43 protein-coding genes and 1 pseudogene (1 of these 44 running past the window's edge) are annotated in these 43,939 nt (G+C 70.9%); 23 read left to right on the top strand and 21 right to left on the bottom strand.

Annotated features, from left to right (window positions below):
• Positions 1-207 precede the first annotated feature (207 nt).
• The 5 genes from AC07DI_RS34175 to AC07DI_RS34155 all read left to right on the top strand — a co-directional run bounded on the left by AC07DI_RS34175 (position 208) and on the right by AC07DI_RS34155 (position 4,344).
• Positions 208-1,119, top strand: a complete 912-nt coding sequence (locus AC07DI_RS34175; RefSeq protein WP_478908512.1) for a bifunctional DNA primase/polymerase — start codon at positions 208-210, stop codon at positions 1,117-1,119.
• On the top strand, positions 1,116-1,469 hold the full coding sequence (locus tag AC07DI_RS34170) for a hypothetical protein (RefSeq protein WP_478908510.1): 354 nt from the start codon (positions 1,116-1,118) through the stop codon (positions 1,467-1,469). The genes AC07DI_RS34175 and AC07DI_RS34170 overlap by 4 nt, the downstream gene beginning before the upstream one ends.
• Entirely contained in the window at positions 1,466-2,611 is a 1,146-nt protein-coding gene (locus AC07DI_RS34165) for a DUF3631 domain-containing protein (protein WP_478908508.1), read from the top strand. The genes AC07DI_RS34170 and AC07DI_RS34165 overlap by 4 nt, the downstream gene beginning before the upstream one ends.
• Before the next feature lie 184 nt (positions 2,612-2,795).
• Positions 2,796-3,020: a helix-turn-helix domain-containing protein gene (locus tag AC07DI_RS34160; protein WP_478908506.1), complete on the top strand. Its 225-nt coding sequence runs from the start codon at positions 2,796-2,798 to the stop codon at positions 3,018-3,020.
• Between the two features lie 88 nt (positions 3,021-3,108).
• Positions 3,109-4,344 carry a tyrosine-type recombinase/integrase gene (locus AC07DI_RS34155; protein ID WP_478908504.1) on the top strand — a complete coding sequence of 412 codons (1,236 nt, stop codon included), beginning with the start codon at positions 3,109-3,111 and terminating at the stop codon, positions 4,342-4,344.
• A 78-nt stretch (positions 4,345-4,422) separates the two neighbouring features.
• On the opposite strand, the gene AC07DI_RS34150 is transcribed toward AC07DI_RS34155, so the two are convergent.
• Positions 4,423-5,184, bottom strand: coding sequence for a phosphoglyceromutase (locus tag AC07DI_RS34150; RefSeq protein ID WP_062773105.1), 762 nt, complete (start codon positions 5,182-5,184; stop codon positions 4,423-4,425).
• Positions 5,185-5,385: 201 nt separating this feature from the next.
• Between AC07DI_RS34150 and AC07DI_RS34145 the strand changes: the two genes are divergently transcribed.
• Positions 5,386-6,762: an MDR family MFS transporter gene (locus AC07DI_RS34145; RefSeq protein WP_478908502.1), complete on the top strand. Its 1,377-nt coding sequence runs from the start codon at positions 5,386-5,388 to the stop codon at positions 6,760-6,762.
• Here the strand turns inward: AC07DI_RS34145 and AC07DI_RS34140 are convergent.
• The 3 genes from AC07DI_RS34140 to mshA all read right to left on the bottom strand — a co-directional run bounded on the left by AC07DI_RS34140 (position 6,710) and on the right by mshA (position 10,733).
• Positions 6,710-8,467: a glycosyl hydrolase family 28-related protein gene (locus AC07DI_RS34140; RefSeq protein ID WP_478908500.1), complete on the bottom strand. Its 1,758-nt coding sequence runs from the start codon at positions 8,465-8,467 to the stop codon at positions 6,710-6,712. The two genes, AC07DI_RS34145 and AC07DI_RS34140, sit on opposite strands and share 53 nt — an antisense overlap.
• A 420-nt stretch (positions 8,468-8,887) precedes the next feature.
• Complete coding sequence (locus AC07DI_RS34135; RefSeq protein ID WP_384261206.1) at positions 8,888-9,385, bottom strand: type III secretion system chaperone family protein; 498 nt, start codon at positions 9,383-9,385, stop codon at positions 8,888-8,890.
• Positions 9,378-10,733, bottom strand: a complete 1,356-nt coding sequence (gene mshA / locus AC07DI_RS34130; RefSeq protein ID WP_384261208.1) for a D-inositol-3-phosphate glycosyltransferase — start codon at positions 10,731-10,733, stop codon at positions 9,378-9,380. Before mshA ends, AC07DI_RS34135 begins: the two co-directional genes overlap by 8 nt.
• 156 nt (positions 10,734-10,889) lie before the next feature.
• Between mshA and AC07DI_RS34125 the strand changes: the two genes are divergently transcribed.
• The 3 genes from AC07DI_RS34125 to AC07DI_RS34115 all read left to right on the top strand — a co-directional run bounded on the left by AC07DI_RS34125 (position 10,890) and on the right by AC07DI_RS34115 (position 14,925).
• Positions 10,890-11,756, top strand: a complete 867-nt coding sequence (locus AC07DI_RS34125; protein WP_478908497.1) for a class I SAM-dependent methyltransferase — start codon at positions 10,890-10,892, stop codon at positions 11,754-11,756.
• Between the two features lie 296 nt (positions 11,757-12,052).
• Complete coding sequence (locus AC07DI_RS34120; RefSeq protein ID WP_478908495.1) at positions 12,053-13,120, top strand: C40 family peptidase; 1,068 nt, start codon at positions 12,053-12,055, stop codon at positions 13,118-13,120.
• A 434-nt stretch (positions 13,121-13,554) separates the two neighbouring features.
• Positions 13,555-14,925, top strand: a complete 1,371-nt coding sequence (locus AC07DI_RS34115; protein ID WP_478908493.1) for a PP2C family protein-serine/threonine phosphatase — start codon at positions 13,555-13,557, stop codon at positions 14,923-14,925.
• Between the two features lie 71 nt (positions 14,926-14,996).
• Here AC07DI_RS34115 and AC07DI_RS34110 read toward each other — a convergent pair whose 3' ends face one another.
• From AC07DI_RS34110 to AC07DI_RS34100, 3 genes are all read right to left on the bottom strand, one after another.
• Complete coding sequence (locus AC07DI_RS34110; protein WP_384261218.1) at positions 14,997-15,335, bottom strand: DUF2516 family protein; 339 nt, start codon at positions 15,333-15,335, stop codon at positions 14,997-14,999.
• A 169-nt stretch (positions 15,336-15,504) separates the two neighbouring features.
• Complete coding sequence (locus AC07DI_RS34105) at positions 15,505-16,152, bottom strand: hypothetical protein (protein ID WP_478908491.1); 648 nt, start codon at positions 16,150-16,152, stop codon at positions 15,505-15,507.
• An 88-nt stretch (positions 16,153-16,240) separates the two neighbouring features.
• Positions 16,241-16,687, bottom strand: coding sequence for a helix-turn-helix domain-containing protein (locus AC07DI_RS34100; protein ID WP_384261224.1), 447 nt, complete (start codon positions 16,685-16,687; stop codon positions 16,241-16,243).
• Between the two features lie 175 nt (positions 16,688-16,862).
• Here AC07DI_RS34100 and AC07DI_RS34095 point away from each other — a divergent pair, with 175 nt between their 5' ends.
• The gene (locus AC07DI_RS34095; RefSeq protein ID WP_478908489.1) at positions 16,863-17,324 is read left to right on the top strand and encodes an SRPBCC family protein; all 462 of its coding nucleotides are present in this window, start codon (positions 16,863-16,865) and stop codon (positions 17,322-17,324) included.
• 163 nt (positions 17,325-17,487) lie between these two features.
• Here AC07DI_RS34095 and AC07DI_RS34090 read toward each other — a convergent pair whose 3' ends face one another.
• Positions 17,488-18,213, bottom strand: coding sequence for a class I SAM-dependent methyltransferase (locus AC07DI_RS34090; protein ID WP_384261226.1), 726 nt, complete (start codon positions 18,211-18,213; stop codon positions 17,488-17,490).
• A gap of 148 nt (positions 18,214-18,361) precedes the next feature.
• Here AC07DI_RS34090 and AC07DI_RS34085 point away from each other — a divergent pair, with 148 nt between their 5' ends.
• Together AC07DI_RS34085 and AC07DI_RS34080 are read left to right on the top strand one after the other, a co-directional pair.
• Entirely contained in the window at positions 18,362-18,817 is a 456-nt protein-coding gene (locus tag AC07DI_RS34085; RefSeq protein ID WP_478908487.1) for a DUF6228 family protein, read from the top strand.
• A 147-nt stretch (positions 18,818-18,964) separates the two neighbouring features.
• The gene (locus AC07DI_RS34080) at positions 18,965-19,963 is read left to right on the top strand and encodes a LysR family transcriptional regulator (RefSeq protein ID WP_478908486.1); all 999 of its coding nucleotides are present in this window, start codon (positions 18,965-18,967) and stop codon (positions 19,961-19,963) included.
• 5 nt (positions 19,964-19,968) lie between these two features.
• Here the strand turns inward: AC07DI_RS34080 and AC07DI_RS34075 are convergent, their stop codons facing one another.
• Positions 19,969-20,766 (bottom strand): SDR family oxidoreductase, encoded by a 798-nt coding sequence (locus tag AC07DI_RS34075; RefSeq protein WP_478908484.1) that lies wholly within the window; start codon positions 20,764-20,766, stop codon positions 19,969-19,971.
• A 274-nt stretch (positions 20,767-21,040) separates the two neighbouring features.
• Here AC07DI_RS34075 and AC07DI_RS34070 point away from each other — a divergent pair, with 274 nt between their 5' ends.
• The 5 genes and pseudogenes from AC07DI_RS34070 to AC07DI_RS34050 form a co-directional block, all read left to right on the top strand.
• Positions 21,041-23,521, top strand: coding sequence for an ATP-binding cassette domain-containing protein (locus tag AC07DI_RS34070; RefSeq protein ID WP_478908482.1), 2,481 nt, complete (start codon positions 21,041-21,043; stop codon positions 23,519-23,521).
• Between the two features lie 116 nt (positions 23,522-23,637).
• The gene (locus AC07DI_RS34065; protein ID WP_478908518.1) at positions 23,638-24,057 is read left to right on the top strand and encodes a helix-turn-helix transcriptional regulator; all 420 of its coding nucleotides are present in this window, start codon (positions 23,638-23,640) and stop codon (positions 24,055-24,057) included.
• A gap of 10 nt (positions 24,058-24,067) precedes the next feature.
• Positions 24,068-24,562 (top strand): VOC family protein, encoded by a 495-nt coding sequence (locus tag AC07DI_RS34060; protein ID WP_478908480.1) that lies wholly within the window; start codon positions 24,068-24,070, stop codon positions 24,560-24,562.
• A gap of 108 nt (positions 24,563-24,670) precedes the next feature.
• Positions 24,671-25,816: a MerR family transcriptional regulator gene (locus AC07DI_RS34055; RefSeq protein ID WP_478908478.1), complete on the top strand. Its 1,146-nt coding sequence runs from the start codon at positions 24,671-24,673 to the stop codon at positions 25,814-25,816.
• A gap of 130 nt (positions 25,817-25,946) precedes the next feature.
• Positions 25,947-26,169: pseudogene (locus AC07DI_RS34050) on the top strand (NAD(P)-dependent oxidoreductase); the annotation flags it as partial.
• 11 nt (positions 26,170-26,180) lie between these two features.
• Here AC07DI_RS34050 and AC07DI_RS34045 read toward each other — a convergent pair.
• Positions 26,181-27,398 (bottom strand): alkene reductase, encoded by a 1,218-nt coding sequence (locus AC07DI_RS34045; RefSeq protein WP_478908477.1) that lies wholly within the window; start codon positions 27,396-27,398, stop codon positions 26,181-26,183.
• A gap of 281 nt (positions 27,399-27,679) precedes the next feature.
• Between AC07DI_RS34045 and AC07DI_RS34040 the strand changes: the two genes are divergently transcribed.
• Positions 27,680-29,155, top strand: a complete 1,476-nt coding sequence (locus tag AC07DI_RS34040; RefSeq protein WP_478908475.1) for a peptidoglycan D,D-transpeptidase FtsI family protein — start codon at positions 27,680-27,682, stop codon at positions 29,153-29,155.
• A gap of 39 nt (positions 29,156-29,194) precedes the next feature.
• On the opposite strand, the gene AC07DI_RS34035 is transcribed toward AC07DI_RS34040, so the two are convergent.
• Positions 29,195-31,294, bottom strand: coding sequence for a HelD family protein (locus AC07DI_RS34035; RefSeq protein WP_478908473.1), 2,100 nt, complete (start codon positions 31,292-31,294; stop codon positions 29,195-29,197).
• 66 nt (positions 31,295-31,360) lie between these two features.
• Between AC07DI_RS34035 and AC07DI_RS34030 the strand changes: the two genes are divergently transcribed.
• A complete protein-coding gene (locus AC07DI_RS34030; protein ID WP_478908471.1) occupies positions 31,361-32,023 on the top strand; it encodes a TetR/AcrR family transcriptional regulator in 663 nt (220 codons plus the stop codon).
• Positions 32,024-32,166: 143 nt separating this feature from the next.
• On the opposite strand, the gene AC07DI_RS34025 is transcribed toward AC07DI_RS34030, so the two are convergent.
• The 4 genes from AC07DI_RS34025 to AC07DI_RS34010 form a co-directional block, all read right to left on the bottom strand.
• Complete coding sequence (locus AC07DI_RS34025; RefSeq protein WP_384261265.1) at positions 32,167-33,051, bottom strand: ATP/GTP-binding protein; 885 nt, start codon at positions 33,049-33,051, stop codon at positions 32,167-32,169.
• A 110-nt stretch (positions 33,052-33,161) separates the two neighbouring features.
• Positions 33,162-35,153 (bottom strand): HAD-IA family hydrolase, encoded by a 1,992-nt coding sequence (locus tag AC07DI_RS34020; protein WP_478908469.1) that lies wholly within the window; start codon positions 35,151-35,153, stop codon positions 33,162-33,164.
• A 61-nt stretch (positions 35,154-35,214) separates the two neighbouring features.
• Positions 35,215-35,988 (bottom strand): HAD family hydrolase, encoded by a 774-nt coding sequence (locus tag AC07DI_RS34015; protein ID WP_384261270.1) that lies wholly within the window; start codon positions 35,986-35,988, stop codon positions 35,215-35,217.
• Positions 35,989-36,894 (bottom strand): winged helix-turn-helix domain-containing protein, encoded by a 906-nt coding sequence (locus tag AC07DI_RS34010; protein ID WP_478908516.1) that lies wholly within the window; start codon positions 36,892-36,894, stop codon positions 35,989-35,991.
• Positions 36,895-37,019: 125 nt separating this feature from the next.
• Here AC07DI_RS34010 and AC07DI_RS34005 point away from each other — a divergent pair, with 125 nt between their 5' ends.
• Positions 37,020-37,208, top strand: coding sequence for a hypothetical protein (locus AC07DI_RS34005; RefSeq protein WP_384261273.1), 189 nt, complete (start codon positions 37,020-37,022; stop codon positions 37,206-37,208).
• A 45-nt stretch (positions 37,209-37,253) separates the two neighbouring features.
• Here AC07DI_RS34005 and AC07DI_RS34000 read toward each other — a convergent pair whose 3' ends face one another.
• Positions 37,254-38,165, bottom strand: a complete 912-nt coding sequence (locus AC07DI_RS34000; protein WP_478908466.1) for a winged helix-turn-helix domain-containing protein — start codon at positions 38,163-38,165, stop codon at positions 37,254-37,256.
• Between the two features lie 229 nt (positions 38,166-38,394).
• Between AC07DI_RS34000 and AC07DI_RS33995 the strand changes: the two genes are divergently transcribed.
• Positions 38,395-38,580 carry a hypothetical protein gene (locus AC07DI_RS33995; protein ID WP_384261279.1) on the top strand — a complete coding sequence of 62 codons (186 nt, stop codon included), beginning with the start codon at positions 38,395-38,397 and terminating at the stop codon, positions 38,578-38,580.
• Positions 38,581-38,753: 173 nt separating this feature from the next.
• On the opposite strand, the gene AC07DI_RS33990 is transcribed toward AC07DI_RS33995, so the two are convergent.
• Together AC07DI_RS33990 and AC07DI_RS33985 are read right to left on the bottom strand one after the other, a co-directional pair.
• Positions 38,754-40,031: a GNAT family N-acetyltransferase gene (locus AC07DI_RS33990; protein ID WP_478908465.1), complete on the bottom strand. Its 1,278-nt coding sequence runs from the start codon at positions 40,029-40,031 to the stop codon at positions 38,754-38,756.
• 77 nt (positions 40,032-40,108) lie between these two features.
• Positions 40,109-40,717, bottom strand: a complete 609-nt coding sequence (locus AC07DI_RS33985) for an RsiG family protein (RefSeq protein ID WP_478908464.1) — start codon at positions 40,715-40,717, stop codon at positions 40,109-40,111.
• Between the two features lie 162 nt (positions 40,718-40,879).
• On the opposite strand from AC07DI_RS33985, the gene dtd reads away from it, so the two are divergent.
• Complete coding sequence (gene dtd, locus AC07DI_RS33980; protein ID WP_384261288.1) at positions 40,880-41,305, top strand: D-aminoacyl-tRNA deacylase; 426 nt, start codon at positions 40,880-40,882, stop codon at positions 41,303-41,305.
• 34 nt (positions 41,306-41,339) lie between these two features.
• On the opposite strand, the gene ygfZ is transcribed toward dtd, so the two are convergent.
• The 3 genes from ygfZ to AC07DI_RS33965 form a co-directional block, all read right to left on the bottom strand.
• On the bottom strand, positions 41,340-42,305 hold the full coding sequence (gene ygfZ / locus AC07DI_RS33975; RefSeq protein WP_384261291.1) for a CAF17-like 4Fe-4S cluster assembly/insertion protein YgfZ: 966 nt from the start codon (positions 42,303-42,305) through the stop codon (positions 41,340-41,342).
• A gap of 34 nt (positions 42,306-42,339) precedes the next feature.
• Positions 42,340-42,774, bottom strand: a complete 435-nt coding sequence (locus tag AC07DI_RS33970; RefSeq protein ID WP_478908463.1) for a Fur family transcriptional regulator — start codon at positions 42,772-42,774, stop codon at positions 42,340-42,342.
• An 88-nt stretch (positions 42,775-42,862) separates the two neighbouring features.
• Entirely contained in the window at positions 42,863-43,435 is a 573-nt protein-coding gene (locus tag AC07DI_RS33965; RefSeq protein ID WP_384261534.1) for a heme-binding beta-barrel domain-containing protein, read from the bottom strand.
• Positions 43,436-43,678: 243 nt separating this feature from the next.
• Between AC07DI_RS33965 and AC07DI_RS33960 the strand changes: the two genes are divergently transcribed.
• Positions 43,679-43,939: the 5' portion of a DUF3099 domain-containing protein gene (locus AC07DI_RS33960; protein WP_384261531.1), read on the top strand. The gene runs 3 nt beyond the window's last position; only the first 261 of its 264 coding nucleotides appear in the window; the start codon lies at positions 43,679-43,681; the stop codon falls past the right edge of the window.

Genomic DNA, 43,939 nt, shown 5'->3' with positions numbered 1-43,939 from the left:
CCGACACCATCGCGCAGGCAGGAGACGACGCGGCCGCCGTGCGCTGGACCCCGCTCGACAACGCCCGCGGCCTCGCGTTCGACCACAGCGACATCGTCACCAACGCCCGCCACCGCCACCTCTAGCTACGCCAAGGGCGGCCCCCGTCTCGCCAAAGCCTGGGGCCGCCCTTGTCACCAGCACTCATCAGAACTGGAGACACTCAGCATGACGCAACCGACCGACATCCGGCGAGAGGGCCTGCTCGCCGCCGCCCTGGACGCCGCAGAACGCGGCTGGCACGTCTTCCCGCTCCGACCCGGCACCAAGCGCCCCGCCCTGCACGGGGAGGCCGCCTGCCCGCGCACCGGACCGTGCGCCGACGGACACCGCAAGTGGGAGCAGCGCGCCACCACCGACCCCGATCGCATCCGTGCCACCTGGTCGCACGCCCCGTACAACGTCGGCATCGCCACCGGCCCCTCCGGCCTGCTCGTGGTCGACCTGGACATGCCCAAGGACAAGGGCAATGAGGGCGCGCCTGACGGCGCGACGACCTTTAAGGCGCTCTGCGAGCGCGCCGGACATGCTGTCCCCGGCACCTACCGGGTGCGGACCGCGGGCGGCGGTGAGCACCTGTACTTCACCGCCCCCCACGGTGTGCGGCTGGCCAACACCGCAGGCACCATCGGCCCGTTGGTCGACACCCGGGCATGGGGCGGCTACGTCGTCGCGGCGGGCAGCACCACCCCCGCCGGGGACTACGAAGCCCTCAGCGGTCCTGTGACGGCCCCGCTGCCCGAATGGATGCAAACCATCATGAACCCGGCTCCCAAGCCGCCTGGCGGCCTTCTGCGGCTCCCCGCGGCTGACGGGAGCCGCGCGGCGCTCGCCGCACTCGAAGCCGAATGCGCGCTCGTCGCCGCGACGCCGGAAAAGCGGCGCAACGCGACGTTGAACCGGTGCGCGTTCAAGGTGGGGCGGTTCGTCGCGTGGGGCGACATCCCCCGGCACGTGGTCGAGGAGGCCTTCCAAGGGGCGGGAGAGGCCAGCGGACTCACGTCGGCCGAGTGCCGCACGACCATCCGCAGCGCCCTGGACAGTTCCGCCCGCACCGTCCGGCCACGGGAGGCAGCATGACCACCCGCCCCCGCCCCCTCTTGGAAGGCCAATCCGCCACCTCGGCATGGCCGCAGGCCGCTCCACAGCCTGTGGAAACGGTGGCGGTGGGCGCCCCGAAGGGCGTCGCCGAAGGCGTCCCCATTGCTGTTCGCCCTGACCCGCAGGGCGAAGACGGGCGGTTTCCCATCGCGTGGCTGCACATCTGCGCCCCGCGCGGCACGGTCCCCACCGCCACCTCACGGTGCGAGTGCGGCCGTGACCGCAGCGCGGTCGGCCACAGCAAGGTGCTCGCCCTCATCGACGACCACACCGCCCACCGCGACGCATGCCCGCTCCGCGCTCCCCAGGAAGGAAGGGCCGCCGCATGACCAGTCCCATCGACGGCGCCGCACTGCTGGACGAGGTGGAAGCCTTCCACCGACGGTTCAACGTCTTCCCCCACGAAGCCGCCTACGTCGCGGTCGCCCTGTGGGACGCGCACGCCCACCTGCTCGACTGCTTCGACTCCACCCCCCGCATCGCCTTCCTGTCCCCCGAGCCGGGGTCGGGCAAGACGCGGGCCTTGGAGATCGTGGAAACCCTCGTGCCGCAGCCCATGACGGCGGTCAACGCATCCGCCGCCGCGCTCTTTCGCAGCGTGTCCAGCGGAAACGGAAAGCCGACGATCCTGTTCGACGAGATCGACACCGTCTTTGGCCCCAAGGCCGGCGACAACGAGGAGTTGCGCGGCTTCCTCAACGCCGGGCACCGCCGTACCGGAGTCACCTACCGGTGCATCGGCGACGGTGGGCAGCAGACCGTGCAAGCCTTCCCGTCGTATTGCGCGGTCGCGGTGGCGGGACTCGGCTCCCTGCCCGACACGATCCTGTCCCGCTCCGTCATCGTCCGCATGCGCCGCCGCGCACGCAACGAGAAGGTGGAGCCCTTCCGGGCCCGCGTCCACGAAGCCGAAGGCCACAAGCTCCGTGACCAGCTCGCCGCATGGGCTGAACACGCCCGCGGCTTCGTCATGGGCGCCTGGCCGGACATGCCCGAAGGGGTCTCCGACCGGCCCGCCGACGTGTGGGAGCCCCTGCTCGCCATCGCCGACGCGGTAGGCGGGCACTGGCCCGAGCGCGCCCGCGCCGCCTGCGTGACCCTCGTGACCGCCTCCCGCGCCAACGACAAGGGCAGCATCGGCGTCCGTCTCCTGACCGACCTGCGCGACCACGTCATGACCGGCATCGACCGCCTGCCCACCGTCGCCATCCTCGACCGGCTCAACTCCATGGACGACGCCCCCTGGGCCGACATGGGCGGCAAGCCGCTCGACAACCGCCGCCTGTCCAAGATGCTCGCGGAGTACATGACGGCCGACAACGAGCCCATCACCTCCCGCAACATCAAGACCGGCGCGAGCGTCCTCAAGGGTTACTACACCGCCGATCTCCACGACGCGTGGGCCCGCTACTGCCCCCCACCCCCCGAAAGTCCGCTACCTCCGCTACCCGGCACCGAAAACCCGGCCTGACCAGCGGAAACGAGGTAGCGGCAACCACCCTCGGTTGCCGCTACCTCCCCGCTACCCATCCGCTACCGCTACCCCGTCCGCTACCTCCCGCAGGCCCCCTGACCTGCGAGGTAGCGGCGGTAGCGGAAGTAGCGGACCTGAGAGACAGGGGGGCGCGCCCCTCCCTATCCAAGGAGAGCCACGCATGGCGACACCATCCGCCACCGCCACGCTCCGGGCAGGGCTCCCGGACCGCTATCTGACCCCCGATGACATCGCCGAACTCTTCGGCGTGCCGCTGGAAACCGTCTACCAGTGGCGCAAGAAGCGCACGGGCCCGCCCGGCTTCCGCGTCGGCAAGTACATCCGTTACGACCCCACCGACGTACGCGACTGGACCAGCGAGCGCATGGCCGACGACGCGGCCTGACGCGCAGCACCGAAGCACATCTCAGCACCCCAGGTAGGGCCACGCCGTGGCCCTACCTGACTCTTTCCCAAGAAGGGACCCAGCTTCCATGGCAGGCCACATCCAAGACCGCTGGTTCAAGACCGAGACCAACGCCGACGGCAAGACCGTCCGCGTCAAGACCGACCGACACGGAACAGGCATGCGCTACCGGGCTCGCTACGTGGCTCCGGACGGTACCGAGAAGTCGAAGAGCTTTCCGGACGGTAAGAAGCGCCTCGCTGAGGAGTGGTTGGCACGGATCGAGGCCGACATGTCGCGCGGCCAGTACATCGACCCGCGAACCACGCGCATGACCTTCCAGGAGTTCGCGGTGAAGTGGATCGCGAGCCAGAGCGGCGACCCGAACACCCGCGCCTCGAATGACTCTCAGCTCCGGCTGCATGTATTCCCGCGCATCGGCTCGCGTCCGCTGGGATCGTTCCAGCCCAGCCACATCCGCGAGTTTGTGACGCAGCTCGAAGGCTCGGGGATGTCCGGCTCGTACGCTCGCGTCATCTTCTCCAACGTCCGCGCTATTTTGAGCGCTGCCGTGGAAGACGGTTACCTGCCCCGGAACCCCTGCCATTCCCGTACGGTGACGCTCCCCGAGATGGGCGCCCGGCGCATCGTCCCGTGGACGTCAGAGCGCGTCTTCGACATGCGGGAAGCCCTTGTAGAGCGCTTCCGCCCCATGGTGGACGTTGGCGCCGGGTGCGGTCTGCGCCAAGGCGAGATCCTGGGCGTGTCAGTGGAAGAGCTCGACTTCGACAACGACACGCTGCATGTCGTGCAGCAGCTCAAGCTGAGCTTGAGTCAGCCGGTGTTCGCACCGCCGAAGGGCGGCAAGCTCCGGGATGTGCCGCTCCCCGAGCCCGTGGCTGACGCGCTCAAGGTGCACATGAAGCTCTTCCCGCCCGTAGAGATCACGTTGCCGTGGATGCGGAAGGGCGGGGCGCCCGTGACGAAGCGTCTGATCTTCACCGGCCCACTCGGTGGGCACGTCTGGCGTACGTCCCTGAACGAGGACCACTGGAAGCCTGCGCTCGCCAAGGTGGGCGCCATCCCGAAGGCGAAGAGCCGCGAACATGCCGCCGCTCGGGAGCACGGCATGCACGCGCTCCGGCACTTCTACGCGTCCGTGCTGTTGGACGCGGGGGAGAGCATCAAGGCAGTCAGCGAGTACCTGGGGCACTCCGATCCGGGGCTCACGCTGAAGGTGTACGCACACCTGATGCCGAGCAGCCGGGACCGTGCGCGGAAGGCCATCGGTCGGGCCCTGAGGCCGCAAGATCCACCGCACTGACGGCCCACAGACGGCCCGAGAATGAAAAATGCCCCTCATCTGCACCGAACGCACAGGTGAGGGGCATGATCACAAAGGCTACTTCTTCTTGCCCTGGTTCTTGACCGCCTCGATCGCCGCCTTCGCGGCCTCCGGGTCGAGGTAGGTGCCGCCCGGGTTCAGGGGCTTGAAGTCGGCGTCCAGCTCGTAGGAGAGCGGGATGCCCGTCGGGATGTTCAGGCCCGCGATGTCGGCGTCGGAGATGCCGTCGAGGTGCTTGACCAGGGCGCGGAGGCTGTTGCCGTGGGCCGCCACCAGGACCGTCCGGCCCGTCAGGAGGTCGGGGACGATGCCGTCGAACCAGTACGGGAGCATGCGGACGACGACGTCCTTGAGGCACTCCGTCTGCGGGCGCAGCTCCGGGGGGAGCGTGGCGTAGCGGGGGTCGGAGAACTGCGAGTACTCCGCGTCGCGGTCGAGGGCCGGCGGCGGGGTGTCGTACGAGCGGCGCCACAGCATGAACTGCTCCTCGCCGAACTCGGCGAGCGTCTGGGCCTTGTCCTTGCCCTGGAGGGCGCCGTAGTGGCGCTCGTTCAGGCGCCAGCTGCGGTGGACCGGGATCCAGTGGCGGTCGGCGGACTCCAGGGCCAGCTGCGCGGTGCGGATGGCGCGCTTCTGGAGCGACGTGTGGACCACGTCGGGGAGCAGGCCGGCGTCTTTGAGCAGCTCACCGCCGCGGACCGCCTCCTTCTCGCCCTTCTCGTTGAGGTTGACGTCCACCCAGCCGGTGAACAGGTTCTTCGCGTTCCATTCGCTCTCGCCGTGGCGGAGGAGGATCAGCTTGTACGGTGCGTCGGCCATGCCTCTGAGCGTAATCGAACCGCGGGGGGCCTCGCGCGCGCGGGCGCGGGTGTGACAGTTGACGGCTCCCGTCAATTGAGTGGCGTCCCGGGGCCGCGGGATCGTAATGTGCGCTTGCCGCAGGGGCCACTTACAGAGTGCGCTCACAGAGGCGCTTGCGGAGTCGGTCGCACAGTCGCTTGCAGAGTTCGGGGGATCTTCATGTCGTTCACCGCCGTCAGACGTGCCGTCAGTGAGAGCGTGGCGGGGCTCCCCCGCGCCTTCTGGTGGCTGTGGACGAGCACCCTGGTCAACCGGCTCGGCGCCTTCGTCGCCACCTTCATGGCCCTCTACCTCACCCTCGAACGGGGCTACTCGGCCTCGTACGCCGGACTCGTCGCCGCCCTCCACGGGCTCGGCGGTGTCGTCTCCTCGCTGGGCGCGGGCGTGATGACCGACCGGCTCGGGCGGCGGCCCACGCTGCTGATCGCGCAGGCCTCGACCGCCGTGTCCGTGGCGGTGCTCGGCTTCATGGAGCACCCGCTCGCCATCGCGGGCGTCGCCTTCCTCGTGGGCATGGCCAGCAACGCCTCCCGGCCCGCCGTGCAGGCGATGATGGCCGACATCGTGCGGCCCGAGGACCGGGTGCGGGCCTTCTCGCTCAACTACTGGGCCATCAACCTCGGCTTCGCCGTCTCGTCGGCAGGCGCCGGCTTCATCGCCTCGTACAGCTACCGTGCCGGTTTCCTCATCGAGGCCGCCATGACGATGGTCTGCGCGATCGTCGTCTTCGCGAAGCTGCCGGAGTCGCGGCCCGTGCGCACGGCGCTGCAGAAGGCGGCTGAGCCGGAGGTCGGCCTCGGGGCCGTGCTGCGGGACAGGCGGTTCATGGGGGTCGTGGGGCTGTCCTTCGTCGTCGCGCTCATCTTCCAGCAGGGGTCCGTGGGCCTGCCGGTCGCCATGGGCGAGGCCGGGTTCACACCCGCCGACTACGGTGTCGTGATCGCCGTGAACGGCGTGCTGATCGTCGCCCTGCAGATCCCCGTCACCCGTTTCATCGAACACCGGGACGCGCGGCGGCTGTTGGTCATCTCCTCGGTCCTCGCCGGGTACGGCTTCGGGCTCACCGCCTTCGCCGGGTCGGTCGGCGTCTTCGCGGTGACGGTGTGCGTGTGGACGCTCGCCGAGATCGTCAACGCGCCGACCCAGACGGGCCTGGTCGTACGCCTCTCACCCACCCACGGCCGCGGGCGCTACCAGGGCATGTACACGATGTCCTGGTCGGTGGCCGCGCTGGTCGCTCCGCTGATGTCCGGCTTCATGATCGACCGGTTCGGGGCGGAGTGGCTGTGGGGTGCGTGCGCGGTGCTGGGGACGGGGGCGGCGCTGGGGTACCGGGGGTTGATGCGGGGGCTTCCGGAGGAGTCGGGGGCGGAGGCGTCGGGGCTGGAGAAGTCGGGGCTGAGCGAGTCCGAGTCGGGCGTGGCGGAGCCGGATCCGGGCGTGTCGGCTCCGGTTGCGTCGGCTCCCGTTGTGTCTGTGGGCTCTACAGACACCGTTGCGCCTCGTACAGATTCCGTGGGCGCACCGCGTCCGTAGTTCCGTACAGCTCCAGGCGCGCGTGCAGGTCGCCGGTGAAGTCGGGGGTATCGGTCTGGTCGAACTCGCGGACCGTGTTGAGGCCGACCGTCGCGCTGTGCGGCGCGAGGCCGTCGATCTTCATCAGGCCCGCGCGTTCGTTGGTGACGCGGATGTTCCAGTGCGTGAAGCGGGCTCCGAAGAGTGGGCCCGCGCTCGCGTCGCCGCCGTGCCGGCCGTTGTTCTCGACGGTGATGTCCGTACGTACGTTCGCGAACGGCATCCCGCGGTGGCTGTCGAACGTGCCCATCTCCATGCGTCCGCGCGACCAGACGTTGTGGGAGGAGAGGCCTTCGACGTTGATGCCGTGCAGTTGGGTGCCGGGCGGGGCCGGTGTCGTGCGGGCGTCGATCCGGAAGTCCTCGATGAGATTGTCGTGCGAGCCCTCGCGGCAGAAGTACGGGTGGTGGGAGCCGCGGCCCGCCACGCGCGTGCGGCGCAGGGTGCAGGCGGAGGCGGCGACGAGACCGAAGCCGTTGTCGACGTGGCGTACGACGACGTCGTCGGCCCAGCAGTCGTACGCGCACTGGAACGTGACGCCGTTGTAGCCCTTGTCGAGGAGATGCGGGGACTGCGGCGTCTCGACGGCCTCCAGGGTGAGCGCCTCCACGCCGGAGCCGGTCAGGGCCCTGACGTGCGTGGTGAGGCGGGGATCCCACTCCGGGCGTACGTCGAGGGGGAGCGGCCGTTCGAAGGTGACCCGCCGCCTGCGGGGGTCGAGGGCGGCGATCCGTACGGGCCACTCGTAGGGGACGTACGAGGTGAGCTTCGTCTTGTCGTCCCAGGTGTACGCGCGCGGGCCCGCGCCGTCGCCCGCCATGTGCTCCAGGAGCGTGTGGCCGGGGTCGTCGGCAAGGCGGAGGAGCACGAGGTCGCCCTTGCGCAGGCGGGAGGCGTCGGCGACCGTCACCGACCAGGAGCCGCGGCGGGCCGGGCGGATCGTGGTGAGGGTGGCCCACTCGTCGCGCTTGTTGCCGGTCCAGCCCTCGAAGGGCCAGGCCTTGGCCTTGATGGCGGTGGTGAGCGACTCCCAACGGCCCTCCGGGCAGAGCCAGATGAGGCCGCCCGCCCAGGACCAGCTGGACTTGTCGCCGCCGTAACGGGAGCCGTAGGGGCCGATCAGCTCGGTGAGGTTCTTCGTCGCGAGGAGGGTGGTACGGCCACTGCCCGCGCCGCGCAGGGTGACGTTGTCGTGGGCTATGCGGATGACGTCGTCGATGCGGTAGGTGCCAGGCTGGAGGAGGACGGTGCCACCGCCGTTCCGGCCGGCCTCGGCGAGGGCGCGGTTGATGGCGGGGGCGGTGTTGGTGGCGGGGGCGGTGTTGGTGGCGTCCGGGTGGGCGCCGTGGGTGCGGGCGTCGATGGTCCCGGGGATTGGGCCGCGCCCTCGCCCTGTGCGGCCTGCGTGAGCGCCGGCTCGGCCGATGTAGGGGATCTGGGGGTGGGTGTAGGGGGCGGCGGTGAACTCTCGCCAGAGGGTGGGGGTTGGGGTGGGAGTGGGGGGCGTTGCGGCGTGAGCGGTGCCGTTGTCGGTTGCGGCGGTCGCCATGGTTGCCGTGGTCGCCGTGGTTGCCGTGGTTGCCGTGGTTGCCGCCACGGCTATCGCGCCGTTGAGTAGGGCTCGTCTACTGGGGTGAGCGTTCGCCACGACTCCCTCGCCTTCCATGAATGTGAACGGAGTTCATGTGTGCGGTGAGCGGGAGCATGCCATGGCGCTGCGCTGGGCGGAAGGGGGTGGGGTGCTGCTGTCCCGCCGCTTCGCGGCGGATGCCTCCCACCCGCCCACCCGTTCACCCGGCACCGGGTGGTGGGGGTAGGAGCGGGGGCTTGGACGGTCACCGTGCGGTGCGGGGCAAACGGGTGGGCGGGTGGGAAAACGCCGCGGAGCGGCGGGGATCAGCCACCCGCAGGCGCGGGGACGACCGGCGCGGGCAGGCGCCACGGAGCGGCGGGGTTGAAGGGTCACCGTGCGGTGCGGGGCAAACGGGCGGGCGGGTGGGGAAACGCCGCGGAGCGGCGAAGAACAGTCACCCTCACCCGCGGGGGTCACCGCCGCAGGCCCCCGCCGCGGAGCGGCGGAGAAACCTCACCCGTCCCGCTGAGTCAGATGCGTGAACGCATCCAGATTCCGCGTCGACTCCCCCCGCGCCACCCTCCACTCGTACTCCTTCCGAATCGCCGAAGCGAAGCCCAGCTCGAGGAGTGTGTTGAAGGAGTCGTCGGAGGCGGAGAGGACCGAGCCGAGGAGCCGGTCGAGTTCCGTGGGCGTGACCGCGGAGAGCGGCAGCTTGCCGGCGAGGTAGATGTCGCCGAGCGAGTCGATCGCGTAACTGACCCCGTACAGGCGGAGGTTCCGCTCGAGGAGCCAGCGGTGGACCGCCTCGTGGTTCTCGTCCGGGTGCCGGATCACGAACGCGTTCAGGGAGAGGGAGTGGTTGCCGACCCGCAGCGAGAGCGTGGTGGAGAGCTTCCGCGTGCCGGGCAGCTTCACCACGTACGAGCCGGGCTCGGGCGCCTCCCACTCGAGCTCGGCGTCGTCGAGGGTCCGCTCGATGATCGTCGCGGTGTCTGCCTGCTCAGCCATGGTGCGAGCGTACGTGACGGTGCGAACCGCGGAAGTCGTGCATCGCGGCGGTGTAGACGTCCGCCGTGGCGGACGCCGCCGTGTCCCAGCCGAAGGACTGCGCGTGCCGGGCCGCCGCTTCGCCCATCCCGTCCACAAGGTGTGGATGATCGGCGAAATCGCGCAGCACGCGCGCGTAGTGGGCCGGTTCGTGGCCGCGGATCAGGAAACCGGTCACCCCGTCGCGTACGGCGACGGGCAGCCCGCCCACCGAGGCCGCGAGGACCGGCGTGCCCGCCGCCTGCGCCTCGATGGCGACGAGACCGAAGGATTCGCTGTAGGAGGGCATCACCAGGACCGACGCCGCCCGGAACCAGTCCGCCAACTGCTCCTGGCCCACGGGCGGCTGGAAGCGGACGACGTCCGCGATGCCCAGCCTCGCGGCCAGTTTCTGCAGTCCCTCGGGCTTGGCGAGGCCGCTGCCGCTCGGGCCGCCGACGATGGGGACGACGATGTTCGAACGCAGCGCGGGCCGCTCGTCCAGGAGCACGGCGACCGCACGGAGCAGCAGGTCCGGGGCCTTCAGGGGCTGGATGCGGCCCGCGAAGAGCGGTACGAGGGCGTTCTGCGGCAGGCCAAGGCGGTGCCGGGCCGCGGCGCGCCCGTCGGCGGGGCGGAACCGTTCGAGGTTCACGCCGGGGTGGACGACGGCGACCTTGCCGGGATCGGCCTCGTAGTGGCGTACGAGTTCGTCGGCCTCTTCGGAGGTGTTGGCGATGAGGCGGTCGGCGGCCCGGACTATCTGCGTCTCGCCGATGACGCGGGCGGCGGGTTCGGGGGTGTCGCCCTCGGCGAGCGCCGCGTTCTTGACCTTGGCCATGGTGTGCATGGCGTGGACGAGCGGCGCGCCCCAGCGTTCGGCGGCGAGCCAGCCGACGTGGCCGGAGAGCCAGTAGTGGGAGTGGACCAGGTCGTAGTAGCCGGGGCGGTGGCCCGCCCAGGCCTGCATCACGCCGTGGGTGAAGGCACAGAGCTGGGCCGGCAGCTCTTCCTTGGCGAGCCCTTCGTAGGGGCCCGCGTCGACGTGCCGCACGACGACGCCGGGCGCCATCTCGACGGTGGGCGGGAGGCCGCCGGTGGTGGCGCGCGTGAAGATCTCGACCTCGATGTTGATCGCGGCGAGGCGCTTGGCGAGCTCGACGATGTAGACGTTCATGCCGCCCGCGTCGCCCGTGCCGGGCTGATGCAGCGGCGAGGTGTGCACGCTGAGCATGGCCACGCGGCGCGGCCGCCGCTGGGAGCCGGGGATGCGGAGCCGAGAGGGTGCCGCCGGGGAGCGACGCCCGAGCCTGGACACGTACTGGCTCACGTGGCGGTCCTCCTTGCGTACGGGCATGACTACACGGAGGGCGTACGGTCCTCCGCAGGGAGAACACCGGACCTCGCCGCTCCATTTCCGCCCAGCCCCTTTTTGCCAAAGCGTTACGTGACGGCCCCCGGCCGCTGTCCCGCATACCCTTCTCCCATGGCCCCACGCACCCCTTCCCGCCCCGTGGGAACGGTGACGCGCGGGACCACGAATCCGAACCGGCTGCGCCGCATGGACCGCTGGATCGCCGCCGTCCACGGCGCCGCGCTGCGCCGTGCCGCCGACCCCGTCGCCGTCGACCTCGGCTACGGCGCCTCTCCCTGGACCGCCGTCGAGCTGCTCCACAGGCTGCGTACCGTCGCGCCACGCGCGCGCGTGGTCGGCATCGAGATCGATCCGGCGCGGGTCGCGGCCGCGAAGCCGTACGAGCGCGAGGGGCTCGCCTTCCGGCACGGCGGCTTCGAGGTGCCGCTGCCGGGCGGCGGCCCAGGTACCGGTGGCGGCACCGGTACCGGTGGCGGCTCGGGTTCCGGTTCCGGCCCTGGCTCCCGCCCCGTACTGATCCGGGCCGCGAACGTCCTGCGGCAGTACGACGAGGAGCAGGTCGCCGCCGTCTGGGAGCGCCTGTGCGCCCGGCTCTCCCCCGGCGGCCTGCTCGTCGAGGGCACCTGCGACGAGATCGGACGGCGGCACGTGTGGGTGGCGCTCGGGCCCGGGGGGCCGCGCACGGTGACGTTCGCGGCCCGGCTCGGCTCCCTCGACCGGCCCTCCGACCTGGCCGAGCGGCTGCCGAAGGCGCTGATCCACCGGAACGTGCCGGGCGAGCCGGTGCACGCGTTCCTGGACGACTTCGACCGGGCCTGGGCGGCGGCGGCGCCGTACGCCTCGTACGGGGCCCGGCAGCGGTGGATCAGGGCGGTCCGCGATCTGCGTGCCGACTGGCCGGTGCTCGACGGGGCCGCGCGGTGGCGGCAGGGCGAAGTGACGGTGCGGTGGGAGGCGTTGGCTCCGCGGTCCTCGTGAGCGGTCCTCGAGAGCGGTCCTCGTGAGTAGTCCAGGTGAGCGGTCCGGGTGAACCCCGGCGAGTCCGGTCGTGCTCGGGGTGTACCCCGAGGCCACCCTGGGGCCACCCGGACGTCACCCGGAGATGGTCCGGTACCCGTGAGCGGCGGGAACGATCTCCGCGTGCCGCACGTCACATGGGGCGTGTGGGGGATCGGAGTTGCTGTCGGGCTCTGTCGGATCGGGCGCCGACATGGCACCATCCCGGTGGCGAACGTAAGTTACTGACGGTAAATCAGCTTTGGGGGTGGCAGGGCGTGACCGGCAAGCGATACTCGGCGGCGGCGACTGTGGCACTGATCTGCGCGGCCGTGGTGGTGGCCGCGCCGGGAGCGGCGTATGCGAGCCCCTCCCTTCCGCCAAGATCCCCGGAGCCGACTCCCAGATCCGATACGTCACTTGAGCAGGTCCGCAAGGAGATCGACAAGCTCTACCACGACGCGGGTGTGGCCACGGACGCGTACAACGCGGCGGAGGAGAAGGCCGACAAGCAGTCCGAGCAGATCGTGAAGCTGGCCAAGAACATCGCCGAGGGGCAGGCGAAGCTCAAGAAGCTGCAGGCCCGCGCCGGCGCCGCGGCCCGCGCGCAATACCGCGGCGGCGGCATGCCGGCCGAGGCCCAGCTGATGCTCAGCGACAGCCCGGGGCAGTTCCTGGACGGCGCCGGACGCATGCGGCAGGGCGAGAAGGCCACCAAGGGCATGCTGACCGACCTGGAGAGGACCCAGGACGACCTGCGGATCTACGCCAAGGACGCCACCGCCCGCTGGAAGAAGCTGGAAGCCAACCGCAAGGCGAAGGCCGCGTCGAAGAAGAAGATCAAGAAGAAGATCGCGGACGCCGAGAAGCTCGAGTCGACGCTGGAGAAGAAGGAGCGGGAGCGGCTGCGCAAGCTGGAGGAGGCAGCCGCCCTCAAGAAGCAGTCGGCGTGGTTGAGTTCGGGGGTCCTGAAGGACATCGGCGGCAAGGCGACCGCCCGGGGCGAGAAAGCCGTGGAGTTCGCCACCGCCCAGATCGGCAAGCCGTACGTGTGGGGCGCCGAGGGCCCTGGTTCGTACGACTGCTCGGGGCTCACCTCGAAGGCCTGGGCCGCCGCGGGACGCGGCATTCCGCGGACCTCGCAGGAGCAGTGGAAGCAGCTGCCGCACGTCGACGTCAAGAACATGCGCCCCGGTGACCTGATCATCTACCACTCGGACGCGAGCCACGTCGGGATGTATCTGGGCGACGGCGCGATCGTGCACGCACCGCGCCCCGGCCGGAACGTGACGATCGCGGGCGCGGGCTCGATGCAGATCCTCGGGGTCGTACGCCCGGACAAGTAGCGGGGGCGGGCGGCGCGGGCAGGCACCGCTGGAGGACGACGCGGGCAGACACCGCTGGAGGACGACGCAGGCAGACACCGCTGCACGGCAGCGCGGGCAAGCCTCGCTTGTGGGCGGCGCGGCCAAGCCTCGCCTGTGGGCGGCGCGGGCGGCAGAGCGGAGGCCTCGGGCAGGCGCAGCGTGCCCGCACGCCCCAGGCGCATCCCCCTGTGACCCACCACACCCCGCGCCGTCCCGCTCAACCCCCGCGGCGTGATGTTCGTCATTCCCGGCGGGAGCCTCCCGTGCCCAAGTGCGTTCCGGGATGCGGCATATGACGGTGGCGGTTTGCCGCGCGGCATTCCACTGGAGGCACGGCTACCGCTATGGTCCCCGTCGGTGCCGCGTCGACCTGCGCGGCACCACACCCTCGGGGGGAGGGAAGGAAGCCAGCGATGCCCGTACCCATACCGCGGCAGAGAGCGATCCCGGCCGCGGAAGACGGTCAGGCTCATCCGACGCCCCCGTACGACCCGGCCGCACCCGCCCGCAACGGCGCCGCGGCACCCGCCCACGGACCGGCGGCGTCCATCCGTGCCACGGCGACGGACACCGGCACCACAACCGGCAACGGCACCGGACTCACCCTGCTCGTGATCGAGGACGACCCGGCGGGCTCCCTGAGCGTCCCCGAACTCCTCGACTCCGCCGGCAAGCCCATCCGCATCCGCACCGCCCGCAACCTCACCGAGGCCGAGCGGCTGCTCACCGACGACGTGCACTGCATCCTGCTCGACCTGGCCCTTGCCGGACCGGGCGCGGCGACGGGGTCGGAGTCGGACGAGGACGAGCTCGTCGCCCTCAAGCACGTGCTGCGCCTCGCGCCCCGGCACGCCGTCCTCGCGCTCACCGCGAACGACGACTCCGAACGCGGCGCCGAAGCCGTGCGGGTCGGCGCCCAGGACTATCTCTTCCGGGACGAGCTGGACGGGCGGCTGCTGAGCCGCGCGATCCGGTACGCGGTGGAGCGCAAGCGCGCCGACGTCGCCCAGCGCCAGCTGACCGAGTCACGGCTGCGGGCACAGGAGAACGCGCGCCTGGAGCGCGGCCTGCTGCCCACGCCGCTCCTGGACGGTTCGCCGCTGCGCTTCGCCGCCCGTTACCGGCCCGGCCGCTCCCGCGCTCTGCTCGGCGGCGACTTCTACGACACCGTACGCACTCCCGACGGCTCCGTGCACGTCATGATCGGCGACGTCTGCGGCCACGGCCCCGACGAGGCCGCGCTCGGCGTGGAGCTGCGGATCGCCTGGCGCGCGCTGACCTTCGCCGGCCTGTGCGGCGACGAGCTGCTGTCCACGCTGCAGAAGGTCCTGGAGCACGAGCGTCCGGACGACGAGATCTTCGCGACGCTCTGCACGGTCGACATCGCACCCGACGGCCGCCGGGCCGGACTCTGCCTCGCCGGGCACCCGTCGCCGCTGATCGCACGCGAGGGCAGGCTCGCCGAGCTGCTTCCGTACGAGGACGGCGGCCCGGCACTCGGACTCCTGCCGCGCGCCCGCTGGCCCCGCCGCCAGGTGGAGCTCGGCGGCGCGTGGAGCCTGATGCTCTACACGGACGGCCTGATCGAGGGCCGTATCGGCCAGGGCAACCAGCGCCTCGGACAGGACGGCATGGTGGAGATGCTCCGCCGCCAGATCGCCTCGGGGCTGCGCGGCGACGAGCTGCTCGAGGCCGCCGTGAACGAGGCGCGTGACCTCAACGGCGGGGACCTGACGGACGACGTGGCGGTACTGCTCCTGGACCGGACGCCCGGCGGTCGGTGAAGTCCGGCGGGCGGTGAAGTCCGGCGGGCGGTGAACTCGGCGGTCGGTGAGCCCGGCGGTCGGCGGTCGGGTCAGCGGCCGCCGTTGTAGGGCCCGTACGGCCCGTCGCTGCTGGAGCCGCCGCGGCGGCCACCGCGGCCACCGCCGGTGATCTGCTGGATCGCCGGGCGCACGTCCACCATGTACACGATGGTGGCGACGAGCCCGATGATCGGCAGGAACGACAGGATGTTGAAGATCAGGTTCACTACGAAGGCGAGACCGAGGATGATCAGCCAGAACGGCTTGGTCTTCTTGTCCGCCGCGCGATAGGCGTCCTCCCGCCGGACGGCGGCGTCGATGAGCGCGAATCCGCTGAAGACGATCAGGGCCAGCGACAGCAGCCACATGAAGTTCGCGAACCCTTGCATCAGCACAACGTCCACCACCAGTCTCGGCTCATCATTACGCGGCCACGGTACCCGCTACCCCGTCAACGGGGCGGACACTCCGTGAGTGCCCGCCCCGTCCACGCGGCCCTAAGAGCTGCCGCCTACCACTTGCTCGCCGCTTGCTCGCTACTTGCTCACGACCTGCTCGCTACTTGGCGGGCGGCGGGGTCTTCTTCGCCGCAGGGGCCGCCGTCTTACGAGTGGTGGTCGCCGTGGTCTTCTTCGCGACCGGCTTCTTGGCGGGGGCGGCGGCCACGGTCCTGGGCTCGTCGGCCGGGGCCGGCTGCTGGACGACCTTGACGGCCGGAGCGCTCTCGGCACTGTCGCCGGCCTTCGGGGCCTCGTCGGGCTCGACCGTCTCGGCCAGGTCGAGGATCTCCTCGGCGGCCTCGCCGCGCCAGGACTTGACGGCCTGCTCGCCGTGCTCCGCGACCTCGTCGTACTTCTCGCGCGCCTTGACCGCCAGCTCCGCGGCCACACCGACACCGCGCAGCGCGAGGTCCTGAGCGGTCTCACCGAGCTTCTTCAGGTCGGTGTCGAACGAGCCGAGCACCTCGGTGACCTTGGCCTGCAAGGTCTCCTGCGCCTCCTTGGCGCGGGCGGCGGCCTTGTCCTGCACGGCCTTGGGGTCGGTGTTGCGCACCGCGTCGAACCGGGACGGCGCCTCGGCGATCAGCTGCTCGACGAGGCCGGGCACCTTCTTCGCCTGCTGGAACGCGAGGTCCGCGGACCCGGCGACGAAGTACGCGGGCGTGGGGTTGCTGAGGGTCTTGCGCAGGTCATCGGTGATGGCCATGACGATGGTCCTCCCGGATTCGCGTCAGCGTGTCACTTGAGGGTGATGGTGCGAGGGGTGGTGCTTCGGATGGTGCTTCGGGCAGGCATCACGTGCCGTCGGCCGCGCGGGGGCCTTCGTCGGTGGCGTCCTGCCCCGCGAACGGCGATACGTCGCCGTCCGGCGAGGAGTCCGCGTACGACGAGGTCTCGAAGCCGTTCTCCTTGCGGAACGACTCGTAGATCTGGAGCAGCACCTGCTTCTGGCGCTCGTTGATGGAGGGGTCGGCGAGGATGACGGCGCGCGTCTCCAGCTCGTCCCGCTCCTTCTCGTCGAGGATCCCGGCCCGCACGTACAGCGTCTCCGCGGAGATCCGCAGGGCCTTGGCGACCTGTTGCAGGACCTCGGCGCTCGGCTTGCGCAGCCCACGCTCGATCTGGCTCAGATACGGATTGGACACCCCGGCGGCGTCGGCGAGCTGCCGCAACGACAGCTGCGCGTTGCGCCGCTGCTCGCGCAGGTACTCACCGAGATTGCCGACGTTGAGTGATGCCATGCCGTCGATGGTGCAGCACCCTTGCTAACTTTTGCAAGCGCCCGCTTGCAAAAGTGCGCCACGCCACTTGTGACTGAGCGCCCGAGATGGCCCGTGAGCGGTTGAGTTGGCCCGCTGAGCGTTGTGGTTGGCCACCGGACAAAGGGCCGGAATCCGTAGCGGCTAGGGTGAGCCGGTGCCGCATTTCGAGGTCGTGACAGCCATCGCCGCCGCACCGCCGGACCGGGTGTTCGCGGTATGCCTCGATGTGGAGGCCCATACCCGGTCAATGGCCGCTGCGTCGGAGCAAGCAGTTGATGGCAGGACCCGGGGCGAGCTGTTGCTCGGTGAGACGGTGACCTTCCAGGCTCGCCATTTCGGCATGACCTGGCGACTCACCGCCCGCATCACCTCATACGATGCGCCTCGACATTTCGTGGACGAGCAGGAGTCCGGGCCCTTCAAGCGATGGCGTCACGCCCACCACTTCGAGCCGGACGGCTCCGGTGGCACCGTGATGAAGGACGTCATCGACTTCGCTTCACCGCTGGGGCCTGTCGGGCGCATCGCCGACAAGTTCGTCCTGAGCTGGTACATGCCCCGCCTCATCAGAGCTCGAAATGCCCACCTGGCGAGCACTTTCGGCTCAGGCCGCTAAGTCTGAGAAGGTCAATCGCGGCGCGGGCCTCGGGATTGTCGGCATGCCGCGGACAGAACACGTACTGAGCGTTCCAGTTGGCCGGACGGGCCATCTCGGGCGCTCAGTCACACCACTGCGGGCGGTGGCCCATGAGACCACTTCTCGCGGTGACTGACCCGACCTACGGGCGTCGCGCGACGAAGACGAACTCCTTGCCTGGCCTGTCGGGTGCGTCGCGGACATCCTCCACCTCATAGCCCTGCGCGATCAGCTCCGTCTCGACCTCTTGCCGCTCACGGAAGCGCAAGGTGGAGTCTGACGTCAGCACCTGTCCGTCGGAAGCGAAGGCATAGGTCCAGCGGAACGTCACCAGCGGCTCGCTCACCTCGATCACCTGGACCCAGCTTTCGACGGCGCCGGCATCCGGGATCTCCGTCACGCGATACGAGGCTTCGCGGTTCCACTCCTCCCAGGCGCGTCTGGCCGGATCGCGGGTCTCGAACACCAGCCGGCCGCCAGGCTGTAGTGCTTCGTACGCGCCGCGCAAGGTCTCGCGCCATGCCTGCGGATCGAGGATCTGCTGGGCGGCGTTCGCGGTCATGGTTGCCAGGTCGACCCGCATCGGCGGGAGCGTCGTGGCGTCGCCACAGATCCAGCGCACTCGCTCGCTGCCCGGCTTGGCTCGGGCCACGTCGATGGACGCCTGGGCGGGATCGACGCCGACGACCCCGATCCCGCGTTCAGCCAGCAGAAGCGCGAACACCCCTGTCCCACAGCCGATGTCCAGCACCTGACGGGCCCCGAACTCCTCCGTCATCTGGACGTACGCGTCGAGATCGCTGCGATCAGGATCGAGCGGGTCGTAGATCGCGGCGAGCCGTGGATGTCCGAAGCACTCGTCAGTCATGCGGGCGAACGTATGGGCAAGTTGGGTTGCCGGCCCAATCAATTTCCGCGGCTGCCCGCGGGGTTGGCGCCCGCACGAGTCGACGTCCCACCCCACCGGCAGCGAATCCAAGTGACGTCGAGCGGGATGCCGACCTAGCGTTCCGCCCATGCCCACACCAGACGTCGGCACTGGCGCTGGGGCCGGTGTGACCATCCGCTGCCAGGACAACTCGTCCGTCGGCGTGACGTTCCGCGACCGGTTCAGCTTCGCCCCAGACTCCGTTCACTATGCCGTTGAGCTGCGGGCTCCCGGTCTGACCGCTCGTGTCGACGAGGTCGTCGCCTGGGTCTCGGACAGGGGCCTCTCCGCGTTCCTGGAAGAGCTTGCCGCCGACTACCGGGGCTGGGACGGCGAACGGAGCTGGCAGACCGACGACCGAGACTTGACGGCGTCGGCGGTCTTCCGGTCCGGCGGCCACGTCGGGGTGACGTGGGTCTTGCGGCCGTGGCCGCAGGCCGCTGGCGGCTGGGGCGCCTCGGTGACCACCTGGCTGGAGGCCGGTGAGCAGATGGCTTCCCTCGCGGCCGATGTCCGGGCCTTCCTCGCCGCGGAGTTCCAGTGACATCCGACCGATATCCGTACCCGCCTTTCGTTGTGCCCCCGACTGCCGTCACAGACGTCCACGGGAATCGACCCCGACGGAACCAGGTTGGTTGTTGTTGCGGGGCCACCACTGTTGCAGGTCCACCCTTGGGAGGGGCAGGAGCCCATGAGTCTTCGGCAGTTCGAGTACGCGTTGGCCGTGGCCGAGGAGGGCTCGGTGACGGCGGCGGCGGAGTCGCTGCGCGTCGCTCAGCCCTCCGTGTCACAGCAGATCCGCGGCCTGGAACGGGAACTCGGCGTCGAGCTGTTCGACCGCACGCCCACCGGACTCGTGCCCACCGCGGTCGGCCGCGCGTTCCTGCGGGAGGCGGAGGTCGCGGTGAGCGCGTCACGGCGGGCGAGGGCTATGGCACGGGCCGGTGCCGACGATCTGGTGGGCGAGCTGGTCGTCTCGGTCCAAATGGGCTTCGGTACGCGGCAGTTGCCGGGCGCGCTGAGCGCCTTGCGGCGCCGCTACCCCCGCCTTGAGGTCACCGTCTTCGAGGAGCCCAGCTCCGCCGAGCTGGAGCGGTTGTGCCGCCGGGGCGTGGTGAACCTCGCCCTGATGGCGGCGTGCGAGCGGAGCCCCGCCGACGCCCGCCACCTCGGCGACGAGGAGTTCGTCGTGGTGCTGGGCGCCGGGCACCGGCAACTGGCCGCCGAGCGCGTTGAGTTGCGCGCCCTGGAGGGTGAGCCGTGGGTGCGGTTCGACCGTGACAGCGCGCTCGACGGCGTACTCCTGAACGTGGCGCGGGAGAACGGCCTTTCCCTGACCACGGCCGCCCGCGTCTCCCAGACGGCGACAGCCGTGCGCTGGGCCGCCCACGGCCTCGGCGTGACGCTCGTCCCCGCCTCCGCGGTGCCCCACGGCTACGGGCACCTCGTCCGCCCGGTGTCCCCGGCCGTTTCCCAGCCCGTCATCGCCGTGCTCCGGAGCGGCGCGGGGCCGGCGGAGACGGTACTGCTCGAACTCCTGCGCAAGGAGACCTGGACCCAGCCGATTTCCGACGCCCAAACCGTTTCCCAGATCGTTTCCGAGCCCCATTCCGAGTCCGCTTATGGGTCCGTTTCCGAGTCCGTTTCCTTTTCCGTTACGCCGCCGTCGGTCGCGCCGATTCCGCAATAGTCCCGTCAGCCCCTGGAGAATTCGCCGCCGTCCACGAAGAGGTTGCTTCCGGTCACCCACTCCGCCCGGTCCGAGACGAGGAACAGCACCGCGTGGGCGATGTCGTCGGGGTGGCCGTCGCGGCCCAGTGGGGTGGTGTCGTCGGCGTTGGTCTGGGCCGGTGCCGCGGCCAGGCGCGCCCACTCCTCCCGCGTCGCCTCGCCGCCGGGAGTGGCGACCCTGCCGGGGCTCACGGTGTTGACCCGGATTCCGAACGGGGCGAGTTCCGCCGCCATTCCGCGGCTGTAGTTCTCCAGGGCCGCCTTCGCCGTGGTGTAGTGCAGGAACGGGCCCAACGGCGTGCCCACCGCCGCCGAGGAGATGTGCACGATCGCCCCCGACCGCCGTTCCCGCATCGCCGGTACCAGCAGCGAGTCGAGCCGTACCGACGCCAGGTAGTTCAGGTCCAGCGCGTCCTGCCACTCCTCGTCGGGGATGGCCGAAGCGCCCGGGTGCGGTCGCGCCCCGCCCGCGTTGTGGACCAGGATGTCCACCCCGCCGAGCACCTCCCGCACGGTCGCGGCGAGCGCCTCCGCGCCGGCCCGTGTCCGTACGTCGGCCTCCACGAAGGTGGCCCCTTCCGGCACCGTGCTCGTCGCCGACCTGGCGGTCGTGACCACGTCGGCGCCGGCGTCCAGGAGCCTGCGTACGACAGCCGCTCCGATTCCGCGGGAACCACCTGTCACGAGGGCCCGCTTTCCTTCCAATTCCCTTTTCGAAACGCTTCCGGTTCCGGTTCCGGTAAGGATTTCCGTTGCGGTCATGTCATCCATCCTCTACGTCGCATCACTGTGCGGGCAATTCGCCCTAACCAGATGCCATTACCGTACGTACGGAAAACAGCGGGAGGCAAAGACCAAATAGCAGTACGCGGTATAGGGGATTCCTATGCCGCTCCCCCGGCCCGGAGCACGGAGCACGGGGCACTGAGCACGGCGCACGGCGCACGATCAGGAATCGAGAAGCGCCCGCTCCCCGCCGCCGCTAGCGTGACGCACAGCCGTCCGAGGCCCGAGCTACGGAGACACGGAGATCACGATGAGCAAGGCAGCCGGAAAGACCCCCGCGTGGGACGCTTCCGCACACGCCGCCGACCTGCACGACCTGATCCGTGTGCACGGCGCCCGCGAGAACAACCTCAAGGACGTCAGCATCGAGATCCCGAAACGCCGTTTGACGGTGTTCACCGGCGTCTCGGGGTCCGGCAAGAGCTCGCTGGTGTTCGACACGATCGCGGCGGAGTCGCAGCGGCTGATCAACGAGACGTACAGCGCGTTCGTGCAGGGCTTCATGCCGACGCAGGCACGGCCCGAGGTCGACGTCCTCGACGGGCTGACCACCGCGATCACCGTCGGACAGCAGCGGATGGGCGGCGACCCGCGCTCCACGGTCGGCACCGCCACCGACGCCAACGCGATGCTCCGCATCCTCTTCAGCCGGCTCGGCGAGCCGCACATCGGCCCGCCCAGCGCGTACTCCTTCAACACCGCCTCCGTACGGGCCAGCGGCGCGATCACCGTCGAACGCGGCGCCAAGACCAAGGCGCAGAAGGCGACCTTCCACCGCACCGGCGGCATGTGCACGCGCTGCGAGGGCCGCGGCACGGTCTCCGACATCGACCTGAGCCAGCTCTACGACGACTCCAAGTCGCTCTCCGAGGGCGCGTTCACCATTCCGGGCTGGAAGTCGGACAGCCAGTGGACCGTGCAGGTGTACGCCCAGTCGGGCTTCGTCGACCCGGACAAGCCGATCCGCGCGTACACCAAGAAGGAACTGCAGGCCTTCCTCTACGGCGAGCCGGTCAAGGTGAAGGTCAACGGCGTGAACCTCACCTACGAAGGGCTCATCCCCAAGATCCAGAAGTCGTTCCTCGCCAAGGACAAGGAGTCGCTGCAACCGCACATCCGGGCCTTCGTGGAGCGGGCCGTCACCTTCACCACCTGCCCCGAGTGCGACGGCACCCGGCTCAGTGAGGGGGCCCGCTCATCGAAGATCAAGGGCAAGAGCATCGCGGACCTCTGCGCGATGGAGATCAGGGACCTCGCCGAGTGGGTCCGAGGGCTGAGCGACGCCTCGTCGGGCACGTCGGGCACGTCGGGCACGTCGGGGCAGCCAGGCTCGCCCGACGACGCGTACGACGCGTACGACGCGTACGAGAAGGTCGCGCCCCTGCTCACCGCGGTGCGGCAGACCCTCGACTCGTTCGTGGAGATCGGCCTCGGCTACCTCGCGCTCGACCGGCCCGCCGGCACGCTGTCGGGCGGCGAGGCCCAGCGCGTCAAGATGATCCGCCACCTCGGCTCCTCCCTCACCGACGTCACGTACGTCTTCGACGAGCCCACCGTCGGCCTGCACCCCCACGACATCCAGCGGATGAACGGCCTGCTCCTGCGGCTGCGCGACAAGGGCAACACCGTGCTCGTCGTGGAGCACAAGCCGGAGACCATCGTGATCGCCGACCATGTCGTCGACCTCGGCCCCGGCGCCGGTACGGCGGGCGGCACGGTCTGCTTCGAAGGGACCGTCGACGGCCTGCGCGCCTCCGGCACCGTCACGGGACGCCACTTCGACGACCGTGCCGCGCTGAAGGACACGGTGCGCGAGCCCACCGGGGCGCTGGAGATCCGCGGTGCGAGCGCGCACAACCTGCGCGGCGTCGACGTCGACATCCCGCTCGGGGTGCTCACCGTCGTCACCGGCGTCGCCGGTTCCGGCAAGAGCTCGCTCGTGCACAAGTCGATGCCCGTGGACGCGGACGTGGTGAGCGTCGACCAGACGCCGATCCGCGGCTCCCGGCGCAGCAACCCGGCGACGTACACCGGCCTGCTCGACCCGATCCGCAAGGCGTTCGCGAAGGCCAACGGGGTGAAACCGGCCCTGTTCAGCGCCAACTCCGAGGGCGCCTGCCCGACCTGCAACGGCGCCGGCGTCATCTACACCGACCTGGCGGTGATGGCCGGCGTGGCCACCCCGTGCGAGGAGTGCGAGGGCAGGCGGTACCAGGCGTCGGTCCTGGAGTACCGCCTCGGTGGCCGCGACATCAGCGAGGTCCTCGCGATGCCGGTGGACGAGGCCGAGGAGTTCTTCGGCGCGGGCGAGGCGCAGACCCCGGCGGCCCACCGGATCCTACGGCGCCTCTCGGACGTCGGGCTCGGCTACCTCAGCCTCGGCCAGCCGCTCACCACGCTCTCCGGCGGCGAGCGGCAGCGGTTGAAGCTGGCGACCCACATGGCGGACAAGGGCGGCGTGTACGTCCTCGACGAGCCGACCACCGGCCTCCACCTCGCCGACGTCGAGCAACTGCTCGGCCTCCTCGACCGGCTCGTCGACTCCGGCAAGTCGGTCATCGTCGTCGAGCACCACCAGGCGGTCATGGCGCACGCCGACTGGATCATCGACCTCGGGCCCGGCGCGGGGCACGACGGCGGGAAGATCGTCTTCGAGGGCACACCGGCCGAGCTCGTCGCGGCGCGCTCCACGCTGACGGGGGAGCATCTCGCGGAGTACGTCGGGGCTTGATGCGGTCGTCCGGGGGGCCGTCGTGCCGGTCGGTCCCCCCGGACCCTCCCCCCGGCCCCCCGGTCGCCGCCAGGACGTTCCGCCGCGCCCTCTGTAACGTGTCACACGTGCCCCGTGTGTCTCTCCCCGACCTCGTCCGGCTGCGCCAGGCGCGCGACCGGATGGACCGCGACTACGCGGAGCCACTCGACGTCCCCGCGCTGGCCCGGGGCGCCCTCATGTCCGCGGGCCACTTCTCGCGCAGTTTCCGCGCCGCCTACGGCGAGACCCCGTACAGCTACCTCATGACCCGCAGGATCGAGCGCGCGAAGGCGCTGCTGCGCCGCGGCGACCTCAGCGTCACCGAGGTCTGCTTCGAGGTGGGATGTACGTCGCTGGGCTCGTTCAGCTCCCGCTTCACCGAGCTCGTCGGCGAGAGCCCGAGCGCCTACCGGGCCCGCGACCACACCGACGGGGCCGCCGTCCCCGCCTGCGTCGCCAAGCTCCGCACTCGACCGGTCAGGAACGGAGAAGCGAAGACCGACCCGGGTGCCTAGCGTGGTGTGCATGGACATGAACACAGGCACAGACACCAGCACCAGCACCAGCACCAGCACCAGCACGGGCACGGGCACCGGCACCGGCACCGACATCGAGATCGCGCAGTGCTTCATCGCCGTCGACGACCACGACAAGGCCCTCGCCTTCTACCGGGACGTACTCGGCTTCGAGGTGCGCAACGACGTGGGTTTCGAGGGCATGCGCTGGGTGACCGTCGGGCTGCCCGCCAAGACCGGCGTGGAGATCGTCCTCGAACCGCCGCTCGCGGACCCGAACGCCCCGGCCGCCGACCGGCAGGCGGCGGCCGAATTGATGGCCAAGGGCATGCTCCGCGGCGTCAACTTCCGGACCGGTGACTGCGACGCCACGTTCGAGCGGATCCGCGCCGCGGGCGGTGAGGTGCTGCAGGAGCCGGTGGACCAGCCGTACGGCGTGCGAGACTGCGCGTTCCGTGACCCGGCGGGGAACATGCTGCGCTTCGTCCAGCCGCGCGGAGAGTAGCGAGAAGCAGCAAGCGGGCTGGTGAAGCGGCTGTTGACCTTCACCTTGGGGGAAGCCGCAGCATCGGTGGTGCCGGGCGACGCGCCCGGTATGAGGGAGGGACGGGTCATGGGGATGCTGACCATCGGGGCGTTCGCGAAGGCGTCCCGGCTGTCGCCGAAGGCACTGCGCCTCTACGACGAACTCGGTCTGCTGCCCCCGGCCCGCGTCGACCCGGTGACCGGCTACCGCCTGTACGCCCCGGACCAGCTCGACCGGGCCCGGCTCGTCGCCTGGCTCCGCCGTCTCGGCATGCCGCTCGCCCGCATCCGGCAGGTCTGCGCGCTGGACGACGCGGATACGGGCGCGGCGGCCCAGGAGGTGCGGGCCTACTGGGCGCAGGTCGAGGCCGACACCGCCGCCCGGCGGGACCTGGCCACCTTCCTCATCGACCACCTGTCGTGGAAGGACCCCGCCTTGTCTTCGAACACCATGCCCCTGACCATCCGGTACGCCGCGCTGTCCGACGCCGGACTCGTCCGTGAGAGCAATCAGGACACCGCGTACGCCGGTGCCGGGCTGCTCGCCGTCGCCGACGGCTTCGGCCGTGCGGGCGCTCCCGCGAGCGCCGCGGCCGTCGACACGCTCAAGCGCGTCGAGACCAGGGCCGCGACCGAGGGGCTTCCTGCGGGCAGTCTCCTCAACGTCCTCGAAGAAGCGGTCGCGGAGGTCGGGCGAGCCGTGCGCGGCGCGACGACGACCGTGCCCGCACTGGACACCTCGGACGCGTCTGCCCCGTCCGCCCCGTCCGCCCCGTCCGACGAGACCGGCACCACGCTCACCGCGATGCTCTGGACCGGCTCGCAGCTCGCCCTCGTACACATCGGCGATTCCCGCGCCTGCCTCCTGCGCGACGGGGAGTTCTTCCCGATCACGCACGACCACACGCTGGTGCAGTCCATGCTCGACGAGGGCCGCATCACGCCGGAGGAGGCGTTCTTCCACCCCCAGCGGTCGATGCTGCTGCGGGCCTTCACGCAGGGCGGCGACGCCACCCCCGACGTACGCCTGCACGACGTCCGCCCCGGGGACCGCTACCTCCTCTGCTCCGACGGCCTGTCCACGGTCGTCCCGCCCGAGGACGTGCGGCGCGTGCTCGACACGGTCGACGACCCCGAGACGGCCGTACGCGAACTCGTCGCGCTGGCCAACGGCATGGGCGGTCCCGACAACATCAGTTGCGTCGTCGCCGACGTACTGGAGCAGCAGGCCTGAGCCGGGGGCGGGCCCGGGGACAGCCACTTTCAAGTGGGTACTTGGCGGCCCGCGGCCCAGCCGCGAGGCTGATGGGGCAGCGGCGGCCCCGGCGAAGACGGCGGCCCGCCCGTACAGAGCCGCCGCCGGAGTGCGGACCACCGTGTGGAACCGGACGCCGGGGAGGGAGGACGAGCCGGTCCGGCAGGGTGCGGTGAGCGCCGCCACGGCGGAGGAGGCGGTCGGCGCGAGCCCGTTGACCGTGGTCTGCGTCGTCAACTACGACGCGATCCTGCGCGATCCGGCCGTCACCCGGGCCCTCAAGGGCAGGACCGTCGTGAACCTCAGAGCCGACACCCCCGCTCGTCCCCGATCGCCCCCTTCCTCATCCCCGCGCGTCACGGAGGGTCGGGTAGTCGGTGTAGCCGGCCGCCCCTCCGACGTACATCAGGCCCTTGTCCTGAAGGGGGTTGAGCGGTGCCCCGACGCGCATCCGCTCGACCAGGTCCGGGTTGGCCAGGAACGCGCGGCCCAGGGAGACCAGGTCGGCCCCGGCGGCGAGCAGCCGCTCACCGGCGTGCCTGCCGCCGTCGGCGGGGAGCGGGCGGCCCCAGCCCAGGACCGGGTTGGCGATCAGCGTGCCGGGCCAGTCGCGGCGGATCCGCCGGAAGAGGGCATTGTCGGGGTCGGCGAAGACGACGTGGAGGTAGGCGAGGTCTCCGACGCCCTTGAGCGCGTCGGTCAGCGCCGGGTAGATGGCGTCGGTGTCGCCCTCCTCGATGCCGTTGACGGTGATGCCGGGTGCGATGCGCACGCCGACCCGCTCGGCGCCGATCGCGTCGGCGACGGCGCGGACCACCTCGACCACGAAGCGGATGCGGTGCGCGACCGGGCCGCCGTAGGCGTCGGTGCGGCGGTTGGTGTTGCGAGCCAGGAACTGCTGGAGCAGGTAGCCGTTGGCCGCGTGCACCTCGACGCCCGCGAACCCCGCGTCGATGGCGCGGCGGGCGGCGGCCGCGAAGTCGGCGACCGTGGCGTCGATGTCCTCGACGGTCATCTCCCGGGGTGTGACCGCCGGTTGGTGGCCGCTTGGCGTGTGGATGGTGTCCGGGAGCGGTACGGGGGAGGGCGCGACCGGCGTCAGACCGCTGTTGTCCGGGTGCCCGATCCGGCCGCCGTGCTGCAACTGCAGGAACATCCGGCCGCCCGCGTCACGCACCGCGTCGGTCACCCGCCGCCAGCCCGCCACGTGGGCGTCGTTGTGGATGGCGGTGATGTTGGCGTAGGTCTGCCCGACGGCGTTGGGCGTGGCCGCCTCGGCGACGATCAGTCCTGCGGTGGCGCGCTGGGCGTAGTACGTGGCCATGACCGGCTGCGGGACGCCGTCGGCGGAGGCGCGGTTCCGCGTCATGGGCGCCATGACGAGGCGGTTGGGGAGGGTGAGGGGGCCGAGGCGGGCGGGGCTCAGGAGGGGGGAGGGGGTTTCGGGGGCACCGGGCGCTCCGGGGGTGCCGAGGGTCACGGCGGCATCGGCGGCAGCGGCGGTCGTGATCGTGGCGGTAGCGGCGGCGGTCGTGATCGTGGCGGTAGCGGTGGCGGTCATGGTCTGCTCCCTGGCGGTTCGGCTCGTGTCCGCGGCTGCGTGGTAGTTGCGCGGTGGCTTTGCCGTGCGCTGCCGTGGCGTTGCTGACAGGGACGACTGTGCGCCGGGGCGCTTCGGGAGTGCTGATGGTCCGCTGACGGTACGTCCCGGCCGTACCTCTCCTGCCACACCGGTCCACCCGTAGACACCGACCCCCGGCATTCCGCCCCGGCCGGGCGCACGAGCGGTCAGGATGGAAGAGGAACGTTCGTTCGTCCGTCCGTCGGCACCGGGGGGCCTCCATGAACCGTCCGCTGCGGCACATAGCCGTCTTCTGCGGGATCCTCACGCTCGCCCTCCTCCTGCGGGCGACCTGGGTGCAGTTCGCGGAGAACGACGAGCTGGCGAACGACAAGCACAACCGCCGCGTGCAGATCGAGGCCTTCTCCCACCCCCGCGGCGACATCATCGTCGGCGGCAAGTCCATCACCGGCTCGAAGGAGACCCCGGACTCCGACTTCCAGTTCAAGCGGACCTTCAAGGAGGGCCCGATGTACGCGCCGGTGACGGGCTACTTCTCGCAGGCCCAGGGCGCGACCTTCCTGGAGGGCGTCCACAACGGCGTGCTCAGCGGCAACGACGACCGGCTCTTCATCAAGCGCACCCTGGACATGCTGACCGGCAAGAAGCAGCAGGGCGGCGACGTCGTCACGACCATCGACCCCAAGGCGCAGAAGGCCGCCTACCAGGGCCTGGTCGACCTCGATGCCAAGGGCGCCGTGGTGGCCCTCGACCCCCGCTCGGGCAAGGTGCTCGCGCTGGCCAGCACCCCCTCGTACGACCCCTCGACGTTCGCGGGCATCTCGCAGGAGGAGGGGCGGATCTTCGAGCGGCTCGCCAAGCGCAAGGACAAGCCGCTCAGCAACCGCGCGCTGCGCGAGATCTACCCGCCGGGCTCCACGTTCAAGATCGTCACCGCTGCCGCCGCCCTGGAGCACGGCGTCGTGACGGACATCAACAAGCCGACCGGCGCCGAGACCCCGTACAAACTCCCCCTCAGCTCCACCCGCATCGGCAACGACGTGCCCGCGGCGAACTGCGACAAGGTGTCGATGAAGACCGGCATGCAGTGGTCCTGCAACAACGTCTTCCTCGACATCGCGCTCAAGGTCGGAAAGGACAGGATGCGGGAGACGGCGGAGAAGTTCGGCTTCAACGACGAGCAGTTCGTTCCCGTACGCGCGGTCGCCAGCACCTATCCGGAGAAGCTCGACAAGCCGCAGACCGCGCTGACCGGCATGGGCCAGGGCAGCCTGACCAGCACCCCGTTGCAGATGGCGATGGTCACCGCGGGCCTCGCCAACGACGGCCGGGTCATGAAGCCGTACCTGGTCGAGGAGTTGCGCGGCCCCGACCTCTCGACGATCGAGAAGGGCGGGCCGCACGAGCTCGACCGGGCCGTCTCCGAGAAGACCGCGAAGACGGTGCAGGAGATGATGGAGAACACCGTCGAGAACGGCACGGCGAACAAGGCGAGGATCGACGGCGTCACGGTCGGCGGCAAGACCGGCACGGCCCAGCACGGCGCGAACGTCAACGACGAGCGTCCGTACGCCTGGTTCGTCTCCTACGCCAAGAACGACAAGGGCGAGTCGCCGGTCGCGGTGGCCGTCTTCGTCGACCCCTCCAACATGAACATCGCGCGCTCGGAGATCGCGGGCGGCAAGCTGGGGGCGCCGATCGCGAAGGCGGTCATGGAGGCGGTCCTGGAGCGGTGAGGGCCGTAAGCACTGCGAGGGCCGTGAGGGCCGTGAGGGTTACGCGTCCTCCCACGGCAGCGGCCTGCTGTGCAGTACGTCGAGGCGGGTGACCGCGCGCGTCAGGACGACGTACAGGCGGTGCAGCCCGCGCCGCTCCGCCTCCGCGACGGCCGCCGGCTCGACGGCGACGACATGGTCGTACTCCAGTCCCTTGGCGACCGAGGCGGGCAGCAGGGTCACCCGGGCGCCCAGCCGTTCGGGGCCCGCGGCCTCGATGCCGGCGGCCGCCAGGGCGGCGTGCAGCCGCTCGACGTCGCGGTCGGCCGCGATGACACCGATGGAGCCCTCCCGCCCGAGCCCGTCCCGTACCGCGCCGACGACGGCAGCGCCCATGTCACCCGCCTCCGCGACCCTCCGCATCCGCAACTCCCCGTCGGCGCGCAGCGACCGCGCGGGCGGTACGTCCACGTCGAGCCGCCCGAGCAGCCGGTTGGCCAGCCCGACGACGGCCCGCGGCACCCGGAAACCGGTGGTCAGCGGGGCCATCAGGACGTCCGGCTTGCCCAGGTGGACCAGAAGCTCCGGCCAACTGCGGGCCGCCCACGGGGTGGTGGCCTGCGCGAGGTCGCCCAGGACGGTCAGGGAGCCGAAATCGGCGCGGCGGGCGATGGCCCTGCACTCCATGGGCGAGAGGTCCTGCGCCTCGTCGACGACGATGTGGCCGTACCCGGCGGGACGCTCCAGAAGCCCCTCCACCTCGTCGAGCAGGACGAGATCGGCGGCGCTCCACTTCGCGGACTTGTAGGAGCGGGGCGGCCTGGCCCACAGGATGGCCCGCTGCTCGGCGCCGTCGAGGACACCGTCGGCAGCGGCGGCGAGCGCGTCCGCGTCGGCGAGGAGGGCGGCGAGCACCTCGTCGGACCTGACCCTGGGCCAGGTGGCGTCGGTGAAGGCGCCGACGGGCCGGGACCGCGCGATCTTCTGCAGCCAGGTGTTGTTCTGCGGCCCGGCCCTGCGCTCGGCCCGTTCCTGGACCGCCCGGACGGCCCGGCTGCGCACCCGCTCGCGCCCGACGGCGTACGGCGGCTCCTCGCCCCGCACGTCCTCGACGATCCGCTCCAGTTCCCCGATCGGGACCCGCCAGCGGTACGAACCGTCCGGCACCGCGAGGGCGTCGGCGGGCGGCGCGATCCGCGCGTACAGCGCACGGCGCAGCACCGCCGCCATCCGGACGTCGTGCTTGACGACGGCGGCGGCCTCGTCGTCGACGGCGCGCACGGCATGCCGCGCGATCTCGTCCTGGACGGTGGACTGCCGCACCCCGGTCTCGCCGAGGGAGGGCAGCACCTCGGCGATGTAGCGCAGGAAGACGCGGTTGGGCCCGAGGATGAGGAGGCCGGAGCGCCGCATCCGCTGGGGGTGCGTGTAGAGGAGGTACGCGGCGCGGTGCAGGCCGACGGCGGTCTTGCCGGTGCCGGGGGCGCCCTGCACACAGACGGAGGCGGTGAGGTCGGCGCGTACGAGGTCGTCCTGCTCGGGCTGGATGGTGGCGGCGATGTCGCGCATCGGGCCGACGCGGGGGCGCTCGATCTCGCCGGCGAGGATCCGGCTCACGGGTGCGGCCGGTGCGCCTTGGCCGTCCGGCGCGCCCTGCCCCTCCGCCCGTAGGTCCTGTACGCCCAGGGGTTCGTCCTCCATGCCGGTGAGGTCGGTGGAGTCGCCCTTGCTGCCGGGCGCCCAGCCGAACCTGCGGCGGACGGCGACGCCCTGCGGGTCGCGCGGTCCTGCCTGGTAGAAGGCGCGGGAGACGGGGGCGCGCCAGTCGACGACGAGGGGCGGGGCCGAGGGGTGCTCGGTGATGCGCAGGCGTCCGATGTGGTAGCGCTGCCCGCGGTGATCACCGGCCCGGTCGCCCTCGGTGCCGTCGTCGGCGAAGTCGAGGCGGCCGAAGAAGAGGGGTGCGGCGGGGAGTTCGCGCATGGCTTTGGCGTGGCTGCGGAACTGGTAGCCGAGGACTTCGGCGTCGGCTCCCGACGCGGACACGTCCGCTCCTCCGACAACCAGATCCTCGGCTCCTTCGACCATGGCGGCGAGGGCGGCGCGGCAGGCGTCGTGGTAGCTGCGTTCCTGGGCGAGGGCATCGGAGGTCGTCGTCATGCGGCCAGAATAATGTAACCGAGTCAAATTTATAACCGAGTATCGCTCGTCCGCTACACTGCCCTCATGAGCAGCGCCAGCACGAGCAGCCGCCCGCAGCCGGAAGCCGGGGGCCTGCGCGCCCGCAAGAAGCAGCGCAGATACGAGGAGATCTCCGAGACCGCGATCGCCCTCTTCCTGGAGAGGGGCTTCGAGAAGGTCTCCGTCGCGGAGGTGGCGGAGGCGGCGGAGGTCTCCAAGCCGACCCTGTTCCGCTACTTCGCGTCGAAGGAGGACCTGGTCCTCCACCGTTTCGCCGACCACGAGGACGAGGCGGCCCGGGTGGTCGCCGCGCGCCCGCCCGGCGCCGCCGCGCTCGACGCCCTGCACCGCCACTTCCTCGACGGACTGGCGCGCCAGGACCCCGTGACGGGCCTCTGCGACGCCCCCGCCGTCCTCGCCTTCCACCGCCTCCTCTACGGCACCCCGTCACTGGTCGCCCGCCTGTACGGCTACCAGGACCGCTCCGAACAGGCCCTGGCCGCCGCCCTGACCTCGGCACACGGCGGCACCCCCCTCGAAGCCCGCCTGGCGGCCGGCCAGATCGTGGCCGTCCAGCGCATCCTCGCCGAGGAGAACTGGCGCCGCATCGCGGCGGGCGAGCGCGCGGAGGAAGTCACCCCGGAGGCGATCACGGCCGCGGACGCGGCATTCGCCCAGCTGAGCAGGGGGTTGCGGCGCTACGCGTGAGAGCCGCGCACGCCGCACCACGCGCGCGACGCCCACACCGCCCTGGCCCTGCGTCCTGAACCAGCCGGTGGGCAGCGCTCCATGGGGTGTCGGTGGCGCTCTCGGGGGCGCTGTTTCGGGGTGCCGCCCGGGAGGCGTGCGGGCTAGTCGGCGCCTCCTGAGGGCTCGCCGTCGAGCGGTGACGCCACACGCCACAGCGTGTCGAAGAGGTCCTGGCGCTGGGCGACCTTGGCACCGGCCGCGGCGCCCGATTCGGCACGCCAGCGGGTAAGGACCGCGTGGTATCCCATGAGGTCGAGCACCTGCCGCTCCGGCGGCGTCCTGGCCGGACGCTGCTCCACCTTGTCGTAGATCCCGTCGAACAGCTCCTCGCCGTTGATCAGGCAGAACTTCAGCAGCGGCGTGATGCGCAGCACCCGGAACCGCGCGTCGAGCTCGGCCCGTTCGCCTTGCCGCAGCCGCCGGGTGAGGGCCCTCATGTCGTACCCGTAGTCCTGCACCTTGCGCAGCAGATCCGCACGGAAGTCCGGGTCGTCGACGGCCCGGCCGCGATCGTCCAGCATGCCGGGTATCGCCATCGGCGCGGTGAAGTCCGGTACGAGGATGCGCAGGGTCACCTGGCGCCTGGCGCCGTCGTCGAGGGCCTCCAGGCTGCGGCTGATCGGATACAGCACGGTCTCGCCGGTGAAGCCGATGGCGTCGATGCGTATGGTCCTGCTCTTCTTCGCCTCCAGCGCCCGGTCGAAGTACTGCCCCAGCTCGGCGGTCTGCACCTCGGCCTTGACCTCGGGCCGCAGGGCGTCGTTCAGCCTCCGCACCTCGGTGTAGAGCACGAAACCGACGAGGCTGAGGATGGCGCCGCCCAGATAGGTCTTGCCCTCCAGGGCGTCACCGACCGGCCGCACGAACTGCGCGACAAGGCCCAGCCCGAACACGCCGAGCAGCAGCGCCTTGGTCACAGCGCTCTCCGCGTCCGCCCAGCGCTCCGCGGCCCGCTGCCGTGCCGTACGACCGTTCCTCCGCGTCACCAAAGCCCCCTGGTTCCCGCCCTGTTGAGCGGATGCGTCGACAGGAAGGACATGGTCCCCCGCACGCCGACCGGCAGGAAGAGCCCGGACAGGCCGAGCGGCCCGACGGCTCAGGAAGGAGGGCGCCCCGGGGGCTCACGGAGTTCGCAAGGGTCGCGGAGTTCGTGGCGGTCGAGGAGGTCGAGGAGGTCGAGGAGCGGGCGCAGGGTCGGGATGATCAGCTCGGCGCCCGCCTCACGCAGCGGCCCTGCCGCCGCCGCGTCGGGGGCGTAGCCGACGAAGAGGACCTTCGCGTCGCGCGCTGCCGCCAGGTCGGTCGCCGTGTCGCCGATCATGAGCGCGTCGGCGGGTTCGGCACCCAGGGCGCGCAGGGCCCGTTCCAGGCTGTCGGGGTGCGGCTTGAGCAGACTCGGACGGTCCGTACGGCCGTAGATGTGCGGGCCGAAGGCGTCGGTCAGGCGGTGGCGGTGGAGGTAGGCAGCGACGGCGCGCGGCGAGTTGTTGGTGACGACGGCCAGCCGTGCGCCCCGCGCCCGCAGGCCACGGATGAGCTCGTGGGCGCCCGGGGTGGCCGGGGCCGTGTGCGTCGCCGTCACCTCGCCCGCGGTCAGCAGCTCCTCGATCTCGGCGATCAGCTCACTGCCCGGGAACGCGCGGTCCATGGCGCGCAGCACATCATGAGGGTCGATGGACCGCTGCTCTTCCGGCGTGAGGACGTCACCGTCGACACCGCGGCGTCGCAGGTGCTCCCTGAGGGCGTCGGCGACCTTCTTGGACGAGCCGTTCGGGAAAAGCCGGCAGACGGGGCCGTCGAAGTCGAAGAGGAAGCAGATCTCGGCCGGTGCCGCCGGCAGCGCATCCAACGCCGCGCGCAGCTCGCCGGCGACGACTCCCATCCCCGCGCCGGTACTGGCCGCGATCCCGCCACCGCCTCCGGTTCGGGCGGTCGTCCCGTCCCCCACCCCCTCCTCCTGCGCCCGGCCGAACGGCCCGCGATACCAGTCCCGCAGGGCGCGTTCGGCCCGGCCCTCGTCCGGTACCTCGGCCAGCCTCAAGGGTTCGGCCGCGCGTCGCAAGGCCCGGCAGACCCGCACGGCAGCGCCCGCGTAGTCGGCGGCGTCCGGCTCACCCGGCAGTTCCGTCAGGCCGAGCGCCGCGCGCATGATGTCGGGGAAGACGGACTGGGCGTACTCGAAGTCCAGGTAGACGCGCAGGTCGGCGGCCATCCCCGCCGTCATGTCGGCGTGGCCCGTGCGCCGCATCGCCTCGGCCCACAGCCGCTCCATCCGGACCTGCTCCTCCTTCTCGTAATCCATGCGTACGACATGGGTGGCGAGGTCGTGCAGGGGGTCGCCGTACATGGCCGACTCCCAGTCGATCACGGCCAGCTTCCTGCGGCCGACGATCACGTTGGCGCGGTGCACGTCGGTGTGGAGGAGGCAGAAGGGCCGCGGTGTCAGGGGCGGTCGGTCGGGGGCGTCCCGGAAGGAGCTTATGGCGTCGGGGCGGATCCCCACGGCCGCGAAGAGATCGTCGAACCGCCAGCGGTTGGGGCCGTGTACGCGGTCCTCGGTGTAGTCGATCAGCCAGTGCAGGAATTCCTGGCTCCGCCCGGACTCCGGCCAGCCGGCGGGCCTGGGCGGCAGCTCCGCTTCCGGTACGCCCGCGGCCCTGGCGAAGAACTCCGCGAACGAGCGCATCATCGGCTCGCCGACGGGCCCGTGGGGCTTGACCTCGGAGAGCGCCTGGCCGGCCCGGTAGGAGTGCAGCGACCAGTCACCGAAGTCCCGGAAGCAGCGCGGGACCTCCTTGAGGTGCCGGCTCACCACCGCGAGCAGTTCGGTCTCGCTCGGCCAGATGCGGGGCACCACCTCGACCACGTCGCGCGGCATCCGGCACTTCACCCGGGCCCGGAAGGGCATCGTGCGCAGCAGCAGGGCGAGGGACCAGCCGAGCGGCACGACGTAGTTGATGTTGTGGTGCCCGGCCACGACCTGGCGGTCCGGGTGCTTCCGGTGCGTGTCGGCGAGGTGTCTGATCCACGTCTCGCGGCGACCGCTCTTCGGCGCCTCGTGGGGGTTGCGAGGCGGAGGTGACGGCATGAGCGCAGAGGGTATCCGATGAGCGACCTTCCTCCGCGCGGATGCCACGGAGTGGACGAAGTTACGTTTTCGCGGGCGTCACGTCGCCCCGCAGGAGCCGTAGGACCTGCTCCCACGACGGCACCAGAAACTCATCCGCCGCCCCCGCCTCCCGCAACAGCCTCGCCTTGCGTTCATTCCGTGCGAAGCCGATGAAGTCCACCTTCGCCGCCCGCGCCGCGTGGAAGTCGGAGGGGGTGTCGCCGATCATGACCGCGTCGGACGGGGCCGCGCCCATCGCGCTGAGTGCCCTGGTCACACAGTGCGGGTCCGGCTTCAGGAGGTGGAGGGCCTGGGTGCGGCCGTAGATGTGGGGGGCGAAGCAGGCCGTCAGGCCGCGGGTGGTGAGGTAGCGGGCGGCGGTGCGGGCCGAGTTGTTGGTGGTGATGGCGAGCCGTACTCCGACGGCCGTCCAGGTGCGGATGACCGCGTCGGCGTACGGGGTGGGCCACGCGCTCGGGACCGCTGCGAGCTCCTGCCGCGTGAGCCGTTCCTCCAGCTCCGCGACCAGGTCGCTGTGGGGGTGGCGGTCCGCGACGGCGCGCAGCACGGCGAACGGGTCCGTCTCCTCCCGTACGCCGTCGGTGAGCAGACCGTGCAGGCCCTGGTCCGCGAGCCAGCGGATCTGCTCGTCCGCGATCTTCGCGGCCGAGTGTCCCGCGAAGAGACGGCAGATGGGACCGTCGAAGTCGAGCAGCGCGAATCGTGCGCCTTCGATCGTCTCGCGCACGTAATCGGTCAGATTCGCCGCTTGCTTGGCACTCGCGGTGTCGGAATGCGTCGAGTCAGGGGTCATTTAAGAGAGTGTCAGGTCAGACGTAATGGTTTCCCAGAGGGCGTCGAACCAGTTCTGCGACTCGTCGACGAACATGGAGTCCCGCGCGGTGGGCTCGCTCTTCCCGAAGGAGAAGAGCGGCGCCTTGATGCCCCCGGCGTCCCAGATGTCCATGACCTCGGGGTCGCTGCCGTTCTCGCTCACCTCCACGGAGTTCTCGGTCAGCGTGTAGTACGCGAGCAGCGCCTCACGCCCGTTCAGGAGGTACAGCTTGACCGGCGTGGTGAACGGCAGCGCGCGGAACGTGACGTCGACGTCGATGCCGTGCGACGAGCGCAGGGCGCGCAGGTTGTGCCGCAGCACCTGGCCCTGCGCGTTGCGCTGGGTGAGCCACCGGTCGTGCAGTCGGGCCCTCTCCGACTCGCCGCCCTCCATCGGCACCGGGAACGCAAGGCGGATGTCGCTGCTCGGCAGCAGGATGCGTACCTTGATCGAATCCGGCCGGATCCGCCCCTCGTGGATCAGCCGCACCGGCTCGCCGAGCGCGATCATCAGGGTCTCCGCGGTGTACGAGACCACGTCGATCCGCACCTGCGGCACCGCGAACGCCGCCGCGAGGCGGGGGGCCAGGGCGACCATGGAGGGCTGGGGGACCTTGCTCACGGGGGCGGGCCCCGCCTCGGCGACCCGGGGCGGGCTGCCCTTGCTGATGTTGGACAGGAGCCCTTCGCTCTGGAGCTTCTTCATCGCCTGCCGTACGGCTCCGCGCTCGACGCCGAACTCCTCGGCCAGCTCGGCCTGGGTCGGCAGGCGCTCTCCCGCTCTGAGCTCGCCCGCCCGGATGCGGTCGCGGAGGGTGTCGGCGATGTCCTGGGGTGAGAGTTTCCTGCTGCCGTTCACTGCCACGTTCTCCTGGGTCACAACCAGACGATACAACTGACCGCCATCTTCGGGCAGTTGAAGAGAAGTTGTTTATCTACTCCGACCAAGCGGGGACAACCACAACAGAGTTGGTTGCCAACTGACTCAAGATGGCAGAAGGAGGAACCACCATGCCCGCCATAGCCCTCCTCGCAGCCGTGGTCGCCGTCACCCTCGAACAGCTCGTGCAGTGGAAGTACGGTCCGATGGGCATCGTGGGCCTCCTCCTGCTGACCGTGGGAGTGAAGGCGAAGAACCCCACCTGCAGCTCCATCGGCGCCGTCGTCCTCGCCCTGATGGTGACGGGTCCGGCCGGCTGACCGGACCGTACCGGCAGCCGGCCGGACCCGCCGGCGGCGGTCGCCTCAGGCCGCCGCCAGCTCCAGGTCCCGGCTGATCGTGTTCCAGAGCGCGTTGAACCACAGGTGGGACTGCTCGACGAACGTCGTGTCCCGCAGCCCGTCCCCCTGGTGGAACGGGAAGAGCATCGACTGCGTGCCCTGCGCGTCGTACATCTCCAGGGACTCCTCGCCGATCTCCTCGTCCCGCTTGATGAGCGTGTAGTAGGCGAAGAGCGCCTCCATGCCGTTGATCAGGTACAACTTCACCGGCGGCGTGAACGGCAGCGCGCGGAACTGCACGGACACTTCGATGCCGTGCGAGGAGCGCAGCGCGAGCAGATTGTGCCGCAGCACCTGCCCCTGCGCGTTGCGCTGGTCCAGCCAGCGCCGGTGCACCTGGCCGCCCTCGGCCACCCCGCTGTCGACCGGCGCGGGGAAGGCGAGGTCGATGTCGCGGCTCGGCAGCAGCACCCGGACGTCGACCTTGGCCGGTTTCAGCCGCCCGGCGTGGATCTGCCGCAGTGGTTCGCCGATGGCCATGGTGAGGGAGATGGACGTCAGACACAGGGCGTCTATCTCCACGTGCGGGGCCTCGAAGGCGGCTGCGATACGCGGGGCGAGGCCGACCATCGTCGGCTGCGGGCGCACCTCGCCCGGACCGGAGGGACCGCGCTCGGCGGCGTCCGCGACCGTGGCGGGGCTGCCCTTGGACACATTGGACAGCAGATGCTCACGCTGCAGGATGCGCAGCGCCTCACGCACCGTCCCACGCTCCACGGCGAACTCGTCGGCGAGCTCGGCCTGCGTGGGCATGCGCTGCCCGGGCCGGAGCGAGCCGGACCTGATCCGGTCGCGCAGCGCGTCGGCCACCTCCCGGTGGGAGCGCTGCGTCTGCTTGCGCCCGTTGACGGCGGCGTGTTCGGTACTCACAACCAAACAGTACAACTTCGCGCCATCTTAGGGGAGTTGCAGGAAAGGTGGTTATGAGTCGTCTCCCAGCGGAGATAAGTCAGTTGAAGTTGGTAGCCAACTTCGGCGACATGGTCAGACCCTCCCGGGGTTGGCCACCAGCCGTCGGCCGTCACCACGGAGCAGCATGCGGTGGCAGCCAGTTGGTCATCAGCTGAACGGGGTCCGCCGCCCCGATCCCGAAGGAGGGAACGCCATGCCACTCATCGCCATCGCCGTCGCCGCCCTCGCCATCGGATTCGAGCAGCTCATCCAGTGGAAGTACGGCCCGCTCGGCATCGTCGCCTTCATCCTGCTGACCATTGGCATCAAGGCCCAGAACGTCAAGCTCAGCGGCGTGGGCGCAGGCCTCCTCGTCCTGCTCCTCGCCCAGTCGGGCTGAACCGCCCGGCTCCACGTACCCGGCTGGCCGGGCTCCCATCCGGAGGGGAGCCGGGAGTCCGGTCAGTCGTAGCGAGACAGAGCCCCGGCTCCCGGCTACGGGGGAGCCGGGGCTCGCCCCGTCCCGAAACGGCAGCCGTCACGAAAGGGCAGCCGCCCCGAAACGGCAGGCCCTCAGAAGAGGTCCGGGCACCACGGCCGCCTCGACGTACGGAAGACGGCGTCGGCCACCGCGGCCGCGCCCGCCCGTTCCTCCACCACCTGCCCGAGCGCCACGAGCCGCATGACGGACGCGTCCCCGAGCCAGAGCTGGGCCAACTCCCCCACGCCGAGCGTGAGATCGGGCTCCTCCGTGGTCGGCGAGCAGACCGCCGCGCCGCCCACCCCCGCCCCGTCGCCCGGCGCCGCCTCCAGGCGGTAGCGCCCACCGGCGAACCCGGCCGCGTCGACGACCTCCACGACGAACGAACCCGGCACGTCATACGTGCGCGCCTCCAGGGCCCGTACGACGTCCAGGATCCGCACCCAGAGCCAGTCCGCGTGAGCGGTCACCCGGGCCGCGCGGGGATTGGGCAGCAGCTGCGGAAGCAGGTCGTCGGGGGCCAGCCAGCCCGTCTCGACCTCGGTGACCTTGTCGATGGCGCAGACGAAGTGCCACAGGGCGCGCTCGGCGGCGGGCGTGACGGCAGTCATGCCGAGCACCGTCGCCGTGTTCCGCGGCAGCCGGGACTCCCCCCACTGGTTGGTCGTCGTGCGGTACGCGATCAGTCCGTCGACCCGGCCCGAGGGGGCGCGGTAGAGGGCGTAGAACGGCTCCTGCCAGGGGAATTCGGGGCTGGCCTGGAGGCCGGTGTTGCGCAGCCACCACTCCTCGTCGCGGTTGACCGCGCCGTGCCGCAGGGCCCGGAACCGCTCGTACAGCTCCGGACCGTGCTTGCGTATGTCGTCGCCGCCGACCAGGTCGATGCGGGCGCCGGGCTCGTCCGGTCCCGACCAGCGCGGATCGAGGCCGGAGCGCGGCACGTCGACGGTCCACTCGGTGACCCAGGTGGCGGGGCCGAAGCCGAACCGGCCGTAGATCGGGTACTCGGCGGAGTTCAGGGTGGCCAGGACATCGCCGCGCTCCTTCGCCTCCGCGAGATCGCCGTCCATCATCCGGCTGAGGATGCCCCGGCGGCGGTGCGTGGGCGCCACGGTCACCCCCGAGACCGCGTTGGCCACCACGGGCGCGCCGCCCACCGCGGTGACCTCCTGCCGGAACGACCGGTAGGTGCCGACGCAGCGGTCGCCGTCGTAGGCGCCCAGGGTGCGGGCCGGGGCGGTGCGCGCCCGCAGATGGGCGACGGTGTCGTCCGACAGCGTGGCGAAAGGTTTCAGGAACCCGGCGTGCACGGCCCTCAGCCACTCGGGCAACTCGGAATCGGTGACCGCTCTCACATCAACATCGCTCATACGGCCACGCTAGGCAACGAACCACCGGGCCGCACCGGATTTCCGCCCGGCTCAGCCGCACCGGATCTCCGCCCCGCTCAGCCCAGCAGGTCGTCCACCTGCGCCTCGCCCACCCGATACCGGCGCGCGATCTCCCCGCTGCAGTCGTCCGTCGTCCGCTGCAACAGCTGCCTGCGGCGCGACACCTGCTGTTCGTAGCGGACGAGGCGGCCCATCGCCGTGTGGAGTTCGTCGTCCGTCCGCGCCGCCAGATCGGAGAGCTGGACCTCGGCGAGCATCTCGGTGGCCAGGAGGCGGTACTCCTCGCTGTGCGGGGTGCCGAGCGTGACGTGCCGGGCGGAGGAGCGGTGGCGGGCCGGGGCGTCCGTGAGGATCTCGGGGAGCCGGCTCACGACCGTGGCCGCCGGGCGGGGCGCCTGCTGCCGCTGGTCACCGCGGCGCGCCAGTTCGGCCCGCAGGATGTCGATACGCCCCTGCAGCAGCCGCCGCACATAGCTGAGGTCGGCCTCGTCCTGCTGTGCCGCCCTGCGCAGTTCGCGGAGCTCGGGCAGGCGGAGCGCGGTGAGGTCGTGTTCGGGCACGTCGGGCAGGAGCGGGCCGCTCGTGCGCTGCGCGGGTGGCCGCGGAACCTGCGTACGCAGCAGAGAGATGCGGCCGGGCGACTGCCCCGTACTTGGTGTGCTCATGTGGCTCTACCCGTCCCCTCGACCGGCCGACGCGGGTGCACCGCGTGGAAGCATCGTGCCACTCCCAGTGGCCGCTATGTGAGCGAGTGCCCGGAATGGGCCCCGGATGGGGGGATCGGAACCCTGTCCCGGGCGCCCCACGCGCCACGGCATGATGGCCGTATGCGAGCAGTGGTGCAGAGGGTCGACGGCGCGAGCGTCGTCGTGGACGGCGAGACGGTCGGCGAGATCGACGGCGAGGGGCTGTGCGTCCTGGTGGGCGTCACCCATGACGACACCGAGGAGAAGGCGGCCCAACTGGCGCGCAAGCTCTGGTCGTTGCGCATGCTGTCCGACGAGCGGTCGTGCAGCGACATCGACGCGCCGCTGCTGGTCATCAGCCAGTTCACGCTCTACGGGGACGCCCGTAAGGGCCGCCGCCCCACGTGGAACGCGGCGGCCCCCGGCGATGTGGCCGAGCCCCTGGTCGACGAGGTCGTCGCACGGCTGCGCGCCCTGGGGGCGACGGTGGCGACGGGCCGCTTCGGGGCGCAGATGCGGGTGGGCCTGACGAACGACGGCCCGTTCACGGTGCTCCTGGAGATGTGACCGCTCCCTGAGCGCCTGAGACAGGGGGCGGGGGTCAGGGCTCGACCACGACCTCCTGCGCGGCGGCCGTGTCACCGGCGACCAGCTTCGCGTCCAGCGGGACGTTGCGCTTGACCAGGCCAAGCGCGATCGGCCCGAGCTCGTGGTGGCGTACGGCCGTCGTGATGAACCCGAGCTTGCGCCCCTCGGCGCCCTCGCTCGCGAGGTGCAGCGGCGTACCGGCCGTCGGCAGGTGCACCTCGCTGCCGTCCAGGTGCAGGAAGACGAGGCGGCGCGGCGGCTTGCCCAGGTTGTGGACGCGGGCGACCGTCTCCTGGCCGCGGTAGCAGCCCTTCTGCAGGTGCACGGCGGTGCCGATCCAGCCCAGCTCGTGCGGGATGGTGCGGTGGTCGGTCTCGAAGCCGAGGCGCGGCCGGTGCGACTCCACCCGCAGCGCCTCGTACGCGAGGAGACCGGCCGCGGGGCCGTTCTCGGCGGCGTACGACGCGAGGTCCATGCGGGGCAGGAACAGGTCGCGGCCGTGCGCGGTCTCGCGTACGGCGACGCCGTCCGGGACCGCGGCGATGGAACCGGCGGGCAGGTGGACGACGGCGAACTCGTCCGTGCGGTCGGCGACCTCGACGCGGTAGAAGAACTTCATGCTCTCCAGGTACGCGAGGAGCGCTTCCTGCGTGCCGGGCTCGACGTGCGCCCACGTGGTCTCGCCGTCGTCGACGAGGTACAGGGCGTGTTCGATGTGGCCGTTGGCGGAGAGGATCAGCGCCTCGGTGGCCTCGCCGGCCGGCAGCTCGCTGACGTGCTGCGTGATCAGCAGGTGCAGCCAGCTCAGCCGGTCGTCGCCGGTGACGGTGAGTACGCCGCGGTGCGAGAGGTCGACGAAGCCGGTGCCGTCGGCGAGGGCGCGCTGCTCACGGAACAGTTCTCCGTAGTGGGCGGCGACGCCTTCGTCCACGCCCTCGGCGGGGACGGCGCCGGGCAGGGACAACAGGGGGCTCTTCATGTTCACAAAGAGTACGACCAGTGGGCCGCGGCTTTTATTTCTGGCGGCACTTCTCGCACTGCCCGAAGATCGCGAAGTGCTTCAGATCGGTGTCGAAGCCGAAGGTGTCGCGCAGTTTGGCGGTGAACTCGGCGGCGATCGACGTGTCGGCCTCGATGACGTCCGTGCAGTCGCGGCAGACGAGGTGGATGTGGTGGTGGCGGTCGGCCAGGTGGTACGTCGGCGCGCCGTGCCCGAGGTGGGCGTGGCTGACCAGGCCCAGCTCCTCCAGGAGCTCCAGGGTGCGGTAGACCGTGGAGATGTTGACCCCCGACGCGGTCTTCCGCACTTGGCAGAGGATGTCGTCGGGGGTGGCGTGTTCCAGGGCGTCGACGGCTTCGAGGACGAGCTGACGCTGCGGCGTCAGCCGGTAGCCGCGCTGACGCAGGTCGCTCTTCCAGTCGCCGGAGTCGGAATCGGTACTCGCCACACCGTGAAGTCTAGGGCCTTTCGCCCGGAGCGAGCCCGTGCCCGCTCCGGGCGAAAGGCCCTGGGGACTATGCGAAAGGCCCCGGGGCCTACTTGAAGAAGGCGATGCCGTCGTCGGGGAGGTCGCCGAGGTTCCGTGCCATGTCCGCGACCTCCTCGGGCGTGACGACCTTCTTCAGCTGCGCCGACATGTAGGGGCGCAGCGGGACCTCGGGGGTCTGCTTCTCGCCGACCCACATCAGGTCGCCCTTGACGTAGCCGTAGAGGCGCTTGCCACCGGTGTAGGGGCCTGCGGCGGCGGTGCGGGCGACGGCGTCCGTGGCCAGGTCGATCTGCGGCTTCTTGTCGGCCAGCTCGCCGTACCAGACCTCGACCACACCGTCGTCGCGGACCATGACGACCTCGACCTTGCGGTCCTTGTCGATCCGCCAGAAGCCGGACTCGGACTCCAGGGGCTTGACCTTGTTGCCCTCGGCGTCGAGCACCCAGGTGTACGAGCGGTACTCGATGAAGTCCCGCCCGTCATGCGTGAAGGAGACCTCCTGGCCGAAATTCGCCTTCTCGGCGCCGGGGAAGTCGGTGACGCCCGCGCCCGCCCAGTTGCCGAGGAGGAAGGCGAGGGGGACGAGGTCGGGGTTCAGGTCGGACGGAATCTCGATCATGGGAAGCTCAGTCGATCTGTGGAGGTGGCGGTGGTCAGCGCTGGCCCTGGTACAGCTTCTTCACGGTCAGGCCCATGAAGGCGAGAACGCCGACGCAGACCAGAACCAGCAGGGCGGAGAAGAAGGCCTCAAGCACGGGGTGCTCCTCGATGAGCGGTGGGGCAGGTAGTCAGAGCGGGTCCCACTGTAGTCGTGCGGCGCCCGTCCCTCTCTGTGAGGTCCCCCGCGTCGTACGCTGGGTGTATGTACGCGCGAAGGCGCCGCCTGTACTTCGCCATGATGGGGACCTGCATCGGTCTCTTCGTCCTGGCCTGGGGTGTCGTCCGGCTCTGGTCGATCCCCGTGGCCGTCGGAATGTGCGTGGTGGCGATGGTGATCCCGCCCCTGGCCGCGATGACGGCGAACCGCCGGGGCCCCGACGACCGCTGGTGGGACGACCCCAGCGGCGACCGGAAGTCCGACGAGTGGTGGGACGAGCTGGACGGCAAACGCAGGCGCCAGGGG

This window comes from Streptomyces sp. NPDC044106, from assembly GCF_056433985.1.
This window is presented reverse-complemented; position numbering and strand designations above follow the sequence as displayed.

Coding starts and splice junctions, on each gene's coding strand:
- AC07DI_RS34175 (WP_478908512.1), top strand. CDS start 208: ATGACGCAACCGACCGACATCCGGCGAGAGGGCCTGCTCGCCGCCGCC.
- AC07DI_RS34170 (WP_478908510.1), top strand. CDS start 1,116: ATGACCACCCGCCCCCGCCCCCTCTTGGAAGGCCAATCCGCCACCTCG.
- AC07DI_RS34165 (WP_478908508.1), top strand. CDS start 1,466: ATGACCAGTCCCATCGACGGCGCCGCACTGCTGGACGAGGTGGAAGCC.
- AC07DI_RS34160 (WP_478908506.1), top strand. CDS start 2,796: ATGGCGACACCATCCGCCACCGCCACGCTCCGGGCAGGGCTCCCGGAC.
- AC07DI_RS34155 (WP_478908504.1), top strand. CDS start 3,109: ATGGCAGGCCACATCCAAGACCGCTGGTTCAAGACCGAGACCAACGCC.
- AC07DI_RS34150 (WP_062773105.1), bottom strand. CDS start 5,184: ATGGCCGACGCACCGTACAAGCTGATCCTCCTCCGCCACGGCGAGAGC.
- AC07DI_RS34145 (WP_478908502.1), top strand. CDS start 5,386: ATGTCGTTCACCGCCGTCAGACGTGCCGTCAGTGAGAGCGTGGCGGGG.
- AC07DI_RS34140 (WP_478908500.1), bottom strand. CDS start 8,467: ATGGAAGGCGAGGGAGTCGTGGCGAACGCTCACCCCAGTAGACGAGCC.
- AC07DI_RS34135 (WP_384261206.1), bottom strand. CDS start 9,385: ATGGCTGAGCAGGCAGACACCGCGACGATCATCGAGCGGACCCTCGAC.
- AC07DI_RS34125 (WP_478908497.1), top strand. CDS start 10,890: ATGGCCCCACGCACCCCTTCCCGCCCCGTGGGAACGGTGACGCGCGGG.
- AC07DI_RS34115 (WP_478908493.1), top strand. CDS start 13,555: ATGCCCGTACCCATACCGCGGCAGAGAGCGATCCCGGCCGCGGAAGAC.
- AC07DI_RS34110 (WP_384261218.1), bottom strand. CDS start 15,335: ATGCAAGGGTTCGCGAACTTCATGTGGCTGCTGTCGCTGGCCCTGATC.
- AC07DI_RS34105 (WP_478908491.1), bottom strand. CDS start 16,152: ATGGCCATCACCGATGACCTGCGCAAGACCCTCAGCAACCCCACGCCC.
- AC07DI_RS34100 (WP_384261224.1), bottom strand. CDS start 16,687: ATGGCATCACTCAACGTCGGCAATCTCGGTGAGTACCTGCGCGAGCAG.
- AC07DI_RS34090 (WP_384261226.1), bottom strand. CDS start 18,213: ATGACTGACGAGTGCTTCGGACATCCACGGCTCGCCGCGATCTACGAC.
- AC07DI_RS34085 (WP_478908487.1), top strand. CDS start 18,362: ATGCCCACACCAGACGTCGGCACTGGCGCTGGGGCCGGTGTGACCATC.
- AC07DI_RS34080 (WP_478908486.1), top strand. CDS start 18,965: ATGAGTCTTCGGCAGTTCGAGTACGCGTTGGCCGTGGCCGAGGAGGGC.
- AC07DI_RS34075 (WP_478908484.1), bottom strand. CDS start 20,766: ATGACCGCAACGGAAATCCTTACCGGAACCGGAACCGGAAGCGTTTCG.
- AC07DI_RS34070 (WP_478908482.1), top strand. CDS start 21,041: ATGAGCAAGGCAGCCGGAAAGACCCCCGCGTGGGACGCTTCCGCACAC.
- AC07DI_RS34060 (WP_478908480.1), top strand. CDS start 24,068: ATGGACATGAACACAGGCACAGACACCAGCACCAGCACCAGCACCAGC.
- AC07DI_RS34055 (WP_478908478.1), top strand. CDS start 24,671: ATGGGGATGCTGACCATCGGGGCGTTCGCGAAGGCGTCCCGGCTGTCG.
- AC07DI_RS34045 (WP_478908477.1), bottom strand. CDS start 27,398: ATGACCGCCACCGCTACCGCCACGATCACGACCGCCGCCGCTACCGCC.
- AC07DI_RS34040 (WP_478908475.1), top strand. CDS start 27,680: ATGAACCGTCCGCTGCGGCACATAGCCGTCTTCTGCGGGATCCTCACG.
- AC07DI_RS34035 (WP_478908473.1), bottom strand. CDS start 31,294: ATGACGACGACCTCCGATGCCCTCGCCCAGGAACGCAGCTACCACGAC.
- AC07DI_RS34030 (WP_478908471.1), top strand. CDS start 31,361: ATGAGCAGCGCCAGCACGAGCAGCCGCCCGCAGCCGGAAGCCGGGGGC.
- AC07DI_RS34020 (WP_478908469.1), bottom strand. CDS start 35,153: ATGCCGTCACCTCCGCCTCGCAACCCCCACGAGGCGCCGAAGAGCGGT.
- AC07DI_RS34015 (WP_384261270.1), bottom strand. CDS start 35,988: ATGACCCCTGACTCGACGCATTCCGACACCGCGAGTGCCAAGCAAGCG.
- AC07DI_RS34005 (WP_384261273.1), top strand. CDS start 37,020: ATGCCCGCCATAGCCCTCCTCGCAGCCGTGGTCGCCGTCACCCTCGAA.
- AC07DI_RS33995 (WP_384261279.1), top strand. CDS start 38,395: ATGCCACTCATCGCCATCGCCGTCGCCGCCCTCGCCATCGGATTCGAG.
- AC07DI_RS33990 (WP_478908465.1), bottom strand. CDS start 40,031: ATGAGCGATGTTGATGTGAGAGCGGTCACCGATTCCGAGTTGCCCGAG.
- AC07DI_RS33985 (WP_478908464.1), bottom strand. CDS start 40,717: ATGAGCACACCAAGTACGGGGCAGTCGCCCGGCCGCATCTCTCTGCTG.
- dtd (WP_384261288.1), top strand. CDS start 40,880: ATGCGAGCAGTGGTGCAGAGGGTCGACGGCGCGAGCGTCGTCGTGGAC.
- ygfZ (WP_384261291.1), bottom strand. CDS start 42,305: ATGAAGAGCCCCCTGTTGTCCCTGCCCGGCGCCGTCCCCGCCGAGGGC.
- AC07DI_RS33965 (WP_384261534.1), bottom strand. CDS start 43,435: ATGATCGAGATTCCGTCCGACCTGAACCCCGACCTCGTCCCCCTCGCC.